At 37.2% G+C, this 49191-nt stretch carries 50 protein-coding genes (1 of these 50 cut by a window edge); 18 read left to right on the top strand and 32 right to left on the bottom strand.

What is annotated here, in order from left to right; genetic code table 11:
* Together J663_RS16800 and J663_RS16805 are read right to left on the bottom strand one after the other, a co-directional pair.
* Positions 1-41: the 5' portion of an OprD family outer membrane porin gene (locus tag J663_RS16800; protein ID WP_033851108.1), read on the bottom strand. The gene continues 1240 nt to the left of window position 1, outside the view; only the first 41 of its 1281 coding nucleotides appear in the window; its start codon is at positions 39-41; the stop codon falls past the left edge of the window.
* A 31-nt stretch (positions 42-72) separates the two neighbouring features.
* Positions 73-1419: an MFS transporter gene (locus J663_RS16805; protein WP_033851110.1), complete on the bottom strand. Its 1347-nt coding sequence runs from the start codon at positions 1417-1419 to the stop codon at positions 73-75.
* Between the two features lie 374 nt (positions 1420-1793).
* Between J663_RS16805 and J663_RS16810 the strand changes: the two genes are divergently transcribed.
* The 5 genes from J663_RS16810 (at position 1794) to J663_RS16830 (ending at position 7924) form a co-directional block, all read left to right on the top strand.
* On the top strand, positions 1794-3479 hold the full coding sequence (locus J663_RS16810) for an arylsulfatase (RefSeq protein ID WP_033851112.1): 1686 nt from the start codon (positions 1794-1796) through the stop codon (positions 3477-3479).
* Between the two features lie 25 nt (positions 3480-3504).
* Positions 3505-4458 carry a formylglycine-generating enzyme family protein gene (locus J663_RS16815; protein WP_081404799.1) on the top strand — a complete coding sequence of 318 codons (954 nt, stop codon included), beginning with the start codon at positions 3505-3507 and terminating at the stop codon, positions 4456-4458.
* A 12-nt stretch (positions 4459-4470) separates the two neighbouring features.
* Complete coding sequence (locus tag J663_RS16820) at positions 4471-5658, top strand: OprD family outer membrane porin (RefSeq protein WP_033851114.1); 1188 nt, start codon at positions 4471-4473, stop codon at positions 5656-5658.
* 232 nt (positions 5659-5890) lie between these two features.
* Complete coding sequence (locus J663_RS16825) at positions 5891-6967, top strand: aromatic ring-hydroxylating oxygenase subunit alpha (RefSeq protein WP_033851116.1); 1077 nt, start codon at positions 5891-5893, stop codon at positions 6965-6967.
* Between the two features lie 12 nt (positions 6968-6979).
* Positions 6980-7924, top strand: coding sequence for a PDR/VanB family oxidoreductase (locus J663_RS16830; RefSeq protein ID WP_033851118.1), 945 nt, complete (start codon positions 6980-6982; stop codon positions 7922-7924).
* 43 nt (positions 7925-7967) lie between these two features.
* On the opposite strand, the gene J663_RS16835 is transcribed toward J663_RS16830, so the two are convergent.
* Positions 7968-8660, bottom strand: a complete 693-nt coding sequence (locus tag J663_RS16835) for a GntR family transcriptional regulator (protein WP_077162611.1) — start codon at positions 8658-8660, stop codon at positions 7968-7970.
* Between the two features lie 487 nt (positions 8661-9147).
* On the opposite strand from J663_RS16835, the gene J663_RS16840 reads away from it, so the two are divergent.
* Positions 9148-10719 carry a carboxypeptidase regulator gene (locus tag J663_RS16840; protein ID WP_033851120.1) on the top strand — a complete coding sequence of 524 codons (1572 nt, stop codon included), beginning with the start codon at positions 9148-9150 and terminating at the stop codon, positions 10717-10719.
* Between the two features lie 96 nt (positions 10720-10815).
* Here the strand turns inward: J663_RS16840 and J663_RS16845 are convergent, their stop codons facing one another.
* Both J663_RS16845 and mhpT read right to left on the bottom strand, forming a co-directional pair.
* Complete coding sequence (locus J663_RS16845; RefSeq protein ID WP_033851122.1) at positions 10816-11274, bottom strand: MarR family winged helix-turn-helix transcriptional regulator; 459 nt, start codon at positions 11272-11274, stop codon at positions 10816-10818.
* A 70-nt stretch (positions 11275-11344) separates the two neighbouring features.
* Positions 11345-12577, bottom strand: a complete 1233-nt coding sequence (gene mhpT / locus J663_RS16850) for a 3-(3-hydroxy-phenyl)propionate transporter MhpT (RefSeq protein ID WP_033851124.1) — start codon at positions 12575-12577, stop codon at positions 11345-11347.
* Positions 12578-12825: 248 nt separating this feature from the next.
* On the opposite strand from mhpT, the gene J663_RS16855 reads away from it, so the two are divergent.
* The 9 genes from J663_RS16855 (at position 12826) to J663_RS16895 (ending at position 23518) form a co-directional block, all read left to right on the top strand.
* A complete protein-coding gene (locus J663_RS16855) occupies positions 12826-13665 on the top strand; it encodes a p-hydroxycinnamoyl CoA hydratase/lyase (RefSeq protein ID WP_170825830.1) in 840 nt (279 codons plus the stop codon).
* A 37-nt stretch (positions 13666-13702) separates the two neighbouring features.
* Positions 13703-15154, top strand: a complete 1452-nt coding sequence (locus J663_RS16860) for an aldehyde dehydrogenase (RefSeq protein WP_033851126.1) — start codon at positions 13703-13705, stop codon at positions 15152-15154.
* A gap of 81 nt (positions 15155-15235) precedes the next feature.
* Positions 15236-17122, top strand: a complete 1887-nt coding sequence (locus tag J663_RS16865) for a feruloyl-CoA synthase (protein ID WP_171073673.1) — start codon at positions 15236-15238, stop codon at positions 17120-17122.
* Positions 17123-17196: 74 nt separating this feature from the next.
* Positions 17197-18336, top strand: coding sequence for an acyl-CoA dehydrogenase family protein (locus tag J663_RS16870; protein ID WP_033851129.1), 1140 nt, complete (start codon positions 17197-17199; stop codon positions 18334-18336).
* A gap of 81 nt (positions 18337-18417) precedes the next feature.
* The gene (locus J663_RS16875) at positions 18418-19668 is read left to right on the top strand and encodes an OprD family porin (RefSeq protein WP_033851130.1); all 1251 of its coding nucleotides are present in this window, start codon (positions 18418-18420) and stop codon (positions 19666-19668) included.
* Between the two features lie 57 nt (positions 19669-19725).
* A complete protein-coding gene (locus J663_RS16880) occupies positions 19726-20262 on the top strand; it encodes a DUF3237 domain-containing protein (RefSeq protein WP_033851132.1) in 537 nt (178 codons plus the stop codon).
* Positions 20263-20302: 40 nt separating this feature from the next.
* Positions 20303-20692 (top strand): PaaI family thioesterase, encoded by a 390-nt coding sequence (locus J663_RS16885; RefSeq protein WP_033851135.1) that lies wholly within the window; start codon positions 20303-20305, stop codon positions 20690-20692.
* 33 nt (positions 20693-20725) lie between these two features.
* The gene (locus J663_RS16890; RefSeq protein WP_033851136.1) at positions 20726-22477 is read left to right on the top strand and encodes a tannase/feruloyl esterase family alpha/beta hydrolase; all 1752 of its coding nucleotides are present in this window, start codon (positions 20726-20728) and stop codon (positions 22475-22477) included.
* A 144-nt stretch (positions 22478-22621) separates the two neighbouring features.
* Positions 22622-23518, top strand: a complete 897-nt coding sequence (locus J663_RS16895; RefSeq protein WP_033851137.1) for a DMT family transporter — start codon at positions 22622-22624, stop codon at positions 23516-23518.
* Positions 23519-23533: 15 nt separating this feature from the next.
* Here J663_RS16895 and J663_RS16900 read toward each other — a convergent pair whose 3' ends face one another.
* Positions 23534-24604, bottom strand: coding sequence for an AraC family transcriptional regulator (locus tag J663_RS16900; protein ID WP_033851139.1), 1071 nt, complete (start codon positions 24602-24604; stop codon positions 23534-23536).
* A gap of 129 nt (positions 24605-24733) precedes the next feature.
* Between J663_RS16900 and J663_RS16905 the strand changes: the two genes are divergently transcribed.
* The gene (locus tag J663_RS16905) at positions 24734-26194 is read left to right on the top strand and encodes a coniferyl aldehyde dehydrogenase (RefSeq protein ID WP_033851141.1); all 1461 of its coding nucleotides are present in this window, start codon (positions 24734-24736) and stop codon (positions 26192-26194) included.
* Between the two features lie 51 nt (positions 26195-26245).
* Here the strand turns inward: J663_RS16905 and fliP are convergent, their stop codons facing one another.
* Genes fliP through J663_RS17025 form a run of 24 tightly spaced genes read right to left on the bottom strand, consistent with a single transcriptional unit; the run spans position 26246 to position 43835 of the window.
* Positions 26246-26974 carry a flagellar type III secretion system pore protein FliP gene (fliP, locus tag J663_RS16910; RefSeq protein ID WP_033851143.1) on the bottom strand — a complete coding sequence of 243 codons (729 nt, stop codon included), beginning with the start codon at positions 26972-26974 and terminating at the stop codon, positions 26246-26248.
* A complete protein-coding gene (locus J663_RS16915) occupies positions 26967-27284 on the bottom strand; it encodes a hypothetical protein (RefSeq protein ID WP_005139760.1) in 318 nt (105 codons plus the stop codon). The genes fliP and J663_RS16915 overlap by 8 nt, the downstream gene beginning before the upstream one ends.
* Before the next feature lies 1 nt (position 27285).
* Positions 27286-27600 carry a FliM/FliN family flagellar motor switch protein gene (locus J663_RS16920; protein ID WP_033851145.1) on the bottom strand — a complete coding sequence of 105 codons (315 nt, stop codon included), beginning with the start codon at positions 27598-27600 and terminating at the stop codon, positions 27286-27288.
* Positions 27597-28337 carry a FliM/FliN family flagellar motor C-terminal domain-containing protein gene (locus J663_RS16925; protein WP_033851147.1) on the bottom strand — a complete coding sequence of 247 codons (741 nt, stop codon included), beginning with the start codon at positions 28335-28337 and terminating at the stop codon, positions 27597-27599. Before J663_RS16925 ends, J663_RS16920 begins: the two co-directional genes overlap by 4 nt.
* Position 28338: 1 nt before the next feature.
* Complete coding sequence (locus J663_RS16930) at positions 28339-29493, bottom strand: flagellar hook-basal body complex protein (RefSeq protein WP_033851149.1); 1155 nt, start codon at positions 29491-29493, stop codon at positions 28339-28341.
* A 5-nt stretch (positions 29494-29498) separates the two neighbouring features.
* Positions 29499-29912 carry a flagellar hook capping FlgD N-terminal domain-containing protein gene (locus J663_RS16935; RefSeq protein WP_033851155.1) on the bottom strand — a complete coding sequence of 138 codons (414 nt, stop codon included), beginning with the start codon at positions 29910-29912 and terminating at the stop codon, positions 29499-29501.
* Positions 29913-29922: 10 nt separating this feature from the next.
* Positions 29923-30558, bottom strand: a complete 636-nt coding sequence (locus tag J663_RS16940; RefSeq protein WP_033851157.1) for a hypothetical protein — start codon at positions 30556-30558, stop codon at positions 29923-29925.
* 10 nt (positions 30559-30568) lie between these two features.
* Positions 30569-30970 (bottom strand): hypothetical protein, encoded by a 402-nt coding sequence (locus tag J663_RS16945; RefSeq protein ID WP_033851159.1) that lies wholly within the window; start codon positions 30968-30970, stop codon positions 30569-30571.
* Positions 30971-30972: 2 nt separating this feature from the next.
* Positions 30973-32319 carry a FliI/YscN family ATPase gene (locus J663_RS16950; RefSeq protein WP_033851160.1) on the bottom strand — a complete coding sequence of 449 codons (1347 nt, stop codon included), beginning with the start codon at positions 32317-32319 and terminating at the stop codon, positions 30973-30975.
* Positions 32312-33007, bottom strand: coding sequence for a FliH/SctL family protein (locus J663_RS16955; protein WP_033851162.1), 696 nt, complete (start codon positions 33005-33007; stop codon positions 32312-32314). Before J663_RS16955 ends, J663_RS16950 begins: the two co-directional genes overlap by 8 nt.
* Positions 33000-33425: a hypothetical protein gene (locus tag J663_RS16960; protein ID WP_033851164.1), complete on the bottom strand. Its 426-nt coding sequence runs from the start codon at positions 33423-33425 to the stop codon at positions 33000-33002. The genes J663_RS16955 and J663_RS16960 overlap by 8 nt, the downstream gene beginning before the upstream one ends.
* Positions 33426-34757: a flagellar basal-body MS-ring/collar protein FliF gene (fliF, locus tag J663_RS16965; protein ID WP_033851165.1), complete on the bottom strand. Its 1332-nt coding sequence runs from the start codon at positions 34755-34757 to the stop codon at positions 33426-33428.
* Between the two features lie 25 nt (positions 34758-34782).
* The gene (gene fliE, locus J663_RS16970) at positions 34783-35079 is read right to left on the bottom strand and encodes a flagellar hook-basal body complex protein FliE (protein WP_031947743.1); all 297 of its coding nucleotides are present in this window, start codon (positions 35077-35079) and stop codon (positions 34783-34785) included.
* A gap of 4 nt (positions 35080-35083) precedes the next feature.
* Positions 35084-35485 carry a flagellar basal body rod C-terminal domain-containing protein gene (locus J663_RS16975; RefSeq protein ID WP_033851168.1) on the bottom strand — a complete coding sequence of 134 codons (402 nt, stop codon included), beginning with the start codon at positions 35483-35485 and terminating at the stop codon, positions 35084-35086.
* Entirely contained in the window at positions 35485-35829 is a 345-nt protein-coding gene (locus tag J663_RS16980) for a hypothetical protein (protein WP_033851170.1), read from the bottom strand. Before J663_RS16980 ends, J663_RS16975 begins: the two co-directional genes overlap by 1 nt.
* Before the next feature lie 8 nt (positions 35830-35837).
* Entirely contained in the window at positions 35838-36941 is a 1104-nt protein-coding gene (locus J663_RS16985) for a flagellar basal body P-ring protein FlgI (RefSeq protein ID WP_033851172.1), read from the bottom strand.
* Complete coding sequence (locus J663_RS16990) at positions 36938-37510, bottom strand: flagellar basal body L-ring protein FlgH (RefSeq protein ID WP_050589400.1); 573 nt, start codon at positions 37508-37510, stop codon at positions 36938-36940. Before J663_RS16990 ends, J663_RS16985 begins: the two co-directional genes overlap by 4 nt.
* Positions 37503-38189: a flagella basal body P-ring formation protein FlgA gene (locus J663_RS16995; protein ID WP_033851173.1), complete on the bottom strand. Its 687-nt coding sequence runs from the start codon at positions 38187-38189 to the stop codon at positions 37503-37505. Before J663_RS16995 ends, J663_RS16990 begins: the two co-directional genes overlap by 8 nt.
* Before the next feature lies 1 nt (position 38190).
* Positions 38191-38946: a flagellar hook-basal body protein gene (locus tag J663_RS17000; protein WP_031947737.1), complete on the bottom strand. Its 756-nt coding sequence runs from the start codon at positions 38944-38946 to the stop codon at positions 38191-38193.
* Position 38947: 1 nt separating this feature from the next.
* Complete coding sequence (locus J663_RS17005) at positions 38948-39673, bottom strand: flagellar hook basal-body protein (protein WP_033851175.1); 726 nt, start codon at positions 39671-39673, stop codon at positions 38948-38950.
* On the bottom strand, positions 39670-41739 hold the full coding sequence (locus tag J663_RS17010; RefSeq protein ID WP_033851178.1) for a flagellar biosynthesis protein FlhA: 2070 nt from the start codon (positions 41737-41739) through the stop codon (positions 39670-39672). The genes J663_RS17005 and J663_RS17010 overlap by 4 nt, the downstream gene beginning before the upstream one ends.
* 3 nt (positions 41740-41742) lie before the next feature.
* Entirely contained in the window at positions 41743-42816 is a 1074-nt protein-coding gene (locus J663_RS17015) for an EscU/YscU/HrcU family type III secretion system export apparatus switch protein (protein WP_033851179.1), read from the bottom strand.
* A gap of 18 nt (positions 42817-42834) precedes the next feature.
* Positions 42835-43566, bottom strand: coding sequence for a flagellar biosynthetic protein FliR (locus tag J663_RS17020; RefSeq protein ID WP_033851181.1), 732 nt, complete (start codon positions 43564-43566; stop codon positions 42835-42837).
* Positions 43567-43571: 5 nt separating this feature from the next.
* Positions 43572-43835 carry a flagellar biosynthetic protein FliQ gene (locus tag J663_RS17025; RefSeq protein WP_016143227.1) on the bottom strand — a complete coding sequence of 88 codons (264 nt, stop codon included), beginning with the start codon at positions 43833-43835 and terminating at the stop codon, positions 43572-43574.
* A 132-nt stretch (positions 43836-43967) separates the two neighbouring features.
* On the opposite strand from J663_RS17025, the gene J663_RS17030 reads away from it, so the two are divergent.
* Positions 43968-45155 carry a tetratricopeptide repeat protein gene (locus tag J663_RS17030; protein WP_033851183.1) on the top strand — a complete coding sequence of 396 codons (1188 nt, stop codon included), beginning with the start codon at positions 43968-43970 and terminating at the stop codon, positions 45153-45155.
* Between the two features lie 14 nt (positions 45156-45169).
* Entirely contained in the window at positions 45170-45820 is a 651-nt protein-coding gene (locus J663_RS17035; protein ID WP_033851186.1) for a tetratricopeptide repeat protein, read from the top strand.
* A 359-nt stretch (positions 45821-46179) separates the two neighbouring features.
* On the opposite strand, the gene J663_RS17040 is transcribed toward J663_RS17035, so the two are convergent.
* Together J663_RS17040 and J663_RS17045 are read right to left on the bottom strand one after the other, a co-directional pair.
* Positions 46180-46638, bottom strand: a complete 459-nt coding sequence (locus J663_RS17040) for a hypothetical protein (protein ID WP_033851188.1) — start codon at positions 46636-46638, stop codon at positions 46180-46182.
* A partial coding sequence (locus J663_RS17045; RefSeq protein WP_033851190.1) for a LysM peptidoglycan-binding domain-containing protein occupies positions 46635-49191 on the bottom strand: 2557 nt, incomplete at its 5' end. The genes J663_RS17040 and J663_RS17045, both read right to left, overlap by 4 nt.

Raw genomic sequence — 49191 nt, forward strand, 5'->3', positions numbered from 1 at the left:
GGGCACAAGCATACCCCCACCCACAATGGCGTCTTTTTCATTTTTTATCTCAACTATTTAATTTTTAATGGATTAAGGTGCTGTTTTAAGAGAGTAGTTTTGCTCTTTTTGACTGCGGTAAAAAGCATTACCCAAACTTAAAATCAGGAAAATAGCCAAAATAAACACCACGCCGTAATAAGCATATAGCGTTGCGGGTGCTATACCTTTATCCAGAAAAATGCCTGCGACCGTTGGCGATAAAATTGCCCCAATTCGTCCAAAACCAATTGCATAGCCCACGCCACGACTACGGATTTCAGCATCATAAATTGTTGGAGAAATCGAATATAAACCTGCTACACAGCCATTGATGAGAGTGCCAAGTAATAACCCCACCATGAGTGCAATACTGACTTGAGATGAGACTGCGACAAATAGGAAAACACATGCCGAGGTTAGCCCTAAAAATAGGCTTAAGGCATAGAAAATTTTCATGCGTGATGCCAATAAACCAATAATAGCTGCCCCGAAAATACCGCCAATACTAATTAAAATGCCTGTACTTACGCCCTGGTGTGGCGACATCCCCATTGAAATAAGAATTTTTGGTGTCCAGCTCATCACGAAGTAAAAGCCAAACATCACTAAAAAGAATGCAAACCACAAACAAAGTGTTTGAAATCCAAGTTGTCCAGCAAATAACTTGCCCAGTTCACTACCATTTTGCGTGCTGATTTTTTCATAACGCGGCATAACTGGTAATTCATTTAGCCCCATACGATTTACAGTGGCATTAATACGTTCTAGTGCCTGTTTTGGTCGTTTCGCGAGTAAGTAATCTAAAGATTCAGGTAATAACCATGCGCTGATCAGCAGCATTGCAATGGTAGTAACCCCTCCTGCTAAAAAGATTGAGCGCCAACCTAAATGCTCAATCAATGCCAGTGATAGTATTCCGCCCAGTGTCGCACCAATTCCGTAACCAGTAGACATTAAGCTCACAGCGAGACTGCGCCAACGAGCATTGGCATACTCACTTGCCAGTACATTACTGCTGGCAAGAATGCCGCCCACCCCAATTCCAGTAATAAACCGAAGTGCTGCTAACATGCCGTGACTTTGTACAAAAGCACAGCCCAACATGCTCAGACCTGCAATTACAAGACAAACTAAGATGAGTAAACGGCGACCGATTTTATCGGCTAAAGGTGCAAGAAAAATGGAACCGGCAGCCATCCCAAAAAGACCTGCACTTAACAACAAACCAATTTGTGCGCCTGAAAGTGACCATTCTGCTGACACAGATGGAGCGGTAAATGCCATTACCATCACGTCAAAGCCATCAATAATATTGAGACAAATACAGATCAAAATGACGAACCATTGGTAACGGCTCATGTTGTTTTGATTGATCTCACTTAGAACGTCTCTTTCCATTTGTGTATCTCCCTTGGATAAGACATACACACGACATTGCTGATATGAGCGATTGGGTGGTTATGCATATCCGTATCCATAATGACCTAGAGGAATATTTATTTTTTTGAGCATCCTGCTCTTTTTCTATACTGAATATTTGGATCCAAAAAATCAACTAAAATTATAAATGGATTATTAAAAAGTATATAAACACATAAATTATATAAGTATAAAATTATTAAAAACATAAAATTAGAATGCTTAAATATTTTTATGGATCCATATTAAAAAATCCATTATGATCGATTCCAGAGCATTTTTTAGCCAAAAAATACTTTATTTATCTCCAAGAAATGCAAGATGCATTTATAAAACATCAAAGGATTGTTGTTATGAAACTCAAAAGAGTAAGTCAGCTTACATTAGGACTTTTTTTTGCCAGCCAATTGTTTTACACAACGCAAGCAGCACCTCCAAAAAATCAACAACCACCTAACATCATGATTATTTTGGCCGATGATCTTGGATTCTCAGACATTAGCGCTTATGGCGGCGAAATTAAAAACCCTCATATTGATAGCCTGTTAAAGCAAGGAAAAATGCTTTTTAATTTTCATGCTTCATCAATGTGCTCACCTACTCGTGCGCAGCTTATGACAGGTGCCGATAACCACTTGGTAGGTTTAGGTGCGATGTATGAAACTTCAAAACGACAAGAAAAATTGGTTGGAGCCGATAGCCCGCGCGCACTACTCAAAATTGATGGGTATTCAGGTCACTTAACGCAAAATGCGTATACACTCGCAGAGATTTTGAAGACAAAAGATTATTACACCTTCATGGTTGGTAAATGGCACTTAGGCTATGCTCCCGAACAAAACCCTAAAGCCCGTGGTTTTGATCAATCTTTTGCCCTACTCGATGGCTTCGATTTACACTTTAAAGACCAACCCAAAAACTATCCGCGCAATACTCAATACACAGAAAATGGTCAAAAGGTCACATTGCCAGACAACTACTACTCGACCGACTTTTTTACACAAAAAGCGTTTGAGTACTTAGACAAAAATAAAGCGCAAAAACCATTTTTTCCCTACCTAGCCTATACCGCTCCACACTGGCCACTACAAGCACCCGCTCATTATAGAGACTTATATAAAGGTAAATACGATCAAGGCTACGATGCAATTCGTAAACAACGCTTTCTTAGACAAAAGCAATTAGGATTAATTCCTGCAAATGCAGAATACCCAGTCGAACGTGGCAATCAAGCTTTAGGCACCAAAAGCTGGAATGAACTCACCCCACAAGAGCGCAAATATGAAGCGCGTAAAATGGAAGTTTATGCGGGCATGGTTACCCAGTTAGACGACCGCGTGGGCGATGTCATTCAATATCTTAAAAAGCATCATTTATATGACAATACTTTGATTGTGTTTATGTCAGATAACGGCGCTGAAGGTGGTGATCATAATTTCCCAATGGGTGATGCCGACAATCGCTATGAAAATATAGGCAACGCCAGCTCATATGTTTATATGGGACCACGCTGGGCCGAAGTGAGCAGCACACCATTTACCCACTGGAAGTCAGCTGCTTCAGAAGGCGGAGTACGAGTCCCATTTATTGTTAAATCACCCGTTCAGATTTCTAAACAACATGGAATTAACAATAACTTTGCGACAGTCAGAGATATCTTCCCAACTGTGATGGAGCTAGCTGGTATTCAAAATAATCAGGTTTATCCAACTTCAAGCACCAGAATTAAACCATCTGGTTTTAGTCTGATCCCTGCGTTTAAAGATAATACTGCCCGTATTCGACCTGTTAATTATTATGACTTTAAAGAATTGCATGGCAGCCGCTACGCCAAAACTGACCAATGGAAACTTATTGAAAACTCACCTTCTAAATTTAAGAGCCATGGCTGGGAGCTCTACAATTTAAAAACAGATTTTAATGAGCAACATAATGTTTATGCAGAACATCCTGAGATCGTCAAAGTCTTAAATGACAAATATTTAAGATATGCCGATGAAAATGGTGTTGTGGATTTTGAGCAATACAACAAAAAGTAGAGAAAACCAGATGAAACAGATCATGATGCTTTCATCGTTTCTCTTACTTTGTGCATGCCAAAAAACCACGCCTCAACTACAACAGACCACCTTGCCCGACTTAGGCAGCAAAGCTAAATGTAATTCTTATTCAGGCCTTCCTTCGGGATGGCCTAACAATAAAGAAGCAGGCATGGTCAAGCTTCCGCAAGGAAAAATTGTTTTAGGCACTACACAAGGTTATGAAGATGAACGCCCATTAAATTTACAGACAACCTCAGTTCCCGCTTTTTTAATTGATGCGACTGAAGTCACCAATGCTCAATTTCAAGAGTTTGTTAAACAAACGGGTTATGTCAGCGATGCAGAGAAGCAAGGCGGCGCAGCTATGTTTGTACAACCAGATCATCCAGTTGAAGAATTACAGTGGTGGAAGTTTGAAAAAGGGGCCAATTGGAAACATCCATGGGGCTTAAACAACCCTAAACAACCCGCGCCTCATGAGCCTGTTCGCATGGTGACATGGAATGATGCCTACGCTTATGCGAACTGGCTAGGTCATGACTTACCGACTGAGCTTGAGTGGGAATATGCAGCCAAAGGTTTTCAGCAAAATTCCGATATTGGCCCTACCCACGAAGGCCATATTGTAGCCAATTTCTGGCAAGGCGAATTTCCTTATAAAAACATTCAGGAAGATGGTTTTAAGGATGTTGCCCCTGTTGGTTGTTTTAGTAAAAACCCATTTGGCTTATACGACTTGATTGGCAATGTATGGGAATGGACGCAAACACCCTACACAGGACCAAGAGATCATCATATGGGAGATCCATCGAAATATCGGCCAAGTCACGAACAGATTTTGCAATACACGATTAAAGGTGGGTCTTATTTATGCGCAACCAACTATTGCGCGCGTTATCGTGCTGCCGCGAGGCATCCACAGGAACTCGACCTTGCCACCAGCCATGTCGGATTTAGAACAGTAAAACGCTTTTAAACGGATTTAAAAATGAAGCATATTTTTATTTATGGGATTTTATTCTCAGGGACAACCCTTGCCTGCTGTTTAGCTCATAGTGAAGCAAATGTTAATTTTCAAAATACACTCACACTCAAAACATTTAACTTCGACAGACAATATGAAAATGGCACTAGCCCCGATACTCATAGCTTGAGCCAAGGCTTGATTTATCGTGGCGACTGGTCAACCAAACTGAATGAGGTTCAACTACATCTCAATCCAAGCATCCAATATGCTTATCGCCTAAGTAACGACCAACACACCAATGATATGGTCATACCCTTTGACCCTAACACTAAGAAACAAGCACAAGATCAAGTTAAATATGGCTTAGGTGCTGGAGTTGAATATCAAAACTTCCGCATGAATATAGGGGAAATTATTCCCGACTCACCCCTTACCCCACAAGTCGATACACATCAATTACGGGTGAACTATAAAGGCTTAGAATTAAAATATAAGACACCGCAACAAAATTTCGAGCTAGGTTTGATTAACCGTTATTCGCCAAAAAATGAGGAGGACTACCACAAACTTGCCATCTCAAAACATGAATCTGATGGGCTTTACTTTTTCCAGTGGGATGGGAAAACGCCTCAATATCATTGGAAATTTTATAATGGTTATTTAACAGATCTTATCAATCAAAGTTACTTTGCTTTTGATTATCAATGGACAAAGCAGCACACCACAAAATTACGTGTGTTTCGCCATGATGATGTCGGCAAATCAAAACTTGGAGAATATGACAATACATCTGTAGGCGCTATGCATTTTATCAAACATGGCAACTTTACAACTGGAATTGGCTACCAAGAAAACTTTGGCAAAGATGGTATTCCAAAACTCGACAATATGCCCATCCCGCATATGGTGAACTGGACCTTAGGTGCGTTTACCAAAGCAGATGAAAAGTCTTATCATTTCGTTGCCTCGTATGACTTTAAAGACTACATCAAGGGTCTAAAAGTGACCTATAAATATATTTATGGTGATTCATTTCAGACCATGAATCAAAATGATTTTGAGCAAGAAAGTGACGTGTTGATTCAATACGACCTAAATGCTTGGATTAAAAATCTTAAGTTTCTTTTCTTAAATATTAACTACGACACCAAACATGGCAAAAGTCTGGATGAACAGCGCATGATGCTTCACTACACGGTTAATTTCTAAATCTTTACACTCCCATAATGGCTTAACCGAAGCCATTATGGATCCAAATAAAACTAATAAAAATTTCACTCTAAAATTCCAAAGAATAGAAAAAGTCCTTAGCAATATTTAAAAATATACAAATTAACCAACTTTAAAGAACAATATTTTTGAATAAATATACTGCTTATCAATTGACCAATATTTTTATTTGTTATAAATTGGATCCAATAAGTGATAAGGAGTCGTCACAATGTTTATTAAAAATGCTTGGTATGTTGCCTGCCGCCCAGAAGAAATCAAAGACAAACCACTAGGTCGCACCATTTGTGGTGAAAAAATTGTTTTTTATCGCGGTAAAGAAAACCAAGTTGCAGCCGTTGAAGATTTTTGTCCCCATCGCGGTGCCCCACTTTCACTTGGCTATGTCGAAGATGGCAACCTTGTATGTGGTTATCATGGACTAGTTATGGGTTGTGACGGAAAGACCGTTTCAATGCCAGCCCAACGTGTAAATGGCTTTCCTTGTAACAAAGCATATGCGGTTGTCGAAAAGTTCGGTTTTATTTGGATATGGCCAGGCGAAAAAGCTTTAGCAGATGAAGCAAAACTGCCAACTTTAGAATGGGCAGATCATCCTGAATGGAGCTATGGCGGAGGCCTGTTTCACATTCAGTGTGACTATCGCTTGATGGTCGATAACCTGATGGATTTAACCCACGAGACCTATGTTCATTCAAGCAGCATCGGACAAAAAGAGATTGATGAATCATTACCAGTCACTAAAGTTGATGGTGATCATGTGATTACCGAACGCTACATGGAAAATGTGATTGCACCTCCATTTTGGCAAATGGCCCTTCGCGGCAATCATTTGGCTGATGATGTACCTGTTGACCGTTGGCAACGTTGCCACTTCTTTGCACCAAGTAATGTTCACATTGAAGTGGGTGTCGCACATGCTGGACATGGTGGTTATCACGCACCAAATGACAAAAAAGTTTCCTCAATTGTGGTCGATTTTATTACGCCAGAAACTGAAACTTCACACTGGTATTTCTGGGGAATGGCGCGTAACTTCCAGCCAGATAATGCTGAACTCACCGATCAAATTCGTGAAGGCCAAGGCAAAATCTTTACTGAAGATTTAGAAATGCTGGAGCAACAACAACAAAATATTTTAAACAATCCACATCGCAAGTTACTAATGCTCAACATCGACGCAGGCGGTGTACAGTCTCGCAAGGTGATTGAGCGACTACTTGCTGAAGAAAATAAAACACCTCCTGAAACATCCGTACAGAAGTTTCCAAACATTCGGATTATTTAAAGGAGCATGAACATGGACGTTATTATTCAAAAAATTCACCAGCTTACCCCGACCATTCGTGCGTTTGAATTGGTTGCAGCAAATGGTACAGAGCTACCGAGTTTTGAAGCAGGTGCGCATATTGATGTGCACCTAAAAAACGGCCTCACCCGTCAATATTCACTTTCAAACTGCTGCACTGAAAAGCATCGTTATGTGATTGGCGTTTTACATGATGCCAATTCACGCGGTGGGTCACGTTGCATCCACACCGAATATCATGAAGGCGATCATTTAAAGATTGGTGAACCACGCAATTTATTTGAAATTCATCCTCAAACCAAACAAGCGGTTTTATTTGCTGGCGGTATTGGTATTACCCCTATTTTGTCGATGGCGTATCGACTCAAGTCGGCCAATATTCCTTTTGAATTGCACTACTTCGTTCGTAGTCATGAAATGATTGCCTTCTATGGCAACTTAACCGAGCACTTTGGTGACCAAGTTCATTTTCATATTCAAGATCAACCAGACACCGAATGTAATATGGCAGAGGTTTTGGGCCAAGCTTCACCTGATAAACACTTATATGTGTGTGGACCTACAGGGTTTATGCAGTTTGTCATGAGCTCGGCCGAACAAGCAGGTTGGCATAGCGAACAGTTACATCAAGAGCATTTTGTCGCCCAAAAAGTAGATACGTCTAATGATGAAGCTTTCACGATTGAAGTGAAAGGTACGGGCCGCCGAATTGAAGTGTTACCAGAGCAGACTGCTACTGAAGCATTAATTGCAAATGGTTTTGATATTCCTGTTTCGTGTGAACAAGGTATTTGTGGCACGTGTATTACCCGTGTGGTAGAAGGTACTCCAGATCATCGAGATATGTTTATGACCGATGAGGAACATGCACTAAATAACCAGTTTACGCCCTGCTGTTCTCGTGCAAAAACTAAAAATCTTGTGATTGAAATTTAATTCTTGAGTTCCTTTATTCGAAAATAAAGGAACTTCTTTCACCTTAAGCGCTGAGAACATTTCTTAGCGTTTCACCCAAAATCACCACACTACTGTGCTCACGCATTAAAGTTTCAGCACGCCCTGCCTGACGATGTACCAATGCATCGAAAATCGAACAATGCTGTAAATGCGCATAGTGCAAACGACGATATTCAGACAAAGCTTGATTCTGGTCATAGGTAATAGCTTGGGCAGACGCCATCGGCAATTGATTGTTTTTCGCTAAGGCTTGGATGAGTGCGACGTTTTGCGCGCCTTCAATAATCGTGTCATGAAAAATGACATTAAAATGGTGATAACGTTCCAGTTCAGCATCACCAAACTCGTCTTTATCATTAAATAGTTTTTCAGTTTCTTGAATGCAATGTTGCAGCGTCTTTTTCTGCTCTTCACTTAAGCCTTGTTCTGCCAAAGTTTTCGCAGCCAACCCTTCTAGCACACCGCGTACTTCGAGCGCATCATGAACCAGTTGTTCTGAAATTTCACGAACCGTGTAACCACGAGTTGGGTTTTTAATAAGGAGGCCTTCTTGCTCGAGCAAGCGAAAGGCAATACGAACAGGCTGCCTTGAAACACCAAGTAACTCGGCAGTCGGAATTTCAGCAATTCTGGCACCGCCTTCAAGTTCCCCTGAAATAATCATTTTTCTTAGTTTAAGTAAAACTTGTTGTCCTGAAGACATTCGCTGCCACACATCACCAAAAACGTCTCTTCGATGCTAGCAAGTTCATTTGCAAAATGAAATAAATTTTCTGTGTGAATCTAACAGCTCAGACATTTATAAGCGTCAACTTAATTGATCAAGATTAAATTAATTTTTAAAAAAAGTACTCAACTTGGTTTACTGTCATATCAAAATTAACTTATTTTTATTTTTAAATTGATAAAATATAGTCGTAAATTTATTAAATAATATAAATAAAAATATTGATTATTAAGAGTAATTTAAAAATCAATCTATAATAAATCTTCAAAATAACCTCTTTAATAAAAAATAAATTTATAATATATTTTAAACTCATTTATTTTAGATTATAGGTATTTAATCACCTTTTATTAAATATTTACTTTCAAATCACTCATTAAAAAGGATGACTTTATTCTCGTTTTAAAATTAATAATACAGCTTTAAAACGACAATTTTAAAAATTATTTATATTTATCAGATTAGAGATTTATCAATGAGAAATTTATTATTTTTTAAAAAATTACCGCTAATTATTGCATTAAGTATGGGCTTAATGGCTTGTAATGATAGCGATAATGATCCAAATGAAACTTCGCCTGTTACGACTCCTTCTGCAAGTGTTGCCTTACAAGTATTTGATAATACTACAGGTAGTCAAATTAATAATGCTCAAGTTAGCATAGTAAATAAAACAGTATCATTAAGTACTGATATAGAAGGTAAAGCGCAACTACAAAAAATTGCCGTTGGTCGATCTGTCATTAAAATTAGTAAAACTGGTTATGCAGATCAATTTGTTACTGTCGATTTAGTAGATAAGCAAGAACTCTCAGGTATTATTGTTCAGCTCATTCCTTTAAATTTAGGAGGGTCTGTTTCTGCCATCACTGGTGGAACGGTAAACTTAACAAACAGTACAGCTCAAGTTGTTATTGCCCCAAATAGTCTAAAACGTGTAGATGGACAGCCTATTCAAGGTAATGTAAATGTGAGTTTTGCACTCATTAACACTGCGCAAGAAGTGCGCAATATGCCAGGTGATTTAGCAACTCAAGTGAACAATACAAGAGCACCGTTGGAAAGTTTTGGAGCCATGGTTGTTGATTTGAGAGATAGCACTGGTGCAAAAGTTGAACTGATAGCTAACCAATTGGCTAATATTCGTATTCCTTTAATGGCGAGAGGAATTGCCCCTGCTACCATTCCACTTTATTATTTTGACCCTACTCGTGGTTATTGGCTTCAGGATGGTAACCAAACACTCACCTTACAGACGGATAATAACGGAAATAGTTTCTACGCAGGTAGCTCAAGTACATTAAATGTTGTAAATGCAGATATTCCTTATCAGACCACAAATGTTGCTGGCTGCTTAGCAGATTCAAGTGGAAAACGAATTGCTAATGCTCAAATTTTGCTTGAGGGTAAAGACTACTCTGGCTACACCATTACTAATACCAATAATAATGGTGAGTTCTCAGCCGCAGCAAAACAAAACTCTATTGTAGTAATTAATGGTCAAGCAAATAGTTTACGCAGTAATACCGTTGAACATACTGTATTAGCATCAAATAGCACTTTAAATGATTGCTTAGTTTTAACAGAGCCAAGCCAAAATATTACGGTTAGGTTGACTTGGGGCCAAAATCCCAATGATATTGACTCGCATATGCTAGCCCCAGATGGCAGTCATGTTTCATACAGTGCCCAAGGAGCATTACTGCAACATCCTTTTATAAATTTAGATGTTGATGATACGACCAGCTATGGCCCTGAAGTGATCACATTAAGTAAATTGATGGTAGGTGATTACCATTATTTTGTTCACAACTATTCAGGCACATCGAATCCCGGTATTTTTGGCTCACCAATAAAAGTTGAATTAAACACAATGAAAGGAACTCAAATTTTTACACCTACTTCAAATACTGGAGAAAGCTTCTATTGGAGTGCATTTAAAATTAAAGTTGCTGAAAATTGTGATATTACAGTGACCCCAACAAAACAATGGCTAAACTCAGAACCAACGGTCTCTCCATCTGCAATAAAATATTGCTCTAAATAAATTTAGTATTATATACAGCGATTTAAATAATCTTTAGATCGCTGTTCCTTAAACTATTACTATAATTTACTAATTTTTAGAAAATTTTAATCTAAATTATTTAAAATTCTTAAGATTATTCACCATAATATCGAGGTTATTACGAATTAAATAAGCCAAGTTAATATCAATGCCTTCAAGCATTTTTTCTTCAACTTTTAAAACCACTTCATTGCATTTATTTAGCTTTTCAACACCGCTTTCGGTCAGGGTAATTAAAATACGGCGGCCATGTGTTGGGTCAGGGTTTTTCTCAATCCAACCATTTACCAGTAAATCTTGCAAAATTTTGTTGGCAGATTGCGGCTTTATGAAAGAACGCTCAGCAAGCTTGGCATTGGATAAATTACTTTTTGAAGCTAAAACAGAAAGTGCAGTAAATTGCGGCAAGGTAATTTCAAGCTCTTTTAAATGTTCTGTTAAATGTTTACTAATAATTCGGTCAACACGAGCAATCATGTAACTTAACTTAGGCTCATCTTCTACTTTTTTTGGAACTAAATTCGAACGTACCATAACCTTTCATTCATCATAAGAAAATCTGTAGTGAAAGTATGAGGTTCTAACCCCATACTTTCGTTAAAACTTAGCGAGCACCTGAGCTTTGTACTAAATGTACAGGCTGTTTAGGTTTTTTGACAAGAAGTAATGCAGAGATCGCTGCAATTAAAATCACTGGAATGCTTGAACCAATCACGATGGTCGAGCTTTGTCCAAGCGAGAGTAAAACCCCTGCCATTAAAGGCCCTGCAAACGAACCAATACGGCCAATTGCAACTGCTGAACCTACACCAGTTCCACGCATTTCAGTTGGATAATACATAGCAGCCAGACCATACAGCGCCGATTGTCCTCCCACAATGAATAGGCCACAACCCACTGCCGAAAGTGCAAGTAAAGCCACTGTCGGAGAAATTGCTAAACAGCACAGTGAGAATAAAATGCCGAGATAAATCAGCTTAATCACAAAGCTCATGCGTAATTTATCAAGCAATACGCCCATGAGGATTGAACCTAAAATTCCGCCAACGTTGTAGCCCATCTGTACATAGTTTGCCTGTAGTTTTGATAGGCCTTGCGCGCCCATCAGCAATGGCAACCAGTTCAACAAGAAATAAAGTACCACTAGCGTGCAGAAAAAACTGATCCAAAGCTGAATGGTTGACATACGACGCTCTTTCGCAAATAAAACTTCCAAGAATGGTGTCGTTTTTTGTGCTTGAACTTTACGTTGCAGGTAATCATTTGACTCAGGTAAAAAGCGCATAATCAGTGGAATGAGTAAAATAGGTGCAATCCCACCAATATAGAAAATATGACGCCACTCTGCATCACCTGCCAACGACATGGCGACAACAGAAGTGAGTAATCCGCCAAAAGGAATGCCGCTATACATGATGCTGACAGCAGTACCTTTGTGCTGGTCAGGTACAGCTTCAGAGGCAAGTGTAATCATCATCGGAAGTGCTCCACCCATTCCTAAACCTGTACAAAAACGAATGAGCAATAGCAAACTAAAGTTAGCAGCATAAGCCGTTAGCAAAGACATAATTCCAAAAAGTAAAATACTAAAAATCAGAATTTTCTTACGCCCGACAATATCAGCAAACCGACCGCCTAATATTGCACCTGGTAACGTCCCTAAAATTGCAGCACTAAACGCCCACGCCATCTGTGCATTGTCCAACATAAACTCAGCCCGCATTCGTGGAGCGGCTACCCCCATTGATTGAAGATCAAACCCTTCAAAAATTGCTATGGCAAAGCACAGTAGCAACGTGATTTTTGCCCTTGAAGGCTGTCCTGATATTTTTTCCATTGTGTTGTCCTTTATTGACTAGTCGTTCCATTTAGCCCTTTGTGTATTGTTGTTTAAACACACCAAAAATATCAGTTAAACTTACTAAAAAATCAACACATTTTTATATTAAATTAATTTAAAAAATAATTAGTATTTAAAATACAATGAATTAAAAAATATTTATGAAATTTTATAAAAAAGACTTGAATGTAAGTTTAACTGATATTAAATTAAATCCCAGAACAGCTAAAAATCATTCAAGGAGTATGAAGATGAGTTATGAAAACCGCTGGGAAACAGTAGATGTTAAAGTTGAAGAAGGAATTGCATGGGTCACCCTGAACCGCCCAGAAAAGAAAAATGCCATGAGCCCAACACTCAATCGTGAAATGATTGATGTGCTCGAAACTCTTGAGCTTGATCAAGATGCGCGTGTTTTAGTTTTGACGGGTGCTGGTGACTCTTGGACAGCGGGTATGGATTTGAAGGAATATTTCCGTGAAGTCGACACTCAGCCTGAAATTTTCCAAGAACGTATTCGCCGTGACTCTTGTCGCTGGCAGTGGCAACTTCTTCGTATGTATTCAAAACCAACCATTGCTATGGTCAACGGCTGGTGCTTTGGAGGCGGTTTCTCACCTTTAGTGGCTTGTGACCTAGCAATTGCAGCAGATGAAGCAACTTTCGGTTTATCTGAAATTAACTGGGGGATCCCACCGGGTAACCTTGTAAGCAAAGCAATGGCAGATACCGTAGGTCACCGTGCATCTTTGTACTACATCATGACGGGTAAAACCTTTAGCGGTAAAGAAGCTGAAACCATGGGCCTTGTGAACAAAAGCGTACCGCTTGCCCAATTAAAAGCAGAAGTGACTGAACTTGCAAATTGCTTACTTGAGAAAAACCCTGTGGTTCTTCGTACCGCTAAAAATGGATTTAAGCGTTGCCGCGAACTGACATGGGACCAAAACGAAGACTACTTATATGCCAAACTTGATCAATGTATCCACCGCGATACAGAAAATGGCCGCCAAGAAGGTTTGAAACAATTCTTAGATGAAAAATCAATTAAACCGGGTTTACAGAGTTATAAACGTACTGGTTAACTTTTGATACTTTAATGGCAATGTAAGGACGCAACCCATGCAAAATGTACAGTTACTTATTCACGGTCGATCTGTTGATGCATCAAATCAGGCAACTTTTGAGCGTATTAGCCCAATTGATGGATCAGTAGCCAGTACAGCTGCTGCCGCAACACTGGAAGATGTTGACCGTGCAATCGAATCGGCACAACAAGCTTTTAAAGTATGGTCGAAACTCTCGCCTACCGAACGTCGCTTACGTTTATTAAAAGCAGCCGATTTAATGGACCAAAAAACCGAGCAATTCATTGAAACTGGAATTCAAGAAACAGGTTCAACTGCAACATGGTATGGGTTTAACGTTCACCTTGCTGCCAACATGTTACGTGAAGCCGCAGCCATGACCACACAAATTGACGGAAGTCTGATTCCATCAGATGTGCCGGGCAATCTTGCGATGGGTGTACGAGTTCCTTGCGGTGTCATTGTTGGCATTGCACCTTGGAATGCGCCTGTCATTTTGGCAACACGTGCACTTGCTATGCCTTTGGCTTGTGGCAACACGGTTGTGTTAAAAGCATCGGAAGCCTGCCCAGCAACACATCATCTCATTGGTGAAGTGTTACATGAAGCAGGTCTGGGTGAAGGTGTGGTCAATGTGATTACGCATGCCGCTGAAGATGCACCACAAATCGTGGAGCGTTTAGTCTCTCATCCAGCCGTGAAACGCATTAATTTTACCGGTTCAACCAAAGTTGGAAAAATTATTGCCGAAAATGCTGCCAAATATTTAAAGCCAGTTTTACTCGAACTCGGTGGGAAAGCCCCTGTTGTGGTTTTAAATGAAGCTGACATTAATGAAGCCGTAAATGCAGTCGCTTTTGGAGCGTTCTTTAATCAGGGTCAAATTTGTATGTCGACCGAACGTGTTTTGGTTCAAGACAATATTGCCGACCAATTTATTGAAAAGCTGATTGAGAAAACTCGCGCTGTTCAGGCAGGTAATCCAACCTCAAAAGACAATGTACTCGGTGTTTTAGAAAGTCGCCGTGCTGCAAGCCGTATTCAGCATTTGCTAGAAGATGCCCAAAACAAAGGGGCTGACTTACCTTTAGGCATCCATATTGAAGACACCACCATGCAACCGACACTGGTGCTCAATATTAAACCTGACATGCTGCTTTACCGTGAAGAATCATTTGGACCTGTATGCACAGTTCAACGTTTTTCAAGCATTGAAGAAGGCGTAGCACTGGCAAATGACAGCGAGTTCGGCCTTTCTTCAGCAGTGTTTAGCCAAAATATTTCGCAAGCACTGGAAGTCGCTAAACAGATTGATTCGGGTATTTGTCATATTAACGGCGCAACCGTACATGACGAAGCTCAAATGCCATTTGGCGGAACAAAATCGAGTGGTTACGGACGTTTTGGTAGTAAAGTCTCTGTTGCCGAATTTACTGAACTACGCTGGATTACTATTCAAACTCAAACACGTCATTACCCGATTTAGTCAGGCTAAGGCGAATACCGACAAATTAAATAAAAATTGCATGATGCAAAAAATAAAGCGCAGTGATGCGCTTTCCATGGAGTGAAAGAAATGCAAATGAATGCCACTCAATCACAAGACCGCGAACGGTTCGTAAAATTAGGGCAACATGATATTCATTATCACCATAAAGATGACACGCTCTATATCAGCCCAAAAGAGCAATTAAAACCGTATCCACAAAAACTGACAGATCGGTTAATTCATTTTGCACAAACCAAACCCGACCATATTTTTGCAGCAAAACGCAATGCTCAAGGCGAATGGGTCAAACTAAGTTATGCAGAAGTTCTACAACGCGCATGGCACATTGCTCAAGCTTTGCATGACCGTAATTTAAGCCAAGAACGACCACTCATCATTTTAAGTGGTAATGATCTCGAACATTTAACACTCTCTATGGGCGCCATGCTGGCGGGGGTGCCTTTCTCTGCTATTTCCCCTGCCTACTCTCTGATTTCTCAAGACTTTGGCAAACTCAAACATGTGTTTGAAGTACTTACCCCAGGCATGGTCTATGCCAGCGATGGACAAGCTTTTGCCAAAGCGATTCAGGCATGTATTACACCTGACATTGAAGTGGTGACCAATAAAGGGATTGTAGGCGATCAGATTTGCACGTCTTTTCAGTCGCTGTTAGATACACCAGTTTCAAATGTTCAAGAATTTTACCAAACCCTTGATGAAAACCAGATTGCCAAATTCTTATTTACATCAGGTTCAACTAAATTGCCTAAAGCTGTACCGACCACGCATTTAATGTTGTGTGTTAATCAGCAAATGTTATTACAAACTTTCCCTGAGTTTGAAGAAACACCACCTGTCCTACTCGACTGGCTGTCTTGGCACCACACATTTGGCGGTAGTCACAATGTCGGCATTGCACTCTATAACGGCGGTACGATTTACATTGATGATGGCAAGCCCGTTGCAGGAAAATTTGACGAAACCATTCGTAATCTCAAAGAAATTTCTCCAACTGTTTATTTAAATGTGCCAAAAGGTTGGGAAGAACTCACCGAAGCTTTAGAAAAAGATGAGGAATTAAGAGACCGCTTTTTTGCCAAAGTTAAAATTTTATTCTTTGCCGGTGCTGCACTTTCAGAAGCGGGCTGGAACAGACTCGATAAAATTGCTCAGCAACATTGTGGAGAAAAAATTCGTATCATGAGCGGATTGGGCATGACTGAAACTGCACCATCTTGTGCTTTTACTACTGGCCCACGCGTGATGGCTGGCTTTATTGGTTACCCTGCTCCGGGATGCGAAATTAAGCTGGTGCCATGTGGTGACAAACTTGAGTTTTGCGTTCGTGGCAAACATGTCATGAAAGGCTATTGGCGCTTAAAGGCAGACCAGCAAAGCACTATTTTTGATGATGAAGGTTTTTTCCATACAGGCGATGCCGTTCGTTTAGTCGATGTCAATGATCCAACCAAAGGACTGATGTACGACGGACGAATTGCCGAAGACTTTAAACTCAATACAGGCACTTTTGTGAATGTGGGCACGCTACGCAACAAAGTGCTCATTCAAGGTAATTTACTGGTTCAAGATGTCTGCATTACAGGTTCAAACCTGAATGCGGTTGGCTTTTTGATTTTTCCAAAACTAGATGCTTGTGCTCAATATGCAGGTCTTAAGCTTGGTGAACATTCTGCAACAGAGATATTACAGCATCCTAAAGTCCAACAATGGTTCCGCCAATTTTTAACGACCTTTAATAAAGATGCGACTGGCAGCTCAAATACAGTCTCCATGCTTTATTTAATGATCGAACCACCTCAACTCGATGCAGGCGAAGTGACAGATAAAGGCAATCTCAATCAAAGCAGTATTACCAAGCGTCGTGCAGCATTAATTGATGAACTTTATCAAAAGCAGACTGATAACCCGCTGATTATACGGGTGCCCACCTTAAAGCAATAAGCAATTGAAGTAAAAAAGGAAGCTCAAACTTCGGTTTGGGCTACAGCCTCACTTTTGCCTAAAAAAGGTTCAACATGCCACACGATACAGAATTTGAACTATTTCGGGATAGCTATCGCAGGTTCTTAAAAGAACAGGTTGCTCCGTATTATGAACAGTGGGAACACGATGGCCTTATCCCACGTGATCTATGGCTTCGTCTTGGGGAGAATGGTTTTTTGTGCGTCGATGTGCCTGAGGAATATGGCGGCTATGGCGCTCCTGTTCATTACTCCCTCATGCTGGTTCAAGAAACTGCTCAAGCGGGCTTTGCGTCTTTAGCTGTTGCCATTGGTGGGCAAAATGAGTTGGTCTCTCCTTACCTGCAAAATATCGGAACTGAAGAGCAAAAACGTTATTGGCTACCGAAAATGGTGACAGGTGAAGTCGTCACTGCCATCGCTATGACAGAGGCCAATGCAGGTTCAGACTTACAGGCTATACGCACTCAAGCCATTTTAGAAAATGACCACTATCGTGTGAATGGTTCAAAAACGTTTATTTCAAATGGATTACATGCCGACCTGATTGTTTTGGTGGCAAAAACTGACCCTCAAGCTAAAGCAAAAGGCATTTCAATATTATTAGTTGATGCTGCTTTAGACGGCGTTAAAAAAGGTCGCTCTTTACAAAAAATTGGGCTACATGCTCAAGATACAGCCGAACTATTTTTTGATGATGTTTGTGTGCCTGCAAATCAGCGTTTGGGTGAAGAAGGACAAGGCTTTGCTTATTTAATGCAAGAGTTACCGCGTGAACGTTTGAGTATTTCCATGATGGCTTTGGGGTCAATTTTAGGCGCCATCGAACTGACCCAAGACTATGTATTAGAGCGTAAAGCTTTCGGACAACCTTTAAGCCACATGCAAAACACACGCTTTGTGCTGGCAAACGCGCAAATCAAAGCCAAAGCCGCTCAAGCTTTTGTAGACCAATGTGCAGCGCTGTATCAACAACACCAGTTAAGCGTGACTCAAGTTGCCGCACTGAAATGCTTTATCACCGATGTCCAATGTGAAGTGATTGACCAATTACTTCAGCTTTTTGGTGGCTACGGTTACATGCAGGAATATCCGATTTCACGCTTTTTTGTGGATGCGCGGGTACAAAAAATTTATGGGGGAACCAATGAAATTATGAAAGAAATCGTCGCCCGAGAACTGCTCGGAAAATAATTCGATTTAAAAACCAAACAAGGCTGGCACAACAACTATGCCTTGTTGAAAACAAAAAATGATATTTCAGGAAGAAATGCTATGTCGAAATTATGGATGTACTCTACCCTTATGCTCTCTGGTTCAGTGTGGGCTGGCAGTTTTATTGATAACAGTTCAGTAGAACTCACCACGAGAAATTTCTATTTTGACCGCGACTACCAAGAGCAATCTGCTTACCCTGCCGCCAAGGACTGGACACAAGGGTTTATTCTTAAAGCCAATTCAGGTTATACCGAAGGGACTGTCGGTTTTGGACTGGATGTGCTTGCAACGGCGGGTTTTAAACTCGATGCTGATGCAGAGCATGGCGGTACAGGAAACTTACCTAGAGACACGCGCACCAATGAGCCTGCCGACTCTTATGGCGAAATTGGGGTCACAGCAAAAGCGAAAATGAGCCAGACCGAGTTACGCATTGGTACGCTCATGCCAATGAACCCTGTTTTAGTAGCGTCACCTGCTCGTTTGCTTCCTCAAACCTATCGAGGAATTTCACTGACTAGTAAAGATATTAAAGATTTTGATTTACAGGCAGCTTACCTCGATAAAGTGAATCATCGTGATTCGACCAACTATGAAAAAATTAAAATTTCAGGGGTGAATGGACGATTTAAAAGTGCTGAAACTGATGGACTCTATTATTTAGGTGGAAACTATCAGTTTAATCCTGCACTAAAACTCACTGCTTTTTACATGGATGTTGATGATCTTTATAACCAAACCATGGTCGGTGCTTTACATCAACACAAAATTAATGACACCACTAACTTTAGCTCGCAATTACGTTACTACCGCAGCCGAGATGACGGGCAAGCAAAAGCAGGCTTAGTCGATAATGACCTCTATCATGCGCATTTCGAACTCAAACATCAAAACCATAAATTTATTTTTGGAACTTTCCAACATCATGGCGATACCGCCTTTCCATATTTGACGGGAGGTGAAACGGGTCTACTCATTGATACATGGCCGGGCGAATTTTTAAACCCAAAAGAAAAAGCCTATAGCTTCCGTTATGAATATGACTTTAAAGATTATGTACCGGGTTTACGTTTTATGACCCGTTACACCGCAGGTCACAATATTTATGCACCCAACTTAGGCGGAACCAATCTAAAAGAACGCGAAACAGACTTTGATTTAGGTTACACCGTTCAAAGTGGCTGGTTAAAAAATTTAGGGTTACGCGCGCGCTACGCCATTTATGACAACAACATGCTCTCTACAGCCAACATCAAACCTGTAAACGAAACCCGCATCAACATTGACTACACATGGAAATTTAAATAATTCAAAACAAGAGGTTCTGTCACATATAGAACCTCTTTTTATTTCGGGAAATTCATCATGAAGAAAGTTGTAGCTCTACTCTGCGGAATTTATTTCATTGGCCTGACTCATGCCGAAACACAATATAGCCCGCCACCTATTCAGCTTGAGCCTTTAGCAAAATTTAGTGTTGATCTAAACGCGCCTGTTTGGGAATTAGGCACCACCAGTGATGCAGGTAAACGCCGAATTATTCCCATTACAGGTGGGACATTCGAAGGGAAATCACTTAAGGGCCGCATTTTAAATAATGGCGCAGATTGGCAAATTGTCGACAGTAAAGGACTAGCCATTATTGATACGCGATATTTGTTAGAAACCGATGACGGTGCACTGATTTATCTTCAAACCAAAGGTTACCGACATGGCTCAGCAGAAACACTAAAACAGCTTGCTCAAGGCAAAGATGTCGACCCGAAAAATTACTATTTCAAAATTACCATGCAGTTTGAAACCAGCTCACCTAAATACTCATGGCTTAACCAGACCGTTGCAGTAGGTAGTGCAATGCGTTTGGGTAAAGCAGTTATTTATGATGCCTACACCTTGAAATAATAATTTTTATAACACTTACAAAAAGGATGGAGCCTTCATTATGGATCAAAAAACTTTAGAACACTTACCGCCCATCCACCACCATTTGGGCGGACACAATATCCATTGGAATGATCAAAACACTGAACTCACTATCCATTACACAGCCCTAGAAAGCTTTACCAATCCACGCGGCACCGTTGAAGGCGGCATGATCTGCGCCATGCTTGACGATGTGATGGGACTTTTTGCATTTCTCGCCAATGACCATAAACCCGCTACCACCATCAACTTAACAATGGATTTTTTAAGGCCCTGTGCTGTGGGTGAAGTCATTACAAAATGCCGATTCATTAAACAAGGCAAAACTGTACTAAATCTCGAAAGTGAAGCTTGGCAAAACAACAAAATGATTGCACGAAGCACAGCTAATTTTCTGGTTTTAGATTAATTGCGACCATTCATTCAATAAGGATATGAATAAATGAATTACACCAAAAATAAACGAATTTTGACCCACTCCGCTTTAGTACTTGCCATGCTTGGTTCTTTGGCAGGCTGTGGAAGTGATAGTGATGACACAACGATTCCCTCAACAACCAAACCACCGCAGTTATCTCCTGCTGTAGACGCAAAACTAACTGGAAGCTGTTCAGACTTACTCGGATTTCAATACAACAATACCGTTATTAGCTCAGCTACCCTTCAAGAAGCAGGTACATTGACTGTCGCCAACAAACCGATTGGCGCACATTGTTTGGTCAAAGGTTATATGGACCAACGGGTAAGCCCTGTCGATGGACAAACTTATCAAATTGGTTTTGAAATGCGCTTACCAATAGACTGGAACGGCCGTTTCCTCTATCAAGGTAATGGCGGAACCGATGGTAATTTAGTCCCTGCAACAGGTCAGGTTGGTAGTGGTGGACCACTCACCAATGCCCTGCATGATGGTTTTGCGGTTATTTCCTCCGATGCTGGACATAATGCTTCACAAAATCCAATGTTTGGTTTAGACCCTCAAGCCAGAATCAACTATGGCTATGGTGCAATTACCAAACTCACGCCTATGGCAAAAAACCTAATTAAAGCCGCATATGGTAAATTGCCAGACCGCTCCTATGCAGGCGGCACATCAAACGGCGGACGGCATGCCATGATTGCCGCAACCCGTTTGGGTGACCAATATGATGGAATTTTAGCAAGTACACCGGGTTTTCATTTACCTCGTGCGGCCGCAGCTCAACTCTACACCGCACAACAGCTTCGTCGTGTCGCAACAGATGAAAATGACTTAAGTACCGCTTTTACTCTTTCAGAGCGCAAAGTATTAGCAAAAGCAATTTTAGATCGATGTGATGCTTTAGACGGTGTTGCAGATGGCTTGGTTCAAGATGTCGAGGCTTGCCGTACGGCTTTTGATATTCACAAAGATGTACCCGTTTGTTCAAGCACACGTGATGGTACTTGTTTAACTACCGAACAAATTGATGTATTAGCCAACATTTACCGTGGTCCTGTAAATTCGGCTGGACAAGCGCTCTATGCAACCCAGCCTTTTGACCCTGGTTTAGTGGGAAGCAACTGGGCAAGCTGGAAATTTGAATCTTCTGTGGGAACAGCACGTGACCCAGTTGCAGTCGGCATTCTTTTTCAAGTCCCACCAGACCCAACTGTGACTCAAAACTCTAGACAATTTGCCTTTAATTTTAACTTCGATACCGACTATCCAAAACTCTCAGCAACCAATGATGTGTATACCGAAAGTTCGATGTCATTCATGATGCCGCCCGATGAATTGAATCTAGATAAACTCCGAAATCACGGTGGAAAAATGATTGTGGTACAAGGCACAGCAGACGGCGTTTTCTCTGTAGATGACACCCAAAATTGGTACGATCAACTGCTAGAACATTATAAAAATGATGCAAAAGGTACAGCATCTGAATTTGCACGTTTCTTTAGAGTTCCGGGCATGAACCATACCCGTGATGGCATTGCGACTGACCAATTTGATGCATTGACTGCTTTAGTCAACTGGGTGGAATATGGGCAAGCACCTGACAAAATTATTGCAACCGCACGCGGCGCAGCTAACCCGAGTGGTCAAATCAATACTGAGCTTCCAAAAGATTGGGCGCCAGACCGCACCCGTCCACTTTGTCCTTACCCACTGATTGCCCGTTACAATGGTCAAGGTGATAGCGAAAAAGCTGAAAACTTTAGCTGTAAATAGCACCCTAAAAATTAAAAGAGAGCTGACCTAGGCTCTCTTTTTTTATTTTAATAAATATCACTATTGAATCATTATCAAATGATATTTCATCCAATGCATGCATCGCTGCTAAGATAACACCGAAAACCCAAAACTCATTTCGATATGCAAAATCAGACTGCTTCAAACCTCCCCTCAACTCAACTTGGAAAAGCACTGCTTTGTCTTATGACATCGGCATTATTATTTTCCATTATGGGAGTTTGCATTCGTTTTGCTTCGCAAACCGTAGACAATGCGACCGTCGTGTTTTTTAGAAATGCAGTGGGTTTATTTATTTTTATTCCGATGCTGTTTAAACAGGGTCTAGACTTTATTAAGACCGATAAACTCTGGATGCATACGTGGCGAAGCATTGTCGGGCTAGCCGCAATGTATGGTTTTTTCTATGCCATTGCGAACTTAAAACTATCGAACGCCATGGTTTTTAGTTATTCATCTCCTATCTTTATTCCACTGATTGCATGGCTTTTCTTAAAAGAAAAAATTACCAAATCGATGATTTTTGCCGCTGTGATTGGCCTCGTTGGGGTTTTATTTGTTGCTAAACCCGACCAAGGTTTATTTAACGCACTATCTTTTATTGGCTTGGGTGCATGCTTTTTATCAGCAATGGCTTTTGTCACCGTAAGAGCCTTAACCAGTACAGAGCCGCCTGAACGTATCGTTTTTTACTTCTGTGTTTTTGGTAGTTTAATTTCCTCTATTCCGATGTTTTGGCATTGGCGTATTTTCACTTGGCACGAATTAAGCCTACTCATTGCCGCAGGACTTTTAGCAAACATTAGCCAACTGTTTATGTCTTATGCTTATAGCTTAGCGCCAGCAGGCCAAATTGGTCCAATGAATTACATTGCTATTATTTTTGCAGGAATTTGGGGATTTGTTTTTTGGCATGAATTACCGGATCTGTTTAGCATTATCGGTATATTTATTATTTTATTTGCCATTTTGCTCTGTAATCCATTTTTGCAGAAAAAGTTACTTTTTCGATTTAAATAGCCGGCATACCTGATTCTAATTTAGATACTGTATTCGATATTCATTTGGTGAAATGCCTGTCCAGTGACGATAGGCTTTTCTAAAATTAGAGGTATCTGAAAAGCCAATTCTTTCGGCAATTTCATCTACGGTTAAAGTTGTCTCTCGCAAATATTCATCAGCAAGACGGCGCCGAGTTTCATCTAATAGTTCTTGATAAGTTAAATCAAAACCTGCCAAACGCCGATGTAAGGTACGCTTTGAGATATGTAAACGTTCAGCCATTTCTTGAGCTGATGGAAAAAGACCTGTTCCATCCAATAATATTAAACGGATCGTTTTCACCAACTCAGGCTCCTCAAGTTCAGCAGCACCTAGCATCCGCTCACAAAACGATTTACACATATCAGCGGTAATCGGGTTGGCATTTGGGCAAGGTACATCGAGCCACTTCAAATCAAAGTGCCATTGCATCACCCCAGCATTAAACTGAACAGGACAATGAAACACTTTTTCATATTCTTCCGCATAGTCAGACGCTGGGTATGGCAATAAAAGCTTCTTCGCTTGAAATGGTCCTTCAAGCACACGTTCAATTAAGGTTTGCATGGAGCTAAACCAAAACTCGCACACCAAAGGCAGAAGCTTACCCAGTGCAATAATGTCCTGCCCTTCAAAAATGGCAACATCATCTCGAATATAAAAAGACTTCTTTAAAATAGGTCCTGCAAGTTTAATATGCCGAATACCAAGCTCTACCGCTTGTCTAAAATTGCGCGAAGAATATAGTGCGTAGCCATACACCCCAAAATCTGACAGCCGCTGCTTTTGCCCTGCACGCAGACCAATTAAGGGATCGTGAGATAGTTTTTGAATATTTTGAAATAACTGAATTTTTTGGACTTGAGAAATATATAAAGAGGATTGATTCATCGCATCTGGTGAAATATTTGTGCCAGATAGAACTTCTGGTATTGAATGGCCTTGCGAACCCATTTCATCGAATAAACTTGTCAAACCTAGCAAATATGTATTCGAACCTAAGGATGTATTATCATAATTTCCTTCAATAACACTATTTGCATTTTTATAAAGATTTTTAGGCATTTAACTCACACCATCCCTAGAGTGACGTGCATAATGGCACTAAACTACCTCTTGTTGTCTCAATTTAACATCGACCATACGACGCTTCAAGCATAAAGTATGATAAGCAAAAGTATGGAAGGAACAATAATGGAAAGCTCCACTTTAAAAGAATATAGCGGCTCTGCCACTGAACATATGGAACTTATTTTTTCCAAACAACGTGCCAATTTTGAGGCAGATCCTTACCCAAGTCTTGAAGCACGCCGCACAAAACTACATCAACTCAAAAAACAAATTATCCGTTATCAAGATGCATTAGCTGCCGCGATTAATTCTGATTTTAGTTCAAGATCACTTGATGAATCTAAACTATTAGATCTGCTTGGCTCTGTGTTAGAGGCTGATCATGCGATTCATCATTTACGCCGCTGGATGCGTCCAAGTAAACGCCGTACTGAGCTTTTATTTTTATCAAACCGTTTAAGTGTGCAATACCAACCTAAAGGTGTGGTTGGTGTGATTGTGCCTTGGAACTTCCCCGTTTATTTAGCACTTGGCCCACTCATTGCCGCATTAGCTGCGGGCAATCGAGTCATGATTAAACTCCCTGAAATTACACCGAATACCAATGCAATGCTACGTCGCATGCTGGCAGAAGTCTTTAATGAAGATGAAGTAGCTGTGTTTGGTGAAGAAATTACAGACCCAGCAAGATTTACATCTTTACCGTTTAACCATATTGTCTTTACTGGCTCCCCAGCTATTGGCAAAGTCATCATGCGAGCAGCAGCTGAAAATCTAACACCTGTTACACTTGAGTTAGGTGGTAAATCACCTGCAATTGTAAGCCGCAACTACCCACTTGCCGATGCTGCAAAACGTATTACGCATGGTAAAGCAACAAACAGTGGTCAAATCTGTGTAGCACCTGACTATGCGTTGGTTCCTAAAGAAAGTATTGATGAGTTTGTGGATGCAGCAAAATCCAGCTTTATAAAAATGTTTGGTCAAAACATTGAAAATAATGAGAATTACACATCTATTGTCAATGAGCGTCATTTAAAACGTATTCAAGATATTTTGACCGATGCACAAGAAAAAGGCGCGCGTGTTATTCCTTGCGATACTTACAGCTTTGACCAACAAGGTCGCAGAATGCCTGTACAGATTGTGCTGAATTGCACGCCAGATATGCGCATTATGAAAGAAGAACTCTTTGGCCCTATTTTACCTGTGGTGGCTTATGATTCTTTAGATGATGCGATTACCTATGTGAAATCGGACGAACGACCTTTAGCGCTTTATTGCTTTACACATAGCTCGGTAGAACGTGATCGTATTTTACGTGAAACTCATTCGGGTGGCGTGACCATTAATGACTGGGGCTGGCATGTAGTCAACCATGATGCTCCTTTCGGTGGTATCGGCAACTCAGGCATGGGGTCATATCATGGTGAAGAAGGTTTCCGTGAACTTTCACATGCAAAAACTGTATTTATTCGTCATCGATTTTTCCCGACTCAGCTTTTCCACCCTCCTTATGGAACATTCCTACAAAAACTAGCGATTCGCTTTTTCTTGAAAAAAGGCGATCCAAATATTAAATAAGGATGATAAAAAAGCCTCATTATGAGGCTTTTTTAACTTTAGAAAAGTCTTTTAGTGAGTACTTCTAATTAACACCTCAAAAAGAAGGCTCCATCCATCAATTAATAGGAAAAGAAGTAATTTTATAGGTAATGAAATAGTTACTGGAGGAACCATGATCATACCTAAAGACATGAGTATAGAAGCAACAATAATATCTATAATTAAAAAAGGCAGCAAAATTACAAACCCTATTTGAAATGCAATCTTGAGCTCACTTAACATAAAAGCAGGTATTAGTTTAATTGGTGAAATAGCTGCCATATCATTGGGAAATGAAGTTTTTGATAGCTCATATATTAATTTAATATCTGATTGATGAGTTTGAGTAATCATGAAAGCCTTTAAAGGTTCCCACGCTTTCATAAAAAAATCTTGCAATGATATTCTATTTTCAAGATAAGGTTGAAAAGCCGTATTATTAATCACTTCAAATGAAGGGCCCATCACAATCATCATCAAAAAAAATGATAATAAGATTAATACAATATTGGGTGGAGTTTGTTGTAATCCTAATGCTTGCCTCATGATTGATAACACAATTACATTTCTAATAAATGTAGTTGTCGCGATCATTGCTAGAGGAATAAAGCTTAGAAGTGTTAAAGAAACAAATGTTGACGTAGGGTTCATTAAGTTAGCTATATCAACTTGCTTAGAAGTTTCTTGGGCAAAACAACTTATACTTAAAAATGAACAGAGCAAAGCGATTAATACTTTACTTAATGATTGATTATACATTAGTACTCTGCTCATCATTTGGGACTTTATTTTCAGTGCATTTAGAAACATGCATAACAGAAACTTTTTGGTCTGACTCAACAATAATCACATCATAATCTATTTTATCATAGATATATAAAGTCGTTTTCGAAGATAATTTTTGAACTTCAAGTTTACGATTAATTCCCGAATTTAGCTCAAATTTTGAAACAATTTTCTTTTTAAAAAAAAATAAAATTAAATAAGTAGCTAACAATAGTATGAACGTAATTCCTAATACATATAATATATATTCAGAGGAAATTATATTATCTTGCTTAAAAATCATATTAAAGACTATTTATTACTTCAGTAACTTGAAAACCTAATACATCATCGACAGCAACAAGCTTTCCATGTGCGATTAAACGATCTTTAAGATAAAGCTTCAAAGGCTCTTCAACTGACTGATCCAGTTTAACGATACTGCCTTGTTTTAAATTAAATAAATCACTTACAGTTAACTTTACGCTTCCCACTTCTACGACTAATTCAACTTCGACGTGATCTACTATAGACAGTTTATTTTCTAGCAAGTCTTTTGAACTTTCACTATTCTGCCCATCTAAACTAGGTAAACTTATATCATTGATCTGTGTTGTCACGGTCTATTCTCTTCTTTGGATCTTAACAAAACTGCTAATTGATTTTCCGATTGCCCTAAAAACCCCACAGCCACTTCCTTATCTCTACTCGTTACACTGAATGGTTCAACAATTGAGTGTTTCGATTTAATAACATCACCTACTTGTAAATCAAGACAGTCAGTTATTGAAAGTTTATCTAATGGAAAGGTAACAGATAATGAAGTAACTTCATCATTAATAGCAGTGAGATTTAAACTATTACCTGCAACCAGTTGATCTAATGGCTTATTAATTTCAAGCATATTAGAATCCAATATTAATTCTATATTGCCAAAATCTAAATTAATCTCAACAATAACAGGAATTCCTACAAATTTTATATCTGTTATATTTTTTAACTCAGTAATATCTTTTACATTATTATCAATTTTACATAATAAATCAGATATTGTATTTTCAATTAAAAAATTTGCTATATTATCGGATGGCAGATAATTTCCTATTTCTCTAAAAAAAAACTTTAGAAAATCATCTGAGCTTTTTGCTAAAAGAAATACTGATTTTACTTCTTCTACAGCAATCCCGCCCTTATTAGCTACAAGTTTCTGATAATGAGCAGAAAAGTCTTTAAGAGAAATAGTTGGTTTCTTTTCATCCCCTATCCAATCCTGACACCATTTATAAATTGGTTCGTTAATCTTATTAATTAACAGCTCTTTTTGTTTTTTAGTTAAAAAACCTAATGCATATTGCATCTTAACCACCACGAGATGAATTATAAAGTTGCTCTAACATTTCATTAGCCACATTCATCACTTTTGAACTAGCTTGATATCCCCTTTGAATGATTAAAATATTACCAAACTCCTGCGCCAAATCGATATTTGCCAATTCAATATATCCACCTTGTATTTTTCCAAAATATTCTAAATCAGGTTTACTATATTTGACATTTATATTTTCAGGTTTATGAAAAAAAGCATTTTGATCTTGCACAAGTTTTGTTTCATCTGAAAAACTAGCTAATCCAACAGCTTGGTTTGTTTTTTTCTTCTGTCCATTATTATAACTTAACTCAAGAACACCATCTTCACCAAAGTTATAACCTACTATACCAGCTCTTGGCCCCCCATCAGTCGCTGTAGCTTGTATATTGCTACTTCCAACTGAAACTACACTAACGCCACCTAAATCTAGCTTTAGTTTTTGTTTACTATTATCAAAATTTAGATCAATATCTAAAAATTGTTCTTGTACAGTGCCAGCTAAAGTAAAACTTATGACACCTGTATTTAATGTTTTATTATTTTCATCAATTATAGTATATGACCACTTACTACCTACGGTTGTTGTATCAGTTTGTTTTTCAAAGTTAACCGTTAACTTCCTTAAAGAACCTGTAGCATCATAAATATTGACATTACTTAGCTTGTAAGGACTAGTCTCAGATGTACTTAAAGTTCCATTAATGTCAAGTACAGTGGTTTGTGCGGGTGGCAAGGATAAATAATTATTTATATTAATCTCAACCAAACTCGCCCCATCAAAGCCCATAACATGGTAGGTACCAGACTGATCAACTAGACTACCTTTCTCATCAAATTTAAATTGACCAGCTCTTGTGTAATAAATATCTTGTTTAGAATCTTTTAAAATAAAGTAACCCTTACCATTAATATATAAATCAGTTTGATTTCCAGTTTGCTTGGAGTCACCATTTTTTGATCTGGTACTTGTTCCTTCATAACTAACACCTAGACCGGCCCCATTATTGCTTTCAACATTTTTTAAAAAACTATCTTTACCCTTATAACCAGGTGTATTCATATTACTAATATTTTGAGAAACAGTGTTTAATTGGGTGGAAAATGCAATTAAACCACTTACACCATTAAAATGCGCCTGAGTCACTTATATCACCTTACCGTTTTAATTTGTGATAGTTTTATATCTGTCAAAAAATTACCATCTGCTTGTTTTACGCTAATTAATGAGCCTTCAGGAGAAAAATTAACAGCCGAAACTGTACCAGTTATATTTGCCCCACTACTAGTGACAATTTCTACATGTTTTCCAATAATACCTAAAGACTGTAATGTGGCATTAATAGAAACGAGATTACTAATATTATCATTTGTAAGTCTAGCTTGCTCTAAGTTTGTAAATTGAGCCATTTGAGCTAAAAATTCACGATTATTAATAGGCTCTAGTGGATCTTGAAAAGTAAGTTCTGTCATAAATAATTTAATAAAATCATTCTGACTTAAGTTACTTCTACTTACTTCACTACTAGCAGTATTTAAACTATTACCAAGAGCATCTATAGCCATAATTATCTCTTTAGGTTTTAGACCAAATCAACTTTCCATTAAGCCATATTCTATCAATATTATCAGGGAGTTGTCTCTTAATATTTTCTAATAACTCGGTATGGTCTCCATCATAATCTCTTATGAATGCCTCAGAATTTGTAAGAAGAATATTTTTTTTAAAAAAGATTGCCGAAGCAAATGTTGTCTGCTTGATAGAAGCATTCAATTTCGATATATGATTTACCATCAATCTATCTTCATTTTTAGTAAAAAAATCTATTTTTCTCTCATGTTGACCTGCTCTTAGGTTTTTACTCGCAATATTATTTTCTGTATTCTCAAATAGTTCATATGATGAATCTGTGTAGTGGGCTAATAAAGAATTGTAATTTTTATATGGTTGTATATTTTCAGTCTTATTTAAATATGATAAATGGTTAACTGCCGTTTTGCCAAAATTATAAATTTCAGAGAAATTCATATTCTGCTTTTGAATATGATTGTTCTGAGTAGAAAGATTTTCATTTGTTTGATTATCAGAATCTTCTTTAATATCTTTTAAAAAATCATTTTTCCTATTTTTTTCTTTTAAATCAACAATTGATTTATCCACTTTATCATCATAAAGTGTTTTTAAACGATAATCAAAATTAATATTTTCCATTCCATTTCTCTCAAATATTTTCAAAAAGTATATTTAATTCATCTTTTTTAATAGAATCTTTTAAATGGTCAACTTTTCTTTTATGAATAACCAAAGCATCTAATCTTTGTTGTAATAGTTCTTGCAAAGCAATACAAGTTTTCTTGCTTTCAATATAGTCATTATATTTTTTATTGATTAAAATAAAATTTTCTTCATAAATATGATTATCTAGTGTCAAACCATATCTTTTCTTAAATTCTGAAAAGTTTGCTAACAGATTCAAATATTTATATTCATCTTGTTGTTGCTTAAAATCAGCTTTCCGTTTTTTTTCCTTCAAATCTCCAACTACTAGTTTTAGTGTCATATATTGGTACTCAAGAATTTTCATCATCTCTTTTCGTTTCTTTAAATTGGAAGTGATTATCATCTTCACTCCCCTAACGCATCAATTTTAGAGGCAATATTTTTTATTATTATCCAAATACTATCTGGTTTTATATGCTCACTCTCTAATTGAATTAAAGTTTTATCAATTTCTGGTTTATTTTGAATAATACAATCTAGCAGTTTATTTTGACCTGACTGATATGCACCGAGATGAATCATATCTGCATATTCATTATATAAAGCCAAATATTTTTTTAACTGAGCAATAAGTTTTTTTTGCTCAGTTGTATGTAAAATACTAGATAATCGACTAATACTTTTTAATACATTGATTGCAGGAAAGTGTCCTTTATCAGCTAAGGTACGGTCCAGTATAATATGACCATCTAAAATAGATCGCATATGATCAGATATTGGTTCATTATAATCGTCGCCTTCGACTAATATAGTATAAATTGATGTGATCGAGCCTTGTCCTAATAAAGCTCCTCCTCTTTCTATCAAAGGAGGAAGTTGAGAAAAAACCGAAGCTGGATATCCTCTTAATCCAGTTGGCTCAGAAGCAGCCAAACCGATTTCTCTTTGAGCATATGCAAATCTAGTAATAGAATCCATTACCAATAATACATTAAAACCTTTCGCTCTATACCAGTCGGCTACTGTTGTCGCAGTATAAGCAATAAATCTTCGGAAAACCGCAGGCTGTTCTGCTGTAGCGACATATATAATTGATCTTTTTAAACCTTGCTCACCCAATACACTAGAAATAAAATCTGTGACCTCTCGCCCTCGCTCCCCTACTAAAGCGACAATAATCACATCTGCAGTTGCATATTTGCACAACATACCTAGTAAAGTACTTTTACCTACTCCACTTCCTGCAAAAATACCTATCCGCTGCCCTATTCCAATTGGAGTAAATAAATCTATCGCTTTAATCCCTGTGTTTAATTTTTGGGTAATTGGAACTCGGTGCAAGGGATTTATAGGTATTAGGTTTTTAGAGATGAACTCTACATTTTCTGGTAAAGACTTACCATCAATTGGATTTCCTAAAGCATCTAAAACTCTACCAAGCAAGTTGAGACTTACAGGAATTTGAATTGTTTTCTTTGAGGATATAATTTTGCATTCAAGATTTAAACCATGAATGTCGCCAAAGGGCATTATAGTGAAAGATTGTTCACCAACCGAAATTACCTCTGCAAACATACAATTCATTTTATTAGGATGAATAATTTCTACAATCTCACCAATGCTAACATTTAAACCAACTGCCTCAATACTAACCCCTTTAATTTCTTTAACTTTTCCTGAATATTGTAAAAAGGAAGATGTATTTAGTTTTTTTAAAATGTTATTGACAATATTATTTACACTATCACTCATTTAATAATTGCCTAACTTTATCAAATTGCTGCACAACCCCAATATCTAACATAGATTCTTTTAGATCAATTAAATACTGACCAGATATTAAAGAGTTATCTTTCTCAATTCCTATATTATAATTTGCTAAGAAATTATTTTCAGAAATAATTTTTTTAATCATCTCATAGTCATGCATGTTAACTTTTAGAGTTAAACCTTCTTCTAGATTATAATCAAGTAGAGCTTTTTTTATAATCTCAGCAATAAATTCCTCGTGTTTAGCTAAATCTATAGTCATTTTTTTTAAGATTTCTTCTATAGTTTTTATTGCAATGAGCTCTAAAGAGGAATTTAAAGACTCAGTTTTTTTTCTAAACTCAGCAATACATGAGGTAAGAGAATCTATTTTAGATTTAAATTGACTTTCTAATAACTGTATTTTTTTCTCATGAATATCTTTTAGCCTTGCCTTTTCAAGCTCAACAATTTTCTTGAATTCATTAGCATATTGCTCTTTTAAAATAGATAGTTCTTTCTCCCTTAAATCATCCCCACTTTCTTTTTTTGATGATACATCATTTTTCATTTCTACATTCTGTTTAATTTCCTTTTGAGCGCTAACTTTGTCAACCATAGCACCCAGAGTGACTTTTTTATCACTCTTTAAAACTTCTCGCAATCTAGAAGACACAACATGATTACTCATATATTACTTTCTCATAAAAATAATTACTCAGCGAAGCTTTCATTTTTGGTGCCAACTTAAATTGATTAAAAATTTCTTTATATTTCATATACTCTTTGTAATAAGCAGGATCTTTTTTTAAAGAAACTTCGGTAAAAAAATTATCTTCAAGTAAGACATACCAAACAGGAGGAATATACTGCATAACTTTACTTAATAACTCAGAATATGAATCCCAGCTTTTTAAGTTATCTTCAATAAAATCTTTAATAGATATTTTTTTAGAATCAATACCCAGTGCTTGAACTTGTTGTAAAAGCTCTTCCAACTTTTCAACTTCAGGTTCATTCAATTTTAGACGAATTTTTTCTTGCTCATCGGAAGTTAAACTACAAAACATTAATATCCAACTGCGTAAAGCAATATTTTGATCTTTCATCTAATTTTTACCTAACCAGTATTTTAAATTAACTAGAATTTTCTCTCTTTCTTCATCTGTCAATGAATCTGCTTCAACTACCTCTTTAGAAGGTTTCTGTACAAACCTTAAAATCAAAAAGATAACTAGTATGACTAAAGAAAAAATAACAATTATCATAAATGGTGTTAGGCTACTTTGAATTGTTGCCTTTTTTTCATTATCTGTTTTTAATAATTCGTTCTTTGTCTTTTGGTCCTGTACTGTTTCAGCAGGGATCATACTACTTACTAAAACTAAATTATCACCGCGTTTTTTATCAATACCCAATCCAGCTTCTAAAACTTGTTGAATATTTTGTAATTGCGTTGGACCTAATGTACTTGGAACAATAACACCTACATTAACTTTACTGATTCTTTCTGAACCATATTCAATTTCTGAAGTTTCTTTACCGATAGCATATTCATTATCATGTGAACTATCCTTTTGCGAAGAATTTGTATTATCTGCCCCTAAAATAGTGGAAGAGGTTTCTTTCTTTTTTAGCAATAAGATTCCAGCATCAGATAAAATTGGCTTCTCACGCACTACTTTTCTTTTGTCCAAATTTATTTGGACATTTGCAGACACACTGACTTTATTAATATTGAAAGACTGGTATAAGATACTTCTTACCTTACTTTCTATTTTTGCTTCTAAATCTTCTGAACGCTTCAAAGAGTTAGAGGAAGTGTCTAAATTATTGCTAATTATCTCTCCTTGTTGATTCAAAAGTACAACATTCTTAGCATCTAAACCATTAACAGCAGATGAAACTAAGTTTTGAATCCCCTCGATACTATCTCTACTTAACTGATTGTTATTTAAAGTCTCTATAACCACAGATGCTTTAGCTGTGGCTTTATCAACTTCATATATCGTATCTTTTTCAGGCGTCAAATGTACTCGAGCATATTTCATGCCATCCATAGTCATAATTGACCGAGCTAATTCTCCTTCTAACGCACGTTGAAAGTTAATTTTTTGGGCAAAATCAGACATACCATAATCAGCTTCATTAAATAGCTCAAAACCAACCGTCTCTGGGTTACTTAACCCTCCCTTGTCTAAAGCAATTTTAGCTTCACCTATTTTGCTTTCTTCAACTTCAATAGTATTATTCTTAATTACATACGGAATATTTGATGTATCTAAGATATTAATTACGTTTGCCTGAATATTTTTATCATTCTGCTGTAATAGAGGCACATATGTTGGTTTTAAAAACCACCAACAAGCCCCTATGAAACCAATGATAATAATAGATAGTCCGCTTATAAAAAAAACGGATTTTTTACCCCAAAAATTCATCTTTTTTCTTACTCAAATTAGTTGCTTAAATTTGCATACGTGTAATTTCTTGATAACTTTCAACTAACTTATTTCTTACTTGAACAGCAAATTGAAATGATAGTTTTGCGTTTTCCATTGCAACCATAACATCATGTACAGGTATATTTTCGCCTGCCGCATACTTCATTACTTTATCAGTTGCATTCTCATACAAAGTATCATTTCGATTTAGGATATCCAAAAAGCTTAATTGTTTTGGTTCTATAGAAGAAACAAACGAGCTTTTTAAATTTGGAAATGATGTGACTTTATCTAAGCTTATTGGTTCAAGGTTGTACATTCACTTATTTTCCGATTTCATACGCTTTAGTGGTCATATCCTTAATCGTATTAAAAATACGAATATTTGCATCATATGCTCTACTTGCAGAAACTAAAGTGGCCATTTCTGTAGCAGTATTAACTTCAGGATAAAAAACCATCCCCCTTTTATCCGCTAATGGATGATTCGGTTCATATACGCTTTTAGTATTAGCACCAGGTGTACTTTCTATATGGATACTATTTTGTAGATCATTTAAAAAAGATAAATTCGTCTTAACATGCAATACTGAATTAGCATTTTTATTAGGTAACGCAACATTAGCTATTGCAATATTATAACTTGCAGCTTCAACTCGAGCCTTTTCATGTTTTAAGCCAAATGAAACTATATCTTGAATAGATAAATTAGAAGAAAGCTGCATTACCCTTCTTTTCCTTGTATTACTAATTGCATTAATCCATAGCTCCTATTTAACATTTCGGCAATACCTTGATAACGCCCACTTGCAGCAACTGCTTCAAAAGTTTGTTCATCTAGCTTTATTAAGCTTTTAGGAATATTAGATTTATATCTCTCAATATCTAAGTTATTATAATCTAAGTTATGAGCTGATATATCTTTTAATAGGCGTTTATAGTCAAAATTTATCCCTTTTTGATCTACTAAATTAAGACTTGCAATATTTGTAGAGGCAACTTTAACTCTCATATCTTGTATGTTCATAGCATTTAAAAGTGAATTGCTAATACTATTAATATTATCCATTTAATATCCTACTGAATTACTAAGTCAGCATTTAAAGCGCCAGCATCTTTAATTGCTTGAAGAATTGTAATCATATCTCTTGTATTTAAGTGAATTTTTTGCAAAGCTTGCACTAATCCAGCTACTGTTGCCCCTTTTGGAAGAGAAACAAAATTTGCTTTATCCTCTGTAACTTTTAAATCTGTTTGAGGAACCACTTCTGTTGAAATATTATGATTATAATTGCGGCCAATAAAATTTGGTTGTGAAACTAAATACTCTGTATCGACTTTTATATTTAAGTTTCCTTGTGAAATATTAACTTCACCTATACGCACATTTGAACCAGCAACAATTGTTCCTGTTTTCTCATTAATTACAATTTTAGCTATTTGATCTGGCTCAACTTCTAAGCGTTCTATATTCGCTATAAGATTTGGTATTGGCGTATAAGGATTAACTAGGATTTCTACTTTTCCAGCATGCACAACTTTTACATTCATTACACCTTGACGGGATATAACCTGAGCAATTCTGTTTGCAGTTGTGTAATCAGGTTGATTTAAAATAAGTACCAATTTATCTTGTGGCAACTGATTTTCAATAGCTTTTTCTAAATATGCTCCTTTGGGAATACGTCCAACTGTTGCATGATTCTTTTGGAAAGAATTACCATTCGCCTCAAATGTATAACCACCAGTTGCAAGTGGGCCTTGAGCTAAAGCATACAATTTATTATCAGGTCCATATAAAGGAGTTAAGATTAGAGTACCCCCCAAAAGGCTTCGAGCATCACCTATAGAAGATACTTCTACATCAAACTTATCACCCACTTCACTAAATGGTGGCATTTTTGCAGTAATCATGACTGCTGCTGTATTACGTGAATTCAAGTCATGTTCATTAATATTGACATTAAAATGCTTTAGAGTGTTTACCAATGCCTGTCTAGTAGTGCTATTTCTGTCAGAATCACCACTTCTAGCCAAACCCACAACTAAACCATAACCAATTAATACGTGCTCTCGATTATCTTGCACGCGAACTAAATCTTTTAATCGAACTGTACTTACAGCAGCAATAGCAGAATTTAGAGAAAATAAAACCACTATACCAATTAATATTCTTTTCATATTAATCTTAACCAATGAAAAAGCTTATAAAAAATACTTAATTTTTGAGCATCATTTGCTACACCTTTACCATTAATTTGAATTTTAGCATCTGCTAAACGGTATGAATAAATAGTATTGTCATAGCTAATATCATCTGGCCTTATATAACCACTAATTTGAATAAGCTGTTTATCATTATTAATAATAGCTTCTTGATTACCTGCTACTTTTAAATATCCATTAGAAAGCTTTTCTGTAACTTGCACTGAAACAACTGTTCTTAATTGTCCTTGTCTTGACGTATTACCCTCACCACTTGCTCCCCCTTCCATTCCAAGACCAGCATCTGCCTTGGCAGTTAAAGTATTTGCCGAGAAAGATAAATTTGTTTTATTTTTAGCATTGGTACCTACTGATGATTTAGCTGAAGTAGATTCAGCAACAAGAACTGTCAAAATATCACCGACATTAATTGCACGCCTATCACTCGTCAAAGCCTGATAATTCTCAGTATCAATTAAACTAGTTTGTGCAGATACATGAGTAGTTAATAAAATACTCACAATAAGAACAATTTTATTAATCAATTTTAACTGTTCCTTCTTTTATAACTGTAGCCCTAATGAGCTGATTATTTGTTGGTAACCGCACACTCACTTTTTCCAAATATTGTCCAAATTGTTGTGCCACCCCTTCTGTTTCAACCATAATATTATTAGCTACAGCAATAACCTTAACTGGCTGATTTCTAACAACCAACGGAGCAGTCTTTAAATTACTCTTTAGAATAGGAGTATTGATTTTTGCTGCTTCAAAAAGCCATATTTTTTCATCAAAAGGCCCCAAGGCTAATTTATCCTGAGTTACTTTTAGTTTAATAAGGTCAATATCTTCATAACTTATTTCAATTTTTGAGAGCGGTTGGTTACGTATCGCATTTTGCTTAAATACCCAAGCTTTTGTTTTAATTTCTGGACGAAACCATAAGATTTTTAACTGTTGCTTACCAATCTTAGGATCACAATCCATTACTTCAAATCCAACTCTAGGCTGATAAATAGAAGTGATCAGGCTAATTTGAGAGTAGGAATGATTAGAAATATTAAACAAGGGGAAGAGTTGAGATGAAAGCCCACTATCACTTTCTATTTTTTCAGAGACTAGCTTATTAGCCTTCGTAATAAGCTGATCATAATTTAGATCTAAACATGCACTTACAGAGCTAGAAATAAATGATAATAAAATAAGTGATAATCTAAAACCCATTCTAACGTCTCAAATTATTAATTGTTTCCATAATTTGATCACCCGCTTGTAATACTCTTGCATTTAATTGATAAGCTCTCTGAGCCATAATCAAATTAGAAATCTCACTTACCAGGTCAACATTTGACATTTCCAAATGTCCTTGTAAAACCGTTCCCATGCCTTCGGAATTCATTTCACCATATTGTGGCTCACCACTTAATTGGGTTGGTAAATACAAACCATTGCCCATTTTCTTAAGCTGACTATCATTATTGAAACTTACCAACTCTATTTTACCGAGTTCTAACTCTTCGCCAGTACCAACCACTTTACCGCTCAAAATACCATCAGAGGTTAGTTTCACATGCTCAACATCAGGTGGAATGCGGATATCTGCTGTTAGAACTTGGCCATTTGCTAATGCAAGTTGGCCATCGGAATTCACGTGAAACTGTCCAACTCTGGTATAAGCCAAACTTCCATCGGGTTGTTCAATTTCAAAAAAACCTTTACCTTGTATAGCGAAATCATAAGGCTGATTTGTGGTTTGTACATCTCCATTTTTAAAGTCAGTATAATTATTCTCTAAAGAAACACCTATTCCCTGCTGAGATATAATATTATTAAAATTATTTGTGGCAATAAGGTTAGAGAATTGAGCATTTTCTTTTTTATATCCCATAGTTTGCATATTCGAGATATTACTAGAAATTGTATCCAACCATTTTTGATGAGCTGTTAATCCAGAGTTTGCAATACTTATTGCGTCAATCATTTTATTTTCCTAATTGATTAATACCACTATCTAACAAATTATCATAAGCATTTACAGCTCGTTGTAGACTCTCAATATGCCGAGATAATTCCATTATTTTCACCATATCTTGGCTCATCATTGTATTTGATTGCTCTAATTTACCCTGAAATAATTGATACTCATTAGAGTCTATTTGTCTTACTTGCGAAGCTGAATATAAAGCATTACCTTCTGCCTTAATATCATTACTCTCTGCATGTACTACTAAAATTTGATTTAATATTATATCATTATTTAAACCATGAATATAACCTTTATTATCAACTTTTAATGAGTCTAAATCCTTTTCCTCAATAATAATGGGCTGCCCTTCTTTGCCTAAAACAGTTAAACCTTGTTCTGTTAATAAATAGCCTTTTTTATCAACATGGAAATGCCCATCACGTGTTATTAAAAATCCATCTTTATTAGCAGCAACGAACCACCCCTTACCTGATAGAGCAAAATCAAGTGCTCTGTTAGTATTTATATATGACCCATTATTTGAATTAATATAAGATATCGTCTGCCTCTGTTCTATATCAGAAAAAGTTCTATTATTTGATGATGGTGTTGCTAAAGTGCTAAACACCCCTTCACTTCTATACCCAACTGTATTTAAGTTTGCAGTATTTTGTGAAACTGTTTTTAAAGCATTGAACTCTTGCTGGATAACTTGAGACAATTGCATAATTGGGTCTGTCACGCGCTCATCTCCATTGAATGAAACTCAGGAATTGAAATAATTCCAGCAGACGAAACTTGCACAAATTGCCCCAATTCAGCTATCGACAAAACTTCTACATGCGGAATGGCTCTTGATATCATGGCGCGAAGAGGTCTGCGAATAGAAGGTGAACATAGTAAAATTGGCTGAACATTATTTGCTAATTGTTTTTCTGTTTCCTGCACAATCCCTCTAAGAAATTTATCAATATATTGTGGAGGCAAAATACTTTCATTATTCACACGTACCATAGCTAGCATATGACTCTCAATTTCAGGAGCAATTGTCATAACCTGCAAATTACCATCAGGACTAAGAAATTTTTCATAAATAATAGACCCTAATCTTTCTCTAACTTTTTCAGCTAAATCCTCAGGTACTTTATTAATACGCCCAATATCAATAAGTACTTCTAAAATTTTCTCCATATTTTTTATACTCACTTGCTCTTTTAATAATAGTTGCAAGACACGCTGAATATCAGAATACGTGAGCACTGAAGGAATGAGTTCATCTAACAATGTTCCCATACTATCTCTATGAAGCTGTATCAATTTTTCAGTTTCCGCTCGAGTCAGAAACTCACTTAAATAGCGTTTTACAATTTCCGAGAGGTGGGTCACTATTACAGTTTCTGGCTCAACAATAGTAAACCCTAAAGTTCGTGCTTGTTGCTTTTGAGTTTCTTCAATCCAGAGTGCTGGCAATCCATAAGTTGGCTCCTTAGTTTCATCGCCTTGAATACTACTCATAGAAGCATTCCCAGAGTTAATAGCTAAAACCTTTAAAAAGTTGACACTTCCTCTTGCAACCACAGCACTGTAAATGAGAATTTGATAATGATTTTCTGTTAATCTTTTATCTACATTGATAGATAACTTTGGCAAAAAAACACCCAAATCTAATGAAAGTTGTTTTTGCAAAGTAGCATATCTTTGAATAAGAGAACTTGCCTCATCTAAAATAAATGGCTCTAAGTTCGGACTTATTTTTAACTCAAATGGAGCAGGTTTTAAACTATTTAAATCTTTTTGTTCTAAATTTTCCTGTTTATCCTCATTTTCACCATCACTACTGTTAGCTTGCTTTTTCTTATTTTTGATAGAATACCAAATAGCCCCAGCTAATATTAATAGTAAAATTAAAATCGGTAGAACGGGTAATCCAGGTAAAAATAGCATTAAAGTTAAAGCTACACCGACTACCACAATAGTTTGAGGATAAGCAAAGAACTGGTTCCCCAAAGCTTGACCTAATTTAGTATCTGTAGCCGCACGTGTAATAATAATACCTGCAGCAACTGAAATTACTAATGAAGGAATTTGGGTAACAATACCATCCCCAATTGTTAATAAAGAATAATGCTGTAAAGCTTCAGACCAGCCCATCCCCTTTTGAAGCATACCAATAGATAGACCACCAATAATATTAATGATGATGATGACGACACCGGCAATTGCATCACCTTTAACGAATTTAGAAGCACCATCCATAGCACCATAAAAATTTGATTCTTGCTCTAACTTATGTCTACGTAACTTTGCCTCATCTGAGTCTATTAATCCCATATTTAGATCAGCATCAATACTCATTTGTTTACCGGGTAATGAATCCAGAGTAAATCTAGCTGCGACCTCCGCAACACGCTGAGCACCATTAGTGATAACAATATATTGAACAATAATTAAGATAAAGAAAACGACAAACCCGACTACCAGATTTCCCGCCACCATATAATTACCAACAGCCGCAATTACTTTACCTGCATCTGCATGATCTAAAATCAAGCGAGTTGATGAGATATTTAATGCTAAGCGAAATAATGTTGTAATAAGCAGTAACGATGGGAAAGTTGAAAAACTTAAAGGTTTCTCTGTATCAAGTGCCAATAATAAAATAATTAAAGCCACTGTAAAGTTCGTTAATAACAGAAAATCTAGTAACCATGTAGGTACAGGAGTAAATAGTACTAATAAAATACCTATTACCCCAATCACTAATGCGAGATTATAAAACTCGAATTTAAATTTATTCTTATCAATCATCTTTTAAAACTTCAACTTCGAATTTGGTAATGCAATGACCCAGCGATATATATCAACCACATCATGATGTATTTCATCTGGTATTGATTGATTAACTACACAATGGGCATAAATATATCTTGCGACAACTGGTCGATGTAATATTGGCACCTGATTCTTACGAGCCACACGTTTAATCATCGAGGCAAGCATACCTGTTCCTGTTGCTAAAACAATAGGTGCATGCATTTTTTCAGGTTTATAGATTAATGCAACCGCATAATGAGTAGGGTTAATAATAACAACATCAGCTTTTTTAACTTGAGAAATTGCTTTCACCTTATTAAAAAATTCTTGTTGGTTTCTACGTCTCTTTGATTTTAATTCTGGACTACCTTCTCTATGACGATATTCATCCTTAACTTCCTTATGGCTCATGCGCATTTGACGGGAAAATTCTCTTTTGGCATACCACATATCAAAAATTGCAAAAATTGCCATTACAGCTAGTAAACTGAGTACCAAGACAACTATAGATTTACTAAAAAATAATACGATTGATTGAGGAGTTCTTGTTAGATCACTCATTAATTGGTGGATAATATAAAGTATTGAAAAATATGTAGCCACAAAAAATAATAAGCCTTTGACAATAACTCTAACTACCTCAACAAACATCCGCTTAGAAAATATTTTCTTAAGTCCCTTTATAGGATCTAGTCTTTTAAAATCAGGTTTTAAAGTTGTGAATGAGAAAACAAAACCACTATAAGCAAGGTTTATAGCGACTGCAAAAACTATAATGATTAAAATTAATGGAGCAAGTACATTTAATATTTTAGATACACTTTTGTTAGCCCAATAATGCACGTTTGCCAAGTTGTTTTGAACTAAAATATCTGTATGACCTAACCACCACTGAGTAAGCCTGAATATTTCCGAAGCAATATCGCCTGATAGCGCTATGAAGCCTGCAAGGAAAGCTGAAATTACTACAAAAGAAAGTAAATCCATACTCTTAGGTACATTACCTTTTTTCCGAGCTTGCTCTAACTTATAAGGTGTAGCTTGTTCAGATTTTTCTTGTTGATCTTCCATTATTTTAACCCCAGGTCTTTAAAACAGAATCAGTTTTAAAGGTTCATCAAAAAGTCGAGGTACATTTTGGACAATCATTGGCATAGCCAACATCAGCAAAACCAAACCAGCAATAAATTTAACTGGGAGAGCCAAAAAATAAATATTAGCTTGAGGCATTGATCTAGACATTATGGCGAAAGCAATATCTACCAACCACACCCCTAAAATGACAGGTAACAATATAATAAAAGCAAAAATAAACTGCTCCCCCATTAAACTGACTAGTTTTTTTATATTTAATAACTGAAAGTTAAAAGATCCTAAAGGTACCACCCTAAATAAGGCAACCAATCCATTTAATAAGGTGTAATGCAAATTAAGTATAAAAAATAAAACTCCAGCGATGGCAATGAGCAAATCTGAAATGACACCATTTAAATGACTAGAGGAAGGATCAAAAACGCCCGCTGTATTAATACCAATTTGTAAATCCAGCAACTTTCCAACCAAATCTAAACTTGCAAAGGCTGTATGAAATCCAAATGCAAGGACTATACCTAAGAGAAATTCACTTATGATTAAGGAAATTGTGATTACACTATGCTCAATCGGAACTAATCCGGACAAAATAACTGAAATTGCCAAGACAATGATCAGTCTAAAAAATATAGGTGCCCGAGTAAAAATAGTTAAAGGCATAACTACAAAAATTGGAAGCAGACGTAATGACAATAAAAGAACTGTCGTAAACTCAAGGAAACCGAACATATAGTTTAAAAATTAGCTGCTTTTAGAAACATTTCAACTGCGAAAGCTCGTAAGTGGTTTATCATCCACCCTCCTAGAACCAATAATATGACTACTGAAACAATAAGTTTTGGAATAAATGTTAGAGTCATTTCTTGAATTTGAGTGGCAACTTGTAAAATACTTACCAATAGCCCAACAATCATGATTGCTAATAATAATGGTGCTGCAACCATTGCCGTTGTTAATAATGTTTCTTTTAATAAATATAAGAGCTGATCTTGGTTCATTACATGTACTCCAGAGTGGGCACATTTTATCTGAAACATTCAAACAAAAAAATATATTTAATAATATTATTTCTTCTCAATTTCATATATTTATCTTATTCTATAATTATAAAAAGCAGGTGTTTTAATTTTATGATAACAACGAATGATTTCGAACGTGAAGAACAACTTAAACGTTGGTTAAGTTTTTTAGAGCAGGATCCTCAAAACGGTCACTTAATTAATTCTATTTTTGAGTCTGCTTTAATAGTCAATAATGTTGATGTGCTTCAACACATGTTGGACCACTTAAAAGAACAACAACTTAGTGATCCTCAAGTAAACCGCATGGCTAGCTTAGTAAGTTTACAGTTAGGTAATTTTCCAGAAGCTATCAGTTTTAGCCAACATGTTTTAGGTACTGAGTTTGAAAATACAACTGTATTACACAATCTCGCATATGCCCAACTGTATATGAATCAATACGAACAAGCATATTTAACATTACAACCCTTAATGAGTTCTTCTGCATTAGTAGAAGCAGATACTTATGTGTTATATGCGAGAATATTACATCATTTAGAACAACCTGCGGGGGCAATAGCATCTTTACGAAATGCTATTAATTTAAATCCAAGACATGCTGAAGCATTAGGCAACCTTGCGTTATTGCAATATGAAACGAATAATAATTTTTCAGATTACTTAAACGTTAAAGAAACAGCTCAACAAGCTTTAGCTATCAACCCTTTTCAATTTGAAGCGCTATTAGCATTGGGTGAAGTACAACTTAATGAACGAAGTATTTCTGCTGCGCAAAACACTTTTAATTTAATTTTAGAACACTATCCTCAAGCAGGTCGTGCATGGTCTGGTCTAGGTCAACTCGAATTTTACGAAATGAATCTTGAGAAAGCTGAACAGCATTTGCTTAAAGCCGTAGAATATATGAATAATCATGTTGGTACATGGCATGTATTAGCTTGGTGCTATATCCTTAAGCAAGATATTGTTAATGCTGAAAAAGCTTTTGAAATTTCTTTACCATTAAATACTGAATTTGCTGATAGCTATGGTGGCTTAGCAGTTGTTGAGGCGATGAAAAATAACGTATCGAAATCGAAACAACTCATTCAACAGGCTTATGATATTGATGAACACAGTATGGCAGCACAGTATGCTGAATATGTTTTATTGAATAATGCAAACCAAGCAAATGCGGCTCAACAGAAAATGAACAATATTTTGATGAGACGAGCTCCAAGTAGCGAAAGCTCAGGTCAAGTGTTAGTCCAAGACTGGTTAAACAATCATCCAAACTTTCAAAAACATTTAAACTAAAATAGAAGACAATGATGAAGAATTTCTTATCTCCTTTTGATGCAGATGAAACTTTAAAACTTGCAATCCATGCAAGTGAACATGGAGATACTCATTCTGCTATTCGTTATTTAACTGAATTATTAAATATCCAACCTGATCATGGGGCTGCTTGTTATTTCCTCGCTATGCAATATGCAGAAATTGGTCTATTTGAGCGGGCAATCACAACTTTACAACACGCTGTTGAAATTAATCCAACATTTGATATCGCTCAATTTCAGCTCGGCCTTTTATATTTACAAACTCAGCAAACGCTACAAGCTGAGCAAATTTTTAGTGGCCTATCTCTAAGTTCACATGATCCTGCCCTTACAGCATTTTCACTTGGCTATTTAGCTTTATTTAAAGAACAAATCCCTAATGCGATTCATCATTTCCAAGAAGGAATTGCTGTTTGTTCAAACGATGCTTTAAGTAATGACATTAAACGTGTAATCGCTCAAGTTGAAAATGCAGCTCAAAATTCATCCACCCCTAAATCGAGTAATCAAGATATAGCTCATAGTAATCATTTTACTGAAACTCAGGCCGAGCAAACCAACACCTCTACTGAACACAAAACATTAACAGGGTTTTTGGGTGCTTATTTAGATACTATTGATGAGGATAATGGGCCCCATTGACTTAGATATTTTCTAGAGCCGAAGAAAGTTACTCTCTCATCCTTAATTTTTAAAAGTATTACTTTAATGATACAGCTCTAGAGCAATTAGGCTCAAAATAAAAATTATCAATATTTTAATACTTAAATAAAATTATTTAAGTATTAAAATCTATTAAATTTTTTCTAAAAATATTTTGATATAAGAGTTATTATTCTATAGATAAATTTAATCTAAAAGTTGTAATCATTGTAAAAATTATGCCTCTATAATATTAATATTATACAGAAAAGTCACCTTAGAAAAATTAAAATTAATCTTCAATTTCTCCTATAAATTAAAAAGTATATGTTCCACCGCACAGCGGTGGAACATATACTTTAACTCTCTGGGAACGCAACTTCAAACTTAACGCCGAGCAAATTATCTTTACCATGCTTAATTATTTCTGTTTCAAAGTCCTCTACGAGCTTACTTACTATATTAAACTGTTCAAAGTTAAAGTATTGTGGCAATCCCTCATCTATAGAATATTCAGGTATATTTTCATTTGAAATACAAATTTCATTATTATTTGCAAATGATGTTCTCACCCAAATGAATTTATCGTTAATAGAAATATCCGGTAACTCTTGATTAATTGGATGATATTTCCCTGATATAGAATTATTTATTAACTCCTTTAATTCTAAAAGGGGTTTACCACGCAACTCCCATATCGTATCACAAAGTGTCAGAGTTATAGCTTCATTCTCAATTCCCTTTTCATCAATACAATAAACTCTTGGATATATAGATTTATTAGTTAATAGAATTAACTCTGCCACTATTTTCTTCACGGTGTATACTCCGGATAACCACGCCACAAATTCACATTTCTATAATTCGGTTCAAAAAATTTAAACGATAGTCCACCAGACTTACCTTCATAGGTTTTACCTGATACTAAACTTCTATTCAACCATGCTAAGCTCATTTCACCCTTAGCTTGTGCTAAAGACCATGTAAGCGGAGTCATTGATGAATAACCACCATTATTCGTTTTTGTATAAAAATTTCCATCGATAGTAAGCAACTCTACCTTAGCTCGCATAGAACCATTTTGACCTATCTGCTCTGTACCTTCTATAATTTTCAAACGAGGCGACGTTGAAAAGTGCCCTCCCATCACTTGCTTACTAGCTACTCGACTAAAATCAATATCAGCCTCAATATGTGCAAAATCAATCTGTCCACGAGCATCTTGATAAGCTCTACGCAAGCTTCCCCAATATAAGTCAGACTTATTATTAGTAGCAATCCGTTGTAATGCTGCTATTTCTGAATTAATTAATACACTATTTGCTTCTTTAATAATAGGAGATCTAAACTCAATAGGTAACCCACTATTCAATCGCCCCGCACTTACATCAAAATCTATAGGCCATTGTAAGTCCACATTATATTTTGAACTTGCAAATGCTGGTATCGCACCTAATAAAGGTGAAGCAACCCCACCAACCACACTTGAAAGTGTTATTTGTCCTAAATCATATTCAGATCGTCCCGTTAGACCGTCACTTATGCCATAACTAATCCGCTCAGTACTCTGAATCCCAGTATCCATAAGAGCACCAGAGCCTGCTCCTGCTATTGCTAATCCACCATAGTATTTTGTGGCTCCACCCAACCCCATACTTGCTAGCCCCACACTACCAGTAGCACGAAGAATATTAAAGACTCCACCTGTCGCTAAAGTAACTGCTGCTCCACCACCAGCTTCTATTAAGTCTGCTCTTCGGGCTAAGCTTGGAGATAACTTCCCTTGTCTTACCTGTAATAACCTTTCATCACTTCGACCATATAAACCAAAAGTAGTAAAATTAGCAACTTTAAGATAAGTCTGTCTACTTACATACTTCGCTGCGTCAATAAAACTTCCTGAGTAGTTCGCATCGTTCGCCCACTCTTGCCATGTTCTTCGATTATTTGCATTACTAATATCAATTTCACGTTGTAATCTTGCCCGTTCCTCAACACGTCCTAATGCTACTGTCATGTTGTAAGTACTATTTACACCACCGAGGGCATAAACAATACTGTCGGTAGCTTGAGCTTGAACTCTAATGGTAGGCAATTGTGTAACATCACTATTCCTTCCCATCATTAAAGCCATACGTTCTTGATTATTGTTTGGCATATAATCAGAGAACTCTTCCCTAAACCCATCACGGATGCCAGACCAGTTAAAATTCCTCAAATCATCAAAGAATTCACTACCACTGTACGCATAAAGTGATGACGTATCCTCCAATGCTGTACGTTCACCTGTCGCAGGGTTATAGACAGTGATATTTGATTTATATTGACTTGAGCTAGAACCCTCCCCAAACTGACGACCTATTGTATTTGCGATCGCTGCCATTGATACACTTAAATAATTCGGTTTCGCTCCACCAAACCACTTGTCGTCAATGACTGCGGCGGCATTAGCACCAGCTAAGGAATAGGCATAAGGACTTGCTGCCTTGCCTAGACCATCAAATACCCCTTTATCCCCCATCCCAGCTGCTACAATCGAACTTACAATCGATGAACCTAGTGATGCCCAGCTAAAGCTCTGGTTATTCCCAAATCCCTGATTTGCTATATAGTTGGAGCCATAACTTGTAACACCAGATATAACCCCTTTAGCAGCCCAACCACCTTTCTCAATAGCCTCCTTCGCTGCAGTTACCCAACTACCTTGTGTTGCAGTTGCTCCAGTGGTTCCAGCAGTCCCTGCTGCAGGAGCCAATGCTCCAACCACACCAGCGGTAATACCCGCACTTAAAGCGGATATACCGACTTGTGACCAAGAGAAACTATCCACCACGCCCATAGCCCGCCCAGCCAGCTGTGAGGCAACACTACCCGCCGCCGCCGCTGTGGCTGCTGTTGCCACCGTTCCTGCTGCTGCTGCTGTCGATGCGGAGGCTCCTAAGGCTGTAAATCCTTTTGCAACTGCTGCTCCTGCCTGTGGTCCACCAAAATAAGACACGACTACAGTCACCACAATCGCCACCACGATCATTACAATCTGGGCAATACCACCACACTTCTTCTTCGGCTTCGGTGGCGGTGGCGGGCTCGGTACTGTCGGCTGGGTATTCCCAATCGCCTCTCCCGGGTTATAAGGCCGGAACGTCTCACTGTTGTTGTGGATGTTGGTGACCTTGTTCGGAACCGTTAATACCTGTCCCGCAGTTAACTTGTCCGTCGCACTCAAGCCATTGACATCAGCCAGCATGTACCACATCGAAGCATCACCCCAAACCGATAAGGCAATGCTTTGTAAGGTATCCCCGTTATTCACCACATAACTGGTCGATGCACTCGATGGATACTGCGCATTAATCGGCTCAAAGTTCTGG

The sequence above is a fragment of the Acinetobacter sp. 826659 genome (assembly GCF_000588515.1).
Lineage (GTDB): Bacteria > Pseudomonadota > Gammaproteobacteria > Pseudomonadales > Moraxellaceae > Acinetobacter > Acinetobacter pittii.

Bases quoted from the DNA above. Each gene is read 5' to 3' on its own strand.
- J663_RS16805 (WP_033851110.1), bottom strand. From the start codon at position 1,419: ATGGAAAGAGACGTTCTAAGTGAGATCAATCAAAACAACATGAGCCGT.
- J663_RS16810 (WP_033851112.1), top strand. From the start codon at position 1,794: ATGAAACTCAAAAGAGTAAGTCAGCTTACATTAGGACTTTTTTTTGCC.
- J663_RS16815 (WP_081404799.1), top strand. From the start codon at position 3,505: ATGCTTTCATCGTTTCTCTTACTTTGTGCATGCCAAAAAACCACGCCT.
- J663_RS16820 (WP_033851114.1), top strand. From the start codon at position 4,471: ATGAAGCATATTTTTATTTATGGGATTTTATTCTCAGGGACAACCCTT.
- J663_RS16825 (WP_033851116.1), top strand. From the start codon at position 5,891: ATGTTTATTAAAAATGCTTGGTATGTTGCCTGCCGCCCAGAAGAAATC.
- J663_RS16830 (WP_033851118.1), top strand. From the start codon at position 6,980: ATGGACGTTATTATTCAAAAAATTCACCAGCTTACCCCGACCATTCGT.
- J663_RS16840 (WP_033851120.1), top strand. From the start codon at position 9,148: ATGAGAAATTTATTATTTTTTAAAAAATTACCGCTAATTATTGCATTA.
- J663_RS16845 (WP_033851122.1), bottom strand. From the start codon at position 11,274: ATGGTACGTTCGAATTTAGTTCCAAAAAAAGTAGAAGATGAGCCTAAG.
- mhpT (WP_033851124.1), bottom strand. From the start codon at position 12,577: ATGGAAAAAATATCAGGACAGCCTTCAAGGGCAAAAATCACGTTGCTA.
- J663_RS16855 (WP_170825830.1), top strand. From the start codon at position 12,826: ATGAAGATGAGTTATGAAAACCGCTGGGAAACAGTAGATGTTAAAGTT.
- J663_RS16860 (WP_033851126.1), top strand. From the start codon at position 13,703: ATGCAAAATGTACAGTTACTTATTCACGGTCGATCTGTTGATGCATCA.
- J663_RS16870 (WP_033851129.1), top strand. From the start codon at position 17,197: ATGCCACACGATACAGAATTTGAACTATTTCGGGATAGCTATCGCAGG.
- J663_RS16875 (WP_033851130.1), top strand. From the start codon at position 18,418: ATGTCGAAATTATGGATGTACTCTACCCTTATGCTCTCTGGTTCAGTG.
- J663_RS16880 (WP_033851132.1), top strand. From the start codon at position 19,726: ATGAAGAAAGTTGTAGCTCTACTCTGCGGAATTTATTTCATTGGCCTG.
- J663_RS16885 (WP_033851135.1), top strand. From the start codon at position 20,303: ATGGATCAAAAAACTTTAGAACACTTACCGCCCATCCACCACCATTTG.
- J663_RS16890 (WP_033851136.1), top strand. From the start codon at position 20,726: ATGAATTACACCAAAAATAAACGAATTTTGACCCACTCCGCTTTAGTA.
- J663_RS16895 (WP_033851137.1), top strand. From the start codon at position 22,622: ATGCAAAATCAGACTGCTTCAAACCTCCCCTCAACTCAACTTGGAAAA.
- J663_RS16900 (WP_033851139.1), bottom strand. From the start codon at position 24,604: ATGCCTAAAAATCTTTATAAAAATGCAAATAGTGTTATTGAAGGAAAT.
- J663_RS16905 (WP_033851141.1), top strand. From the start codon at position 24,734: ATGGAAAGCTCCACTTTAAAAGAATATAGCGGCTCTGCCACTGAACAT.
- fliP (WP_033851143.1), bottom strand. From the start codon at position 26,974: ATGTATAATCAATCATTAAGTAAAGTATTAATCGCTTTGCTCTGTTCA.
- J663_RS16915 (WP_005139760.1), bottom strand. From the start codon at position 27,284: ATGATTTTTAAGCAAGATAATATAATTTCCTCTGAATATATATTATAT.
- J663_RS16925 (WP_033851147.1), bottom strand. From the start codon at position 28,337: ATGCAATATGCATTAGGTTTTTTAACTAAAAAACAAAAAGAGCTGTTA.
- J663_RS16935 (WP_033851155.1), bottom strand. From the start codon at position 29,912: ATGGCTATAGATGCTCTTGGTAATAGTTTAAATACTGCTAGTAGTGAA.
- J663_RS16940 (WP_033851157.1), bottom strand. From the start codon at position 30,558: ATGGAAAATATTAATTTTGATTATCGTTTAAAAACACTTTATGATGAT.
- J663_RS16945 (WP_033851159.1), bottom strand. From the start codon at position 30,970: ATGATAATCACTTCCAATTTAAAGAAACGAAAAGAGATGATGAAAATT.
- J663_RS16950 (WP_033851160.1), bottom strand. From the start codon at position 32,319: ATGAGTGATAGTGTAAATAATATTGTCAATAACATTTTAAAAAAACTA.
- J663_RS16955 (WP_033851162.1), bottom strand. From the start codon at position 33,007: ATGAGTAATCATGTTGTGTCTTCTAGATTGCGAGAAGTTTTAAAGAGT.
- J663_RS16960 (WP_033851164.1), bottom strand. From the start codon at position 33,425: ATGAAAGATCAAAATATTGCTTTACGCAGTTGGATATTAATGTTTTGT.
- fliF (WP_033851165.1), bottom strand. From the start codon at position 34,757: ATGAATTTTTGGGGTAAAAAATCCGTTTTTTTTATAAGCGGACTATCT.
- fliE (WP_031947743.1), bottom strand. From the start codon at position 35,079: ATGTACAACCTTGAACCAATAAGCTTAGATAAAGTCACATCATTTCCA.
- J663_RS16975 (WP_033851168.1), bottom strand. From the start codon at position 35,485: ATGCAGCTTTCTTCTAATTTATCTATTCAAGATATAGTTTCATTTGGC.
- J663_RS16980 (WP_033851170.1), bottom strand. From the start codon at position 35,829: ATGGATAATATTAATAGTATTAGCAATTCACTTTTAAATGCTATGAAC.
- J663_RS16985 (WP_033851172.1), bottom strand. From the start codon at position 36,941: ATGAAAAGAATATTAATTGGTATAGTGGTTTTATTTTCTCTAAATTCT.
- J663_RS16995 (WP_033851173.1), bottom strand. From the start codon at position 38,189: ATGGGTTTTAGATTATCACTTATTTTATTATCATTTATTTCTAGCTCT.
- J663_RS17000 (WP_031947737.1), bottom strand. From the start codon at position 38,946: ATGATTGACGCAATAAGTATTGCAAACTCTGGATTAACAGCTCATCAA.
- J663_RS17010 (WP_033851178.1), bottom strand. From the start codon at position 41,739: ATGATTGATAAGAATAAATTTAAATTCGAGTTTTATAATCTCGCATTA.
- J663_RS17015 (WP_033851179.1), bottom strand. From the start codon at position 42,816: ATGGAAGATCAACAAGAAAAATCTGAACAAGCTACACCTTATAAGTTA.
- J663_RS17020 (WP_033851181.1), bottom strand. From the start codon at position 43,566: ATGTTCGGTTTCCTTGAGTTTACGACAGTTCTTTTATTGTCATTACGT.
- J663_RS17025 (WP_016143227.1), bottom strand. From the start codon at position 43,835: ATGAACCAAGATCAGCTCTTATATTTATTAAAAGAAACATTATTAACA.
- J663_RS17030 (WP_033851183.1), top strand. From the start codon at position 43,968: ATGATAACAACGAATGATTTCGAACGTGAAGAACAACTTAAACGTTGG.
- J663_RS17035 (WP_033851186.1), top strand. From the start codon at position 45,170: ATGAAGAATTTCTTATCTCCTTTTGATGCAGATGAAACTTTAAAACTT.